Below are 56313 nucleotides of genomic sequence, written 5' to 3'. Positions count from 1 at the left end.
ACGTCGGGCTGCGCCTGCAGCAGCGCCACCAGCTCCTGGTCGCCCAGCTTGAGATCGGTCGCCAGCTTGCTCAGCGAATAGCCCATCTGTATCGTCTCGGCGCGAAATTCGGAGGTGTCGCGCGCCGCCACGAAGCGTTCGGTCCACAGCGTCACGACGCCGGCGTCGCGCGACGCGAAGCCGCGCACCAGGCGGGCGAAGATGGGTGCCTCGAAACGCGCCATCACTTCGTGCAACGCCTGCACGATCCAGTTCCTGGCGCTGGCCTCGTCGCGCACCCGGCCGCATTCGATGGCGGCCTCCAGCCCTTGCGAATAGCTGTAGCCGCCGATCGGCAGCGACGGGCTGGCCAGTTGCAGCAGGTGCAGCAATGCGGTGGCCTGCATGGACTCGACCATCGGCTCAGGTTTCCTGCCGGTCGCCGGGGCGGTGGATCTTCTGGCGCAGCGGAATCGGCGCCAGCGGATGGTGCGCATGGTCGTCGCCATGATGGTGATGACCGCCGCCATAGGCACCCGACTCGGGCTCGAAGGCGGCCTGTTCCTCGCGCACCTGCGCGCCCAGGCCTTCCAGCATTTCCTTGAGGACCGGATCGCGCCGGATACGCAGGAAACCTGCCCCGCCATCCTGGCCGACATGGGCCTGCGTATGGCGATTGCCGAGGTGGAAGGCACAGCGCAGCAACAGGTGCGCACTGGCCGCATCGACCCGGTAGGTGGCTTCGGCCGCGGCCGTGATCTTGACCACCCGGCCATCGTCGCCGCGCAGCAGGTCGCCATCGCGCAGCACCGTGCCGCGCAGCGTGAACACCGCCACGTCCTCGCCCGAGGTCATGGTGGCGCGCAGGCGGCTCTTCTCGCGCTGGTCGTAGGGCAGCACCAGTTCGCCGTCGATCCGGTCGGCTTGTTCGATCTTGGTATTGAGTGTGAGCATGGGTTGTGATGAATCAGTCAGAACAGGAAGTAACGTTGCGCCAACGGCAGCGAGACTGCCGGCTCGCAGACCAGCAGTTCGCCATCGGCGCGCACTTCATAGGTCTCGGAGTCGACCTCCATCGTTGGCGTGGCGCCATTGTGGATCATGTCGCGCTTGCGCAGGTGGCGCATGTTCCTGACCGCCACCACGGGTTTGTCGAGCTTGAGCTGTTCGCCGATGCCGGCGTTGAAGGCGGCCTGCGAAACGAAGGTCAGCGAAGTCTTCAGGCCGCCGCCGAAGGCGCCGAACATCATCCGGTAATGCACCGGCTGCGGGGTCGGGATGGAGGCATTGGGGTCGCCCATCTGGGCCGCGGCGATCATGCCGCTCTTGAGGATCATCGAGGGCTTGGCGCCGAAGAAGGCCGGCTTCCACAGCACGATGTCGGCGATCTTGCCGATCTCCAGCGAACCCACCACGTGCGAGATGCCATGCGTGATGGCCGGGTTGATGGTGTACTTGGCGATGTAGCGCTTGATGCGGAAATTGTCGTGCCGCGACGGGTCCTCTGCCAGCGAGCCGCGCTGCACCTTCATCTTGTGGGCGGTCTGCCAGGTGCGCATGATGACTTCGCCCACCCGCCCCATGGCCTGCGAATCCGACGACATCATCGAGATGGCGCCGATGTCGTGCAGGATATCCTCGGCGGCGATGGTCTCGCGCCGGATGCGCGACTCGGCAAAGGCGATGTCCTCGGCGATGGCCGGGTCGAGGTGATGGCACACCATCAGCATGTCGAGGTGCTCGTCGAGGGTATTGACCGTAAACGGACGGGTCGGGTTGGTCGACGACGGCAGCACGTTGCCCTGGCCGACGGCGGCGATGATGTCGGGCGCATGACCGCCACCGGCACCTTCTGTGTGGAAGGTGTGGATGGTGCGATCGCGGAAGGCGGCCAGCGTGTGCTCGAGGAAGCCCCCCTCGTTGAGCGTGTCGGTATGGATCGCCACCTGGATATCCATGCGGTCGGCCACGGTCAGGCAATTGTCGATGGCAGCCGGGGTCGAACCCCAGTCCTCGTGCAGCTTGAGGCCGATGGCGCCGGCGTTGATCTGTTCTTCCAGCGGCAGCGGCAGGCTGACGTTGCCCTTGCCCAAAAAGCCCAGGTTCATCGGAAAGGCGTCGGCCGCGGCCAGCATCGAATGGATGTGCCACGGCCCGGGCGTGCAGGTGGTCGCGGCGGTGCCCACTGCCGGGCCGGTGCCGCCGCCCAGCATGGTGGTCACGCCGCTCATGAGCGCCTCCTCGATCTGCTGCGGGCAGATGAAGTGGATGTGGCTGTCGATGCCGCCGGCGGTGACGATCATGCCTTCGCCGGCGATGATCTCGGTGGCGCCGCCGATGGCCATGGTCACGCCGGGCTGGATGTCGGGGTTGCCGGCCTTGCCGATGCCAGCGATCTTGCCGCCCTTGATACCGATGTCGGCCTTGACGATGCCCCAGTGGTCGACGATGAGGGCGTTGGTGATGACGGTGTCCATGACGTCGGCGTGGGCGCGCTGCGACTGGCCCATGCCGTCGCGGATCACCTTGCCGCCGCCGAATTTCACTTCCTCGCCATAGATGGTGAAGTCCTTCTCCACCTCCAGGAACAGCTCGGTATCGGCCAGGCGTACGCGGTCGCCCACGGTGGGGCCGAACATCTCGGCATAGGCCGAACGGGAAATCCTGCTCATCTCATTGCCCCTTGTCGAGTTGTTTCCTGAGTCGGCCCATGACCAGCGCATTGAAGCCGTAGACCCGGCGATCGCCCGCCAACGCCACCAGTTCGACCGTGCGCTGCTGGCCCGGCTCGAAGCGCACCGCGGTACCGGCGGCGATGTTGAGCCGCATGCCGTAGGCGGCATTGCGCTCGAACAGCAAGGCCGGATTGGTTTCGTAGAAATGAAAATGGGACCCCACCTGTATCGGGCGGTCGCCGCTGTTGGCGACCGTCACGGTGGCCGTGGGGCGTCCGGCATTGAGTTCGATCTCGCCGGGTTCGACCAGCATTTCGCCTGGAATCATCAAGAGCTCCTGGAATCAGGGAATCGGGTTGTGCACGGTGACCAGCTTGCTGCCGTCCGGGAAGGTGGCCTCGACCTGGATGTCGGGAATCATCTCGGCGATGCCTTCCATCACGTCGGCGCGGGTCAGGATGGTGGCGCCCTCGGACATCAGTTCGGCCACCGTCTTGCCGTCGCGCGCACCTTCCATGATGGCCGCGGTGATCAGCGCCACCGCCTCGGGATAGTTGAGCTTGAGGCCACGCGCGCGGCGACGTTCGGCCAGCAATGCGGCGGTGAAGATGAGCAGCTTGTCTTTTTCTCTCGGGGTCAGATCCATGTTGGCTCCCGGCCGTCACGCGGCCATAGCGGTCTAAGATAATCGGATGGTTCAGGTGTTCCAGATGCGCGGGATGGCCGCCTCGCGCGCCAGCACCGGCGCGCGCAGCACATGCCAGGCCGCATGCAGCCATTGCCTTGCCACCAGGCTGGATTGTCCCATGTAGCGCGCCACCAGTACCTGCTTCATCAGCGTGGCGCCGCTGCGTCCTTCCAGGCCCAGTTCGCCGATGTGCTGGCGCAGCCGCGCCAGCAGCGCCTGGTCCATGCCATCGCCCACCGCCACCAGCGTGGCGCAGATGGCCTGGCCGTCCAGCGCCAGTGCACCGGACATGGCGCCCTGTTCGGCCTGCAGCCGGCCCTGCTCGAACCACACCAGCTTGCCGCCGCGGCGGATGCTGGTGCGCTGGGCCACGCTGCCGCGCCGGAACACCTCGCCCGACGCGGTACGGCCGAAGCACAGGATCTCGGCGCCGATATAGGCGGCATCGGCGGCCAGCTCGACCTCGTGCGTCATGCGCACATCGGCGGCGTCGAAGAAGATGGTTTCCTGCGGCAGCCATTCCAGCGTAGCGCCAGGCTGCGCCTGCAGCCGCACCGCCTGCTGCGACTGCCGGCCATGGGCCCGATACCACTTGCCGGCGCCCGGAGTGGTCAGCAATGCATGCGCGCCGGCACCCACCTCGGCGCTGATGTCGAGCTGGTCGCCGCCGACGATGCCACCGGGAGGATGCACGATCACGGCGTGGCACACCGAGGCATGCTCGGGGTACAGCGGCTTTTGCACGCGCAACGGGCCGAAGTGCTGGCGTCGTGTCAGGCGGGTGACTCCGCCGTCATCGGTAAAGCCCAATGCCAGGCGCGCCTGGTCCGGCGCATGGCGCGCCTCGGAGGGGGCCGCGATGATCGGTTCTGCCTGGCCGGAAATTCGTTTCATACCTTGTCATTGAGTCGATGGTGGGCGGCAGCCGCGAGTGTAGCGCAAGCGGCCGGCCCGGATGGACTACACGGCCAGGTGCCTCTTGACGTGCTCGCCATCCATCTCGGCCTGTACGCCCGAGGCCACCACTTCGCCGCGCGACATCACCACGAAGGTGTCGGCCAGCTCCCGCGCGAAGTCGAAATACTGCTCGCACAGCAAGATGCCGATATCGCCCCGTTGGCGCAGCAGGCTGATGACGCGGCCGATATCCTTGATGATCGACGGCTGGATGCCTTCGGTCGGCTCGTCCAGGATGATCAGCTTGGGTTCGGCCAGCAAGGCGCGGGCGATGGCCAGTTGTTGCTGCTGGCCGCCGGACAGGTCGCCGCCACGGCGATGCAGCATCTCCTTCAACACTGGAAACAGTTCGTAGACCTCGCCCTTGATGAGCGAGGCGCGACGGCCGGACTTGGTGGCCATGCCCATGAGCAGGTTTTCTTCCACCGTCAGGCGCGCGAAGATCTCGCGACCCTGCGGCACGTAGGCCACGCCCAGCCGTGCGCGCTGGTGCGGTTTCAAGCGGGTGATGTCCTGACCCTCGAACAGCACGTTGCCGGCCGCCACCGGCAACACACCCATGAGGCATTTCAGCAGCGTGGTCTTGCCCACGCCGTTGCGGCCCAGCAGCGACAGGCACTTGCCCTTTTCCACCGCGATCGAGACGCCACGCAAGGTATGCGCGGCGCCGTAGTACTGGTTCAGTTGATTGACTTGCAGCATATTGTTATCCGCCTTAACGTCCCAGATAGACTTCGATCACGCGCTCGTTGGATTGCACCTGCTGCATGTTGCCCTCGGCCAGCACCGACCCCTCGTGCAGCACGGTGACCTTGCCGCCCTGCGCGATTTCCTCGACGAAGCCCATGTCATGTTCCACCACCATGATCGAATGCTTGCCGCGCAGTTCGTTGAGCAATTCGGCGGTGCGCTCGGTCTCGGCGTCGGACATGCCGGCCACCGGTTCGTCGAGCAGCAGCAATTGCGGCTCCTGCATCAGCAGCATGCCGATTTCCAGCCATTGCTTCTGGCCGTGCGAGAGCAGGCCGGCGACGCGGTTTTCCTGGCCGTGCAGGCGGATCAGCCTGAGGATCTCCTCGATCTTGCCGACCTGGTGCGAATCGAGCCGGGCGAACAGCGTGGTCTTGACGCGCTTGTCCATCTTCATCGCCAGTTCCAGGTTCTCGAACACCGAGTGCTGCTCGAACACGGTCGGTCGCTGGAACTTGCGGCCGATGCCCATGTGCGCGATCTCGTATTCGGTCATGCGGGTGAGGTCGATGGTCTGGCCGAAGAAGGCCGTGCCGGCGCTGGGTCGGGTCTTGCCCGTGATCACATCCATCATGGTGGTCTTGCCGGCGCCATTGGGGCCGATGATGCAGCGCAGCTCGCCCACCGAGATGTCGAGGTTGAGATTGTTGATGGCCTTGAAGCCATCGAACGACACGGTGATGTTTTCCAGGTACAGGATGGCGCCGTGGGTGGTATCGACGCCTTCGGGCTTGATGCGCTCGTAGGAGGTGCCATGGTCGGCGTGCGGGCTATCCTGCCCGCCGCTGCCGGTCGAGAGCCGGTTGGGAACCAGTTCGCTCATGCGGTCTCCTTGGATGTCGGTGCCGCGTGCGGCTTCTTCAGTTTCTGGATCAGGCCCACGATCCCCTGCGGCATGAACAGCGTGACCAGGATGAAGATCAGGCCCAGTGCGTACAGCCACAGATCGGGGAAGGCGGCCGTAAACCAGCTCTTGAGTCCATTGACGGTGAAGGCACCGATGATCGGACCCAGCAGCGAGCCGCGCCCGCCCACTGCGGCCCAGATCACCATCTCGATCGAGTTGGCCGGCGACATCTCGGACGGGTTGATGATGCCCACCTGCGGCACGTACAGGGCACCGGCGATACCGCAGATGACAGCCGACAAGGTCCACACGAAGAGCTTGAACCACAGCGGGTTGTAGCCGATGAACATCAGGCGCGATTCCGAATCGCGCACGCCCTGCAGCACGCGGCCGAGCTTGGACGTGACGACCAGGCGGCACAGCAGCAGCGCGCCCAGCAGCAGCACCAGCGTGACCAGGTACAGCGCGGCCTTGGTGCCGGGCGCGGTGATGGTATAGCCGAGGATGCGCTTGAAATCGGTAAAGCCGTTGTTGCCGCCGAAGCCGGTGTCGTTGCGGAAGAACAGCAACATGAAGGCAAACGTCATGGCCTGCGTGATGATCGAGAAATACACGCCCTTGATGCGCGAGCGGAACGCGAAATAGCCGAACACGAACGCCAGCAGGCCCGGCACCAGCACCACCAGCAGCATGGCGAACCAGAAGTGCTCGGTCATCCACCAGTACCACGGATAGGCCTTCCAGTTCAGGAACACCATGAAGTCCGGCAGGTTGCTCTGGTAGACACCGTCGCGGCCGATGGCGCGCATCAGGTACATGCCGTGCGCATAGCCGCCCAGCGCAAAGAACACCCCGTGCCCCAGCGACAGGATGCCGGTGTAGCCCCATACCAGGTCCAGCGCCAGTGCGGCCATGGCGTAGCACATGAACTTGCCGGTCAGCGCGATGGTGTAGCTCGACACGTGCAGTGCGCTGTCGGCCGGCAACAGCAGGTTGCACATCGGCAGCAGCGCCAGCACCACGGTGCATGCCACGATGCCGGTCCAGGCCGGCCGCGAAAACAATGAAGGTCGGATAATCATTCGACGCTCCTGCCCTTGAGTGCGAAGAGGCCTTGCGGACGCTTCTGGATGAAGACGATGATGAACACCAGGATGGCGATCTTGGCCAGCACCGCGCCGGCCACCGGTTCCAGGAATTTATTGACCTCGCCCAGTCCGAAGGCGGCGATCACGGTACCGGCCAGCTGGCCCACGCCACCCAATACCACCACCATGAACGAGTCGACGATATAGCCCTGGCCGAGGTCGGGCCCGACGTTGCCCAGCTGCGACAGCGCCACTCCGCCCAGGCCGGCGATGCCGCAACCCAGGCCGAAGGTCATCATGTCGATGCGACCGGTCGATACGCCCACGCAGGACGCCATGCGACGGTTCTGGGTGACCGCCCGCACGAACAGGCCCAGGCGCGTCTTGTTGAGGATCAGCCATACCGCCAGCACCACCAACAGCGCGAAGAACACGATCACGATGCGGTTGTACGACAGCACCAGCGATCCCAGTACCGTGACCCCGCCCGACATCCAGCTCGGATTGGCCACCTCGACGTTCTGGGCGCCGAAGATCGAACGCACGCCTTGCATCAGCATCAGGCTGATGCCCCAGGTGCAGAGCAGGGTTTCCAGCGGCCGGCCATAGAGCCAGCGGATCACCAGTCGCTCCAGCGCGATACCCACGGCCGCGGCGACGATGAAGGCGGCGGGCAGCGCCACCACCAGGTATGCATCGATGGCGCCAGGGAAGAACTTGCGAAACACCAGCTGGCAGACGTAGGTGGTATAGGCGCCGATCATCAGCAGCTCGCCATGCGCCATGTTGATGATGCCCATCAGGCCGAAGGTGATGGCCAGGCCCAGCGCCGCCAGCAACAGCACGCTGCCCAGCGAGACGCCGTAGAACAGCTTGCCGGCAAAGTCGACGATGGACAGGTGCCGCTCGAGCGCGGCCAGGGTGCGCACCGCCTCGATGCGCACGCCCTCGTCGGGTTCGGCATAGGTGCCGTCGGCATTCCTGGACAGCAGTTGCTCCAGCGCCGGCTTGAGGGCTGCATTGGTGGTCTCGGCCAGGGTCTTGACGGCGGCACGGCGGGTGGCCGGATCGGCGGCGTGCAGGTTGGCCGTGGCCTGTACCTGTTGCAGGATGTCCTTGACCTGGGCATCGCTTTCCCTGGCCAGCGCTTTCTGGATCAGCGGCAGTTGTGCCGGATCGGCGCTCTTGAGCAGGTCGGTGGCCGCCGCGAGCCGTTGGTCGCGGTTCTCGGAGAGCAGCTTCAGGCCCGACAGCGCGCCGTCGACCGCGCCGCGCAGCCGGTTGTTGATGGTGATGCCTTCGGCGTCGTCCGGCGCCGGACCGGTCTTGTCGGTGGCGGGATCGAAGGCGTTGCCGGCGTCGTCGACGATGAGCACCTTGCCGTCCGGGGTGGCGTACAGCGCATCGCTGTTGAGCGCCTTGAGGACCTTGACGGCATCGCCATTGGCCAGCGCTGCGATCTGGTTGACCGCATCGATGCGGGCGTCGGGGTCGTCTCCCCCCAGGGGCTTCAACAGCGCGGGATCGATGGCGGCGGTGGCGGCAAGCGCATGCGCGCAGAGCCACGTCGCCAGCAGGACGCGCAAGAACGGGATGATTGGTTTCATGGTCGTTGCGCAGCGACGCGCATGGACCGGGCACGGTGCTGGCGCCGGAACACGGGGCGGTCGGGATGCGGCTTTCTTGTCGTGGTGGGGCTTGCTACCCGCATGCGATGCAGGCCTGGGTCGGCGCCGGGCGCGTCTTCGATATGCGGGTGCCGTGTATCGAAGACGCGCCCGGGCGCACGCCATTTACATCTTCTGCTTGCCTTCGTTACCCGGGATGTACGGGCTCCACGGTTGCGCGCGGATGGTGGTCTTGGTCTTGTTGACCACGTTGAACTGACCGTCGGCCTTGATCTCGCCGATCATCACGGGTTTGTGCAGGTGATGGTTGGTCTTGTCCATTTCCAGTTCATAGCCGGACGGTGCCTTGAACTTCTGGCCGCCCATGGCCGCGATCACCTTGTCGGTGTCGGTGGTCTTGGCCTTTTCCACGGCCTGCTTCCACATGTAGATGCCCACGTAGGTGGCTTCCATCGGGTCGTTGGTGACGACGGTGTCGGCGTTAGGCAGGTTCTTGGCCTTGGCGTAGGCCTTCCACTTCTTGATGAAGGCGGTGTTGACCGGGTTCTTCACCGATTCGAAGTAGTTCCAGGCCGCCAGGTGACCCACCAGCGGCTTGGTGTCGACGCCGCGCAATTCCTCTTCACCGACCGAGAACGCCACCACCGGCACGTCGGTCGCCTTCAGGCCGGCATTGCCCAGCTCCTTGTAGAACGGAACGTTGGAGTCGCCGTTGATGGTCGAGATCACGGCAGTCTTGCCACCGGCCGAGAACTTCTTGATGTTGGCCACGATGGTCTGGTAGTCGGAGTGACCGAACGGGGTGTAGACCTCGTCGATGTCCGAATCCTTCACGCCCTTGCTATGCAAGAACGCGCGCAGGATCTTGTTGGTGGTGCGCGGGTATACGTAGTCGGTACCCAGCAGCACGAAGCGCTTGGCACCGCCGCCTTCCTTCGACATCAGGTATTCGGTGGCGGGAATGGCTTGCTGGTTGGGCGCGGCGCCGGTGTAGAACACATTCTTTTCCAGTTCTTCACCTTCGTACTGCACCGGGTAGAACAACAGGCTGTTCAATTCCTTGAAGACCGGCAACACCGACTTGCGCGACACCGAGGTCCAGCAACCGAACACCACCGAGACCTTGTCCTGCGAGATCAGCTGGCGTGCCTTTTCGGCAAACAGCGGCCAGTTGGATGCCGGGTCGACGATTACCGGTTCCAGTTTCTTGCCGTTGACGCCACCGGCGGCGTTGATTTCTTCGATCGTCATCAATGCCACGTCCTTGAGCGAAGTCTCGGAGATGGCCATCGTGCCAGAGAGGGAGTGCAGGATGCCGACCTTGATGGTGTCGGCCGCGAAGGCCGAAGGCAACCAGGAAGAAGCGGCGAGCGCAAAGGCGCCGAGTGCAGTTGCTTTCAGTACGTTACGACGTGACATGGATGCTCCCTCGTGAAAAGTTTGGACACATTTTTTTTGACTGCCAACCGTTCATAGCAGAATGCGTGCCAATGGCAGAGCCCTGGTGCGCGCATGCATCAAAGCGGGGCGCGCCATGGACATGGGGATCTGGACATGTTGTCAATGAGCCTGTTTTTGCGCACCAAACGAGGGCTTTTTTGTCGACATGACATGCCGGCGAAAGTCCGGCTCACCAGTCTGGGGATGTCTTGCGCCCGTTCTTGGGGCGCGTCGCAAAGTCGCACTGGCCGGGGCTTGCGCCGGATTTGCGAGGGCCGGGGCGGGGCATCGAAAAATGTCGACAATGCCAGGCGACAACAATGCCGACGATGAGGCGATATCGTCAGCATCATGTCAGCATTTTCAGCGCAGGAACACCCGGTGCATCAGTTGCCGGATGGGAAATTCGATCATGCCTTGCAGCAGCCTGGGCAGCTCCAGCGGACGCATGATCATCTTGATGGTGGTCTCCGGGCGCAGGTGGCTGCGCACGGTGCGGCTCAAGTGCGAGGCGACCTCGCGCACCCGCGCCGGGTCGCCGGCCTGGGCCGGCGCATGCACGTTCATGACATGCCGAATGGCGCAGTCGGCATCTTCGCTCTTGAGCTCCAGCGTACGACGGCCCAGGGTGCCGAGCACCCTGGTGCGGCCGATGCCTTCCTGGCTGCGATAGCGACGGAAGTATTGGTAGAAATGCTTGTAGTGGTTGACCTCGTCGCTGGCGATCAACCCGGCCAGCTGCTTGAGCACCGGTTCGTCGGTGGCACGTTCGATGGCCCGATAGTAGGTGGCGGTCCCGGTCTCGACCACGCAGCGCGCAGCCAGCTCCTGGGCCCGCGTCGGTTCCAGCAGCTCGACCTTGCAATAACCGGAGTACTCCGCCAGGAAGCCATTGAAGGCACGCTCCCAGTCGAATTCGGGCCAGACATGCTGGACATAGGCGCGCAGGGCGCGGCCGTGCTGCAACTCTTCCTGTTCCCAACGGGTGCGCAGCCAGTGCTCTACCTCGGCGTCGCCACGGTAGTACTCGATCAAGTTGGTGGTGTACAGGTCCGAGCCGCTCTCGATGAACGATGCGCAGGCCACCATGTAGAACAGGTTCTCGTCGGCCCGCACGCGCTCGAGGTCGATGCGGCTGAAATCGATATCATCAATGCTCCAATGTGTTCTCTGCTGGCGCGGTGGCATCTTGGCGGTCCTTGTCGTCGGTGGCATGCCGTTATGATGCAGCCCCTCATCTTTGGTTCAGGCAAGCGACAAGGCCTGCCTGGCGGCCTGGCTAGAAGCCGTTGTAGTCGCTGCCCAGCACCACCCGGTTACGCCCCTGGTATTTCGCGTGGTACAGCGCCTGGTCGGCGATGCGCAAGACGCGCTCGGCCAGCGTATGGTCGTCCGGCTGCACGGCGGCCACGCCGATGCTGGCCGTGATATAGCCGAAGGGCGAGTCGGCATGGGGGATCTTGAGCGAGAAGATGGCGTCGCAGATGTTCTCGCCCAGCTGGATGGCGCTGCCGGCTTCGCTCTCGGCGACGATGATGACGAACTCTTCGCCGCCGTAGCGCGCCACCAGGTCGGTGGCGCGACGCGAACTGCCCTGCAGTACCCGCGCAATCACGCGCAGGCATTCGTCGCCGGCCTGGTGGCCGTAGCGGTCGTTGTATTTCTTGAAATAATCCACGTCCAGCATCAGCAGCGCCAGCGGCTTGGCCGAGCGCGCCGAGCGCCGCAACTCGTTGCCCAGGGCTTCGTCGAAGCGGCGCCGGTTGGCCACGCCGGTCAAGCCATCGGTGGCCGACAGCGCCTCCAGCTTGCGGTTGGCCCGTTCCAGTTCGCGCGTGCGCACGGCCACCTGGTCTTCCAGCTGTTCCTTGTTCTGGTGGACCTTGCTGGCCATCTGGTTGAACTTGCGCGAGAGCACGGCGATCTCGTCGGTGCCGACCTGTTCGGCGCGCATCTGCGAGTTACCCGCTTCGGTCTCCCGCATGACGGCGATGAGGCGCTTGAGCGGCTGCGAGATGCTGCGTGAAATCAGGTAGGACAGCAATAGCGACACCAAGAAGCACAGCAGGCCGATGCCCAGGATCTTGTTGCGCACCGAGCGGGTGTCGGCGTTGAGCTTGTCGCCTGGCGTGGCATTGACCACCAGCCACGAGGTATGCGGCACCCGGGCCACGGCCGCGTAATAGAGTTGCTTGTCGCGTGCGGTATAGGCGATGAAGTCGGAGTCGCGCTTCTGCGCCAGGCTGGCGGTGATGCCCTGCATCAACGCCGGGTCGGCGGCGGCGCTGCTGCCCTTGTGGCTCTGGACCACGATCTGGCCATCATCGGCGTCGACGATGAACATGTTCGAATCGTAGCCCAGGTCGATGCCTTCGAAGACATGGAAGAAATGACTGGGCTGCACCCCCACCAGCAGCAGCCCGGCGCTGCGATTGTTGCCGGTGAGCCGGATCTCGCGCAGCATGGCCAGGCTCTTCTGGCCGTGGCCGGCGTTGTACAGCGTCCACCGGGGCCGTCCGCCCAGGTCCGGGGTCTCCTCGGCCAGGCGCGAAATGCTGCTGGCCAGCGGCGGGAAGATCTGCGGATCGATTACCTGGCGGGTGCGGTCGAGCACATATTTCTGGCTCACATGGGGCATGGCTCCATAGCTGTCGAGCAGCATCCTGGCCATGCCGCTGCGGGCCGCCGCGCTGGCCACCCGGTCCGCGCCGTAGTAGTCGGTGAGCAGCGATTGCATGCGTTCGGACAGCACCAGTTCCTCGCTGTCTTCCTCGATCCGCTCCATGCGCAGCAGCAGGTTCTGCGATACCTGCTGCACCACCTGTACCGAATAGACCTGGAGTTTTTCCTGGGTGGCGCGGCTGGTTTCGCGATAGGCGATCAGTCCCGAGATCAGCAACGGCAGCAGCGACAACAGGATGAAAGAGTTGATCAGGCGATATCTGATCTCGATTCGCCGCAGGAAATCCATCGATAGAAAGTCCAGCCTCTTGCGCATGCCGCCCCTTGATTGGAACCCTTGGTGCAGCGGGTTCTATTTGTTGTCGGATCGTGCCTGTTCGCTGATCGAATCATGCAACAGGTGTGCTGCATCGGCCGGCGCCATCTTGCCGAACAGCACTGCCTGCAGCAGCCCATGCAAGCGCTCGATGGTATTGGTCGGCAGATAGGAGTAGTAAAGCCCGGGCCCCGTTCCCTGTTGCGCTAACCGTTCCACCAGCGCAAACAAGGCGCGGTCGCCGGCCACCTCCTCGCCCAGCTTGCGCAGCGGCGGGATGTTCTGCCGCTTGCTCTGCCAGATCGGCATGCCCCGGCCGTACAGGTAATCGATGAACTGCCGTGCGGCCTGGCGCGACTGCTCGCTGCCGCGCTGGGCGATCGCAAAACCGGTCTCGCTGCCGATCACCGGCACCGGTGCCTGTCCGCGGTCGTTCCAGGGCGGCGCGAACACGCCCACCCGCTGGTTGCGGGCGCGCATCAGGCTACCGGCGGCCCAGCTGCCCTGGAAGGTCATGGCCGCGCGGCCATCGGCGAACAGGCGCAGGGTATCGTCGTAGCCGGCCTGCATGAAGTCCGGCTGCAGCAGGTCGTGGTCGACCAGTTGTCGTAGCCGGGCGAAGATGCCGGCGCCGGCCGGGCTGTCGAGGGGCAAGGTGCCGTTGGCAATACGCGCGCGCCAGTCCGGGATGCCGGCCACGATGTTGTTGGCAAAGCCGTGGCTGAAGGGGCCGTTGGCCAGCATGTTGGGAAACCCGCCCGACAGCGCCAGCGGCGTCAGGCCCGCTTGCTTGAGTGCCAGGCCGGTGGCGATGAAGGCATCGAAGTCGGTTGGCAGGGCGCCGATGCCGGCCCGTTCGAACAGGTCGATGTTGTAGTAGATCAAGGTGGTGGCGATCCCGGTCGGGATGCCGAAATGACGATGATCGGGTGAGATCCAGTCCGCCTGCAGGGCTTCGGGCAGGTTGCCCCAGGCGGCACATTGCCCCATGTCGGACAGCAATCCCTGGTCGGCCAGGGTGGCGCCATACGGATTGGGATTGACCGAGACGATGTCGGGCAGGCTGTTGGTGGCGGCCTTGGGCTTGAGGTTTTCCTCGACCGAATTGCCGATCATGAACTGCAGCGCTACCTGGATCTGCGGGTGCTCGCGCGAAAAGGCATCGGCCACCCGCTGCATCTCTTCGGCCCAGTCCGGGGCCCAGATGAGCGCAGTCAAGACCGTCGCGCCAGTGCCCGGCGTGGTGCCGGCGGCCGTTTCATCCGGCTGGCCGCGCTCGCATCCAGACAACCAGGCGGTGCCGGCCGCGGCCAGGCCCAATGCCAGCAGGCGGCGCCGCCGGCCATCGCATCGCCGTGCCGTGGCGACATGCTCGGCGGCAATGGGTGTCTTTCTCGCGGTTGGCGAAGTCATGCAATCTTCCCCTGCGGCAATATGCTTTTTATCGTGGCTTCTTCCGAGCTGTACCTGCGCCGGCGCGCCAATGCTGCAGATGCGCCAGCGGCCAGAGCTATTTCCGCTTCCCGGCGTGCATGCTCCTGACGCCTGGGAACTGTTGGTGAGTGTGCCAGCTTTTGGATCGCAGTGCATCACCGAAGTGGCCGACGGTGCAAGTCCGGTGCCGGGCGGCAACCGGAACGAAAAGCCTGCTCGGTCTATAATGCCGGCCTACCCTTCACTGCGGCTTCCCATCGGCGCGCTGCCAGCATGCCGACCATGGTGAGCCGTCTACGGTTTTCCTCATGCAAACAGACAACAAGCTCGCAACGGGCAAATTTCCTCCATGGCTGGCGGTGCTGGCCGGCTTGACCGCCATGGGCGCGCTGGCCATCGACATGTACCTGCCCAGTTTCACGGCCATCGCGCAAGACCTGGGCGTGGGCACCAACCTGGTCCAGCTGACGCTGGCCACCTTCCTGGTCGGCCTGGCGCTGGGCCAGATGTTCTATGGCCCGCTGTCGGACCGGTTCGGGCGCAAGCCGCCGCTGTTCTTCGGCATTACCCTGTATTTCGCCTGCTCGTTGCTGTGCGTGTTTGCCCAGAACATCGAGACCCTGATCGTGCTGCGGTTCTTCCAGGGCCTGGGCGGCAGCGCCGGCATGGTGATCCCGCGCGCGATGGTGCGCGACCGCATGGGGGCCGAGGGCTCGGCCAAGGCGTTCTCGATGCTGATGCTGGTGTTCGGCCTGGCCCCGATCCTGGCCCCCTTCATCGGCGGCATCATGCTGGTGGTGGCCAGCTGGCGCGGCATCTTCGTGGTGCTGACCATCTTCGCCCTGTTGTGCCTGGTGGGCACGCGCAAGTACCTCACCGAGACCGTCGACGTGACCCAGGCCGAGCGCCTGCACCTGGGGCGCACCCTGCGCCAGTACTGGGGCCTGCTGCGGCATCGCCAGTTCATGTCCTATGTGCTGTGCGGCGGGCTGGTGCAGGCCGGCATGTTCGCCTATATCTCGGGCGGCCCGTTCGTGATCATCGAGCTGCACGGCATCAAGCCGCAGTATTTCGGGTTTGTCTTCGCGTCCAATGCCATCGGCCTCATCGCCGCCTCGCAGATCAATGCGCGCCTGGTGGTCAAGCGCTCGGCCGAGCGCGTGCTGGGCAAGATCCTGTGGCTGCCGGCCGGCCTGTCGCTGGTGGTGGCGCTGGCCGTGGCGGCCGGCTTCGAAAGCCTGCCGCTGCTGCTGGTGGGTTTCTTCGGCTTCCTGACCGCCTACGGTTTCACCGGCCCCAACGCCACCGCCATCGCCCTCAAGCACCAGGGGCGCCAGGCCGGTACCGCCGCCGCCCTGATGGGCACGCTGCAGTTCGGCATGGGGGTGATGTCGGGTGTGGTCATGAGCTTCTGGCATGACGGCACGGCGCTGCCGCTGGTGACCGTGATGGCGGTCTGCGGCGTGGCCGCTTTCGTGCTGTATCACCTGGTGGCCAAGCATGCGCCGGCCATGCCGCCCACGGCCGGCTAGGTCGATACCTCGTCGGGCGGCACCCGGCTCGCCCATCCTGTTGCTGCTGGTTCCGGCGGCGTGCGCCCACTTGGCGCACGCCGCACTTTCTTGGCGCTGACCGGCGTCGGTGCCGTCTCTTTCTTCCCGTCATCGCCCCCCCGCATCCGCGCCGCATTTCACTGGATGGAACGATTGTCCGTGGCACGCTAATTGCTGAACTCCCATCGGCGGTCTGACCAGTCAGGCCAATAACGGGGATCGACGCATGAGCATGCCCAACATCGCTGCACAGACGCTACAGCGCCAGATCCTGTGCGGCACCTACACGCCGGGCGAGATGCTGCCCAGCCAGCGCGAGCTGTCCGAGTCGATGGGCATCAGCCGCGCATCCCTGCGCGAGGCACTGTCGATGCTCGAAGCTTTGGGCTTCATCCGTTCCGTGCCGGGCAAGGGGACGCTGGTGGCCGAGCGCCAGCCTGGGCGCCTGGTGCGGCCGCCGTCGGCGAGCCAGACCGACGCCCACGGCAATGCCTTGCCCCTGGCCGCCATCTACCAGCTGCGCTATGTGCTCGAGCCGGCTGCCGCCGCGCTGGCGGCGCGCCATATCACGGCCCTGGCCACGCCTCGCCTGTGGGGACTGCAGGCACGCTTCGAGGATGCCCTCGACAACCTCGACCTGGTCAGCGCAGCCCACGCCGATTTCGAATTCCATCAACTGGTCGCCGAATTGTCCGGCAACCCCGGCCTGTTGCAGGTGGTGCGCCAGTTCGAAAGCCCCATCAGCCATAGCCTGCAAGTGCCGTTTGCCGACCCGCAGCGTATCCGGCCACCTGCCGTGGAGCATCGCGCCATCGCCGCGGCGATCTCGGCGGGCGACATCGATGGCGCCCGTACCAGCATGCAGCAGCATCTGCTCAACGCGGCCGCGCGTGCCGACACCGGTTTCGATCCACCCTGACATGCGTTTTTCGCCGTTCGTTTCATCTGTCGTCGTTTCCACCGTCATCCCAACCAGGAAAGCACTGATATGAAATCTCCAACAATCGCAGCCCTGACAATGGCCTGTAGCCTGGCCCTAGGCGCGCTCGCCGCAGTCCCGGCCCAGGCCGAGAAAGTATTGCGCATCGGCATGACCGCCGGCGACATTCCCCGCACGCTGGGCCAGCCCGACCAGGGTTTCGAGGGCAACCGCTTCACCGGCATTCCGATGTATGACGGCCTGACCCAATGGGACTTGTCCAAGGCCGATCGCGCCAGCGACCTGATTCCCGATCTGGCCCTGTCGTGGGCAGTCGATGCCAAGGACCCGACCAAGTGGATCTTCAAGCTGCGTCCGGGCGTCAAGTTCCATGATGGATCGGCCTTCAACGCCGACGCGGTGGTGTGGAACGTCGGCAAGGTGCTCGACAAGACCGCCGCCCAGTTCGACCCCAGCCAGGTGGGTGTGACCGCCTCGCGCATGCCGACCCTGCGCTCGGCGCGCAAGATCGACGACCTGACCGTGGAACTGAGCACCTCCGAGCCTGACTCGTTCCTGCCGATCAACCTCACCAACCTGTTCATGGCCTCGCCTGCCCAGTGGGACAAGAAGCTGGCCGCCGTGCCGGCTTCGGTGACCGATCGCGCTGAGCGCGCCAAGCAGGCCTGGATCGCCTTTGCCGCCGATGCCTCCGGCACCGGCCCATTCAAGATGAGCAAGTTCGTGCCGCGCGAGCGACTGGAAGTGGTCAAGAACGACGGCTACTGGGATGCGCATCGCCGTCCCAGGATCGACCGAGTGGTGATGCTGCCGCTACCCGAAGCCAATTCGCGCACGGCAGCGCTGATGTCGGGCCAGGTCGACTGGATCGAGGCCCCCGCGCCGGATGCGCTGGACGCCATCAAGGGGCGCGGCTTCAAGATCTACTCCAATCCGCAGCCGCACGTATGGCCCTGGCAGTTGTCGTTCGCACCCGGCTCGCCCTGGCTCGACAAGAAGGTGCGCTACGCCGCCAACCTGTGCATCAACCGCCCCGCCATGAAGCAATTGCTGGGCGGGCTCATGGGTGAAGCCACCGGCACCGTGGAGCCGGGCCACCCATGGCGCGGCAACCCGACCTTCCAGATCAAGTACGACCCGGCCGCAGCCAGGAAGCTGATGACCGAGGCCGGCTATTCGGCCGCCAAGCCGCTGACGGTCAAGGTACAGATCTCGGCCTCCGGCTCGGGCCAGATGCAGCCGCTGCCGATGAACGAGTTCATGCAGCAGAACCTCAAGGAATGCTTCTTCGACGTCCAGTTCGACGTGATCGAATGGAACACGCTCTATACCAACTGGCGCATCGGCGCCAAGGACCCGAGCGCGCACGGTGCCAATGCGGTCAACATCAGCTTCGCGGCCATGGACCCGTTCTTTGCCATGGTGCGCTTCGTCGATACCAAGGCCGCGCCGCCCACCTCCAACAATTGGGGCTTCTACAGCAATGCCGACGTCGATGCCCTCATCGGCAAGGCGCGCACCACCTTCGATCCCAAGCAACGCGACGCGCTTCTGGCGCAGTTGCACGCCAGGATCGTCGATGATGCACCGTTCGTCTGGGTCGCCCACGACACCGGTCCGCGTGCCATCTCGGCCAAGGTCAAGGGTGTAGTGCAGCCGCAGAGCTGGTTCATCGACATCGCCACCATGACCATGGATTGATGTCGTCCCGGTCGCGCCGACGCCGCTCGGCGCGACCCCCTGTCCAGCCCAACGCCAAGCCCATGATCTCCTACCTGATCCGTCGCACCCTGTACGCCCTGCCCATCATGCTGGGGGTGGCCTTCCTGTGTTTCATGCTGGTCCACATCGCGCCCGGCGATCCGTTGGTGGCGATCCTGCCGCCGGACGCCTCGGTCGACCTGCAAAAGCAGCTGATGGAACTGTACGGTTTCAACCGTAGCTATCCCGAACAGTTCTTCAGTTGGGTCTGGCGCGCCCTGCAGGGCGACCTCGGCAGTTCGATCGCCACCGGCAGGCCAGTGGCGGCCGAAGTGTTCAAGGCCGTGGGCAATACCTTCATGCTGGCCGCGATGGCCACCGCCATCGGTTTCCTGTTGGGTAGCCTGTTCGGTTTCGTGGCCGGGTATTTTCGCAACTCCTGGGTCGATCGCGCTGCCTCCTTCATTTCGGTGATCGGCGTGTCGGTGCCGCATTACTGGCTGGGCATGGTGCTGGTGATCATCTTCTCGTCGCGCCTGATGTGGTTGCCGGCCACCGGTGCCGGCCCCGACGGCTCGGGAGCCTGGGTGTGGGACCTGGAGCACGTCAAGTACCTGGTCATGCCGGCCGTGACCATGTCCTTCATCCCGATGGGCATCATCGCCCGCACCGTGCGCGCGTTGGTAGCCGACATCCTGTCGCAGGAGTTCGTGGTGGGCCTGAAGGCGCGTGGCCTGTCGGAGTTCGGCGTGTTTCGCCATGTGGTCAAGAACGCTGCCCCCACCGCGCTGGCGGTGATGGGCCTGCAACTGGGTTACCTGCTGGGTGGCTCGATCCTGATCGAGACCGTGTTTTCCTGGCCCGGCACCGGCTTCCTGCTGAACCAGGCGATCTTCCAGCGCGACCTGCCCCTGCTGCAGGGGACCATCCTGGTGCTGGCGCTGTTCTTCGTGGCGCTCAACCTGCTGGTCGACATCCTGCAGACCATCTTCGACCCCCGCATCGAGCGAGCCTGACATGACCATCGCCTCCACTGTCGACCCCATCGTGGTTCCCTACCGCCGTTCGCGCGGCCACTGGGCCAATGTCGGTGCGCGCCTGGCGCGCAATCCGTCGGCCCTGATCGCCGGCGCGGTATTGCTGGCGCTCGTCGCGATGGCCATCGCCGCGCCGTGGCTGATGCCGGCAGACCCGTTTGCCACCTCGATGTTCGCCCGCCTCAAGCCCATCGGCAGCGCCGGCCACCTGCTGGGCACCGACGAACTGGGGCGCGACCTGCTCTCGCGCCTGATCCTGGGCGCGCGGCTGTCGCTGTTCATGGGCATCACGCCGGTGCTGCTGGCCTTCGTCATCGGCAGCGCGCTGGGGATCCTGGCCGGCTATGCCGGCGGCCTGGTCAATACCGCGGTCATGCGCAGTATCGACATCCTGTACGCCTTCCCTTCGGTGCTGCTGGCCATTGCGTTGTCGGGTGCGCTGGGGGCCGGCATCTTCAATGCCCTGACATCGCTGACCATCGTGTTCGTGCCGCAGATCGCGCGTATCGCCGAGAGTGTCACCACCCAGGTCAGGCGCAGCGACTATGTCGACGCCGCCCGCGCCTCCGGTGCCGGCGCCTTCACCATCGTGCGCGCCCATGTGCTGGGCAATGTCCTGGGCCCGATCTTCGTCTATGCCACCAGCCTCATCTCGGTATCGATGATCCTGGCCTCCGGCCTGTCGTTCCTGGGGCTGGGCGTCAAGCCGCCCGAGCCGGAATGGGGCCTGATGCTCAACACCCTGCGCACTGCCATCTATACCCAGCCCTGGATCGCGGCATTGCCGGGCGCCTTCATCTTCGTCACTTCGATTTCATTCAACATGCTATCCGACGGCCTGCGGTCGGCCATGGAGGTCAAGCAATGAGCCAGATCCATCACATCGAACCGATCCATCATGCGCAGGACGTGGGCGGGCCGCGCCAGCCGCTGCTGGGAGTACGCGACCTGCTGAAGCATTTTCCGCTCAAGGGGCGCGGCCTGCCTTTTGCCGGCGTTCCGACGAAGGCGGTGCGCGCCGTCGACGGCGTCAGCTTCGACATCATGAAAGGCGAGACACTGGGCGTGGTCGGCGAATCCGGCTGCGGCAAGTCGACCACCGCCCGGGTGCTGATGCAACTGATCGAGCAAGACAGCGGCGAGCTGGTGTTCGATGGCCGCACGGTGGGGTCGCGATCGATGCCGCTGCGCCAGTTCCGGCGCCAGACGCAGATGGTGTTCCAGGACAGCTATTCGTCGCTCAATCCACGCATGACAATCGAGGATTCGATCGCCTTCGCGCCGATCGTGCACGGCCTCAATGCGCGCGACGCCATCATGCGCGCGCGCGACCTGCTGGCGCGCGTGGGCCTGCAACCGGACCGCTTTGCCGGCCGTTATCCGCACGAGCTGTCGGGCGGCCAGCGCCAGCGCGTCAATATCGCCCGTGCCCTGGCACTGGAGCCGCGCCTGGTGATCCTGGACGAGGCGGTCTCGGCGCTGGACAAATCGGTCGAGGCCCAGGTGCTCAACCTGTTGCTGGACCTGAAGCAGGAGTTCGGCCTGACCTATCTTTTCATCAGCCACGATCTCAACGTGGTGCGTTTCATTTCCGACCGCGTGCTGGTGATGTACCTGGGCCAGGTGGTCGAGCTGGGCGACGCCGAGCAGGTGTTCGACGCGCCGCTGCACCCCTATACCCGCGCATTGCTGCAGTCCATGCCCAGCATGGACCCGCTACACCGTACCGAACATGCGCCGCTGTCGGGCGATCCGCCCAACCCGATCGATCCACCCGCGGGTTGCCGTTTCCATACCCGCTGCGAGTTCGCCCAGCCGGTATGCGGGCAGCGCGCGCCGCGCCTGGCTCAGGCGCGCCACGGGCATGACGTGGCATGCCTGCGCTATGAAGCCGACAGCGGTTACGATGGCGCCGCCTTCGATCGGGCGATGACGGCCGGGGAGCAGCTTCATGGATGAGGTCATGGTCGAACTGCGCGACCTGCGCGTCACCTTCAAGGCTGCCGGCAAGGTCATCCGCGCCGTCAGCGGGGTGGACCTGGTGGTGCACGCCGGGGAGGTGGTGGCGCTGATCGGTGAATCGGGCTCGGGCAAGAGCGTCACGCTGCGCTCGATCATGCGCCTGCATCCGCCACGCACGACCAGCATCGAAGGCAAGCTCGAGGTGGCGGGCCAGGATGTGCTGGCGATGTCGCCCAAGGCGTTGTCGGCGCTGCGTGGCGACCGGGTGGCGATGATCTTCCAGGAACCGCTGCTGGCGCTGGACCCGGTCTATACCGTGGGCAGCCAGATCGTCGAGACCATACGTCGCCACAAGAAGGTGTCGGCCGCCGATGCCCGGCGGCGTGCGCTGGCGCTGTTCGAGAAGGTGCGCATTCCCAGCCCGGAGCGCCGCCTGGATGCCTATGCGCACGAGATGTCGGGCGGCATGCGCCAGCGCGCCATGATTGCGCTGGCCCTGTCGTGCTCACCCAAGGTGTTGCTGGCCGATGAGCCCACCACCGCCCTGGATGCGACAGTGCAGATCCAGATCCTGCTGTTGCTACGTGAGTTGCAGCGCGAGCTGGGGCTGTCGATCATCTTCGTCACGCATGACATCGGCGCCGCCGTCGAGGTGGCCGACCGCATCGCCGTGATGTATGCCGGGCGCATCGTCGAACAGGGGCCTGCGGCACAACTGCTGGCGCAACCGCGTCACCCGTACACCATCTCGCTGCTGCAAAGCCGCAGTCACGGCGCCATGCAGAAGGGCCAACGGCTGCAGACCATTGCCGGCGCCCCGCCCGACCTGTCCCGGCTGCCACCGGGCTGCGCCTTTGCCGAGCGCTGTGCGTACGCGATCGAACAGTGTCGCACCACCCAGCCGGCCGAGCTCGACATCGGGCCAGGCCATACGGTGCGCTGCCTGCGCGCGCACGAATTGCAATTGACCGCCAGCATGGCGGTCGACGTCAAGGAGACTGCATGAGCACCGCGGCACACTGTTTCGTTCCCTATCCCGATGCCCCGGTCGCATCCAGCCCCGACGGCCCGCTGGCCGGCTTGCGCCTGGCCGTGAAGGACATCTTCGACGTCGCCGGCTACCCCACCGGCTGCGGCAATCCGCACATGCTGGCCATGTCCGGCATCAAGACCCGGTCGGCACCGGCGGTGCAGGCGCTGCTCGATGCCGGCGCGCGCTTCGTGGGCAAGGTCCATACCGATGAGCTGGCATTTTCGATGAACGGCAGGAATGCCCATTTCGGCACGCCCCGCAACGGCGCGGCGCCAGACCGCATCCCGGGCGGTTCCAGCTCGGGCTCGGCCGCGGCCGTATCGAACGACCTGGCCGATATCGCATTGGGCACCGACACCGGCGGCTCGGTGCGTACCCCCGCCAGCCACTGCGGCCTGATCGGCCTGCGGCCCACCCATGGGCGCATATCGCTGGCCGACGTGATGCCGTTGTCACCGACGTTCGATACGTGCGGCTGGTTCGCACGCGACCCTGGCGTGTTTGCCCGCGTGGGCGAGGTGCTGCTGGGCGAGGACAGCGTGGTGCTGCCGGAGAACCCGCGTGCGATGGTCGCAGCCGATGTGCTGGCCTTGCTGGCGCCGCGCGTGCAGGCGGTCTTCTGCGCCACGCTGGACCGCTTCGCCGGCGTACTCGGCACGCCCCAGCCGGTCAAGACCGCCAGCGTCTCGTTCGAGGCGTTGTTCTGGGCGTTCCGTTTCATCCAGGGCTACCAGGCATGGCAAAGCCATGGCGAACATATCCGCCGGCACGACTTCCAGCTGGGTCCCGGAGTGGCCGAACGCTTTGCCTGGTCGGCCACCGTCACGCCGCAGCAGATGCAGCAGCACAGCGCCGTACGCTGGAGCTTTCGCGATGACTTCGCGCGCCTGCTGGGCGCCGATGGCGTGCTGCTGCTGCCCACCGTGCCGGACATCGCCCCGCGCTTGATCGACCCCGAGCCGGCGCTGGAGGACTACCGCAACCAGGCCGTGCGCATGCTGTGCCTGGCCGGACTGTCGGGCTTGCCGCAGATTTCGCTGCCGCTGATGCGACTCGATGACGCGCCGTTCGGCCTGTCGCTGATCGGGCCGCCGGGCAGCGACCGGTCCCTGGTCCGGTTTGCGGCGAGGTTGATGCATGAGTGCGCCTGAAGCCGGTGCGGCCACGGTGCTGGTGGCGCAGCCGTTGAGCCGCGCCGGGTTCGCCCCATACGGCCACCTGATCGCGCCCGGCCCACAGCAGCGCGACATCAATTTCGGCACCACCCGCCGCTTCGACGACGTCGCCCATCTCGACACCGACGCCCAGGGCGGCCGGGTCGCGGTGGCGATCTTTCGCACCGACGTCGCTACCCACGTCGCGCCATACCCGCTGCGGGCCTTCGAGCGCCACCTGCTGGGCAGCCAGAGCTTCGTACCGATGGGGGCCGGCCGCATGCTGGTGGTACTGGCCGGATGCGACACCCAACCCGATGAAGCCGCCATGGTCGCCTTCATCGTCGAGCCGGGGCAGGGCGTCACGCTCAAGCGCGGGGTGTGGCACCACCCGCTCATCACCATCGGCGCGGCCGATGTACTGGTCATCGAAAGGATGGCGCCCGAGGAGGACTGCGAGGTGGTCGCCATGCGCTCGCGGGTCGAGGTGGTGCTGGCCGCGAGTTGACGTGCGGCAAGCCGGAAAAGGTGAATCCTGCAATAATGCGGAAACACCACGCTGTCATGCGATGCGAATCCGTTCCACCCCAGCAACGGCTCGCACCATGTCGTCATCACAGCTGCCAATCCGAGACCGCCATGCTCTACGCCGTTGCCTGCTTCTTCCTGTGGGGGCTATTCCCGCTTTACTTCAAGCTGCTCAAGGAAATCCCTTCCTTCGATATCGTCGTGCATCGGCTGTTCTGGTCTTTCGTGTTCCTGGCCGGGGTGCTGGCCTGGCGCCGCCAGTGGGGCTGGTTGCGCCAGGCGGCGCGCCAGCCCAGGGTACTGATCGGCTTCCTGGCATCGGCGCTGCTGCTATCGGGCAACTGGACGCTGTACGTATGGGCCGTCAACCAGGGCCGCATCGTCGACACCAGCCTGGGCTACTTCATGAGCCCACTCATCAGCGTACTGCTGGGTTTCGTCATTCTCAAGGAGCGCCTGCGCGCGCTGCAATGGCTGGCGGTGCTGCTGGCGCTGGGGGCGGTGCTGTGGCTGACCGTCGCCAACGGCAGCCTGCCCTGGATCGCGCTGGTCATCGCCGGCACCTTCGGCCTGTATGGCCTGCTGCGCAAGACGGCCCAACTGGGCGCGCTGGAAGGCTTGTCGCTGGAAACCCTGATGATGTTGCCGCTGGTGCTGCTGATGCTGGGCATCGACACCTGGCGCGACACCAACAGCTTCGCCCACGCTGCCACCGGCGCCCAGGTCCTGCTGGCACTGTCGGGGCCGGTCACGGCGGTGCCGCTGCTGCTGTTTGCCCAGGCCGCGCGCCGCATCCCGCTGTCGTTGCTGGGTTTGCTGCAGTACATCTCGCCCACGCTGCAGTTGCTGACCGGGGTGGTGATCTACGACGAGCCGTTCGCCGGCAACCGCGCCATCGGATTTAGCGTGATCTGGCTGGCGCTCGCGGTATACTCCGCCGAAGGATTGTGGCGCTTCTGGCGCGCACGGGGGCAAGGCGCTTCCGTGGACGCGGCCTGAGGCGCGGCAGTCACCGTTTTCACTTTCAAGGGCACGGAAAAAAATGGCTCAATACGTATTCACCATGAACCGGGTCGGCAAGATCGTGCCACCCAAGCGACATATCCTGAAGGACATCTCGTTGTCCTTCTTCCCCGGCGCCAAGATCGGCGTGCTCGGCCTGAACGGCTCGGGCAAGTCGACCCTGCTCAAGATCATGGCCGGGATCGACCGCGAGATCGAGGGCGAAGCGATCCCGATGCCCAACCTGAACATCGGCTACCTGCCGCAGGAACCGCAACTCGACCCCGAGAAGACGGTGCGCCAGGAGGTCGAGAGCGCACTGGGTGAAGTGTTCGAAGCGCAAGCCAAGCTGGACGCGGTGTATGCCGCCTACGCCGAGGAAGACGCCGACTTCGACGCCCTGGCTACCGAGCAGGCGCGCCTGGAAGCGATCATTTCGGCCTCCGACGGCAACAGCCTCAACCAGCAGCTCGAGATGGCCGCCGACGCGCTGCGCCTGCCGCCATGGGACGCCAAGGTCGGCGTGCTCTCGGGCGGTGAAAAGCGTCGCGTGGCGCTGTGCAAGTTGTTGCTCTCCAAGCCCGACATGCTGTTGCTGGACGAGCCGACCAACCACCTCGACGCCGAATCGGTGGATTGGCTCGAACAGTTCCTGCAACGCTTCCCCGGCACCGTGGTGGCGATTACCCACGATCGTTATTTCCTCGATAACGCCGCCGAATGGATCCTGGAACTGGACCGTGGCCACGGCATTCCCTGGAAGGGCAACTACAGCTCGTGGCTGGAACAGAAGGATGCCCGCCTGAAGCAGGAAGAAGCCAGCGAGTCGGCGCGCCAGAAGACCATCGCCAAGGAACTGGAGTGGGTGCGGCAGAACCCCAAGGGACGCCAGGCCAAGAGCAAGGCGCGCCTGGCCCGTTTCAACGAATTGTCCGAATACGAATACCAGAAGCGCAACGAGACCCAGGAAATCTTCATTCCGGTGGCCGAGCGCCTGGGTAACGAGGTGATCGAGTTCAAGAACGTCAACAAGGGCTATGGCGACCGCCTGCTGATCGACAACCTGAACTTCAAGATCCCGGCCGGCGCCATCGTCGGCATCATCGGCCCCAACGGCGCCGGCAAGTCGACCCTGTTCCGCATGCTGGCCGGACGCGAGCAGCCCGATGGCGGCGAAGTGGTGCTCGGACCCACCGTCAAGGTGTCGCTGGTGGACCAGTCGCGCGAAGACCTCGAAAACAAGAAGACCGTGTTCGAGGATGTCGCCGGCGGCGCCGACCTGCTCACCGTGGGACGCTTCGAGATGCCGTCGCGCGCCTATCTGGGCCGGTTCAACTTCAAGGGGTCGGACCAGCAGAAGATCGTCGGCAACCTGTCCGGTGGTGAACGCGGCCGCCTGCACTTGGCCAAGACCCTGCTGCAGGGCGGCAACGTGCTGCTGCTCGATGAACCGTCCAACGATCTCGACGTGGAAACCCTGCGCGCGCTGGAAGATGCCCTGCTCGAATTTGCCGGCACGGTGCTGGTGATCTCGCACGATCGCTGGTTCCTGGATCGTATCGCCACTCACATCATCGCCTTCGAAGGCGATTCGCAGGTCACGTTCTTCAACGGCAACTACCAGGAGTACGAAGCCGACAAGAAGAAGCGCCTCGGTGAAGAAGGTGCCAAGCCCAAGCGCATCCGCTACAAGCCCGTTACCCGTTGAGCCGGACCCGCGGGTCGGCCTGTTGACCGGACGCCGCTGCCATCAGCGGCGTTTTTTTGCGCTCGTCGGCGCTGGCCTGTCCCCGACGCCAGGCCAGCCGAGGTAAAGAGTTGTAGGGATGCATGACGCCGGCCGGACACGCCGATAACATCGTCACGGACATCTACCAGGCGAGGCGCAATGAACACGAGATCGGGCATGGCATTATGGATGGCCGCTGCGCTGCTGGGCGGCTGTGGCACCTCCAGCGGCGTTACCCAGCTCAACGACGACACCTACATGCTGACGGCCAGCTCACCCTGGCAGGGCAACGATGGGGTGGCCATCAAGGGCCTGCAGCAGGCCGATGCCTATTGCCGTAATCTCGGGCGCCGCATGCGCGTGGTCGGCAGCGAGCGTTCCGAGGGCTTGCCGGTGGTGCTGCCGCCCAAGGCGCTGCTGAGCTTCAAGTGCGACAAGCCTGCTTGAGACCTGCCGGACCGGCTTCGATGCGCTGCCTGGGCAGCCACCCGGTGCGAACGGGGGGCGCTTGCGGCAGGCGACGACGGCACGTGCCGTCCCCGGCACGAATTGCCGCGCACGGGTAGAATCCCGGCCTTGCGTCCACAAGACGCCATAGCAGAGAGGACGCCGCCCCACCGGGCGCATGGCCGAGCCTGCCCCAACGTATTCGCGCCACCCGCTGCCATTTCATGATAACCGCGTCCCGTGTGCTTCGTGCCGCCAGGAAGACGCCCATTCATCCCGCTCACTCATCCCGTTCAATCATGCTTGCCATCATTACCCGCCTGTTTCCCCTGTGGGCGCTGCTGCTTTCCGCAGCCGCCTATTTTTCACCCGGCACCTTCACGCCCATCGGCAAATACGTGACCCAGTTGCTCACGCTGATCATGCTGACCATGGGCGTGACGCTGACGGTGGACGACTTCAAGCGCATCATCAAGCGCCCGGCGCCGGTGGCCGCCGGCATCATCCTGCATTACCTGGTCATGCCGCTGGCGGCCTGGATCATCGCCAAGGCCCTGCGCATGCCGCCCGACCTGACCGCCGGCATGGTGCTGGTGGGCAGCGTGGCCTCGGGCACCGCCTCCAACGTCATGATCTACCTCTCGCGCGGTGACGTGGCCCTGTCGGTCACCATCTCGACGCTGTCGGCGCTGGTGAGCGTATTGGCCACGCCCTGGCTGACCGAACTCTATGTCGACGCGTCGATCCATTTCGACGCCCACGCCATGCTGATGTCGATCGTGCAGATCGTGGTGGTGCCGATCGTGGTCGGCCTGATCGCCAACATCTTCGCCGGCGGCCTGATCCGTCGCATCGAGCCCTACCTGTCGCTGGTGTCGATGGTGGCGATCCTGCTGATCATCGCCGCCGTGGTGGGTGGCAGCCAGGCCAGTATCGCCTCGGTCGGGCTGGTGGTGCTGGTCGGGGTCATCCTGCACAACGGCCTGGGCCTGCTGGGCGGCTACTGGGGCGGACGCCTGCTGGGCTTCGACGAAGCGGTATGCCGCACCCTGGCCATCGAGGTGGGCATGCAGAATTCGGGCCTGGCCGCCGCGCTGGGCAAGATGTACTTCACCCCCGTGGCCGCCTTGCCAGGGGCGCTGTTCTCGGTCTGGCACAACCTGTCGGGATCGCTCCTGGCCGGCTATTGGCGTGGTCGTCCACCGCGCGACTAGACAGCGCGTGGCCGCAGCCTGACAGATCGGGCCGCCCCGGCCGCGTCCGGTGGCGGCCCTGCCTTTGCAGGCTTGTTTTCGTCCGATTACGATTATTTGCAGTATGTAACCTCCCGCTGCATCACCTCATAGTGGGCACGGCAAACTTCCACGGTTTTCGGACCGGCGTACCGGCACAGTCCGAAAAGGCCAGTGAGGGGCCGCCGGTGGCGCCAGCCGATTCAGTGGCGGCGCGCCGGGTTTCGGAGGTGCATATGCCCAAGCTATTGTCTGTCGACGTCCTATGGCGAATCCTGCTGTCATTGGCCGTCATCCTGTATCCCGCGCCAGGCGTGTCGGCCGATGTCGAGCCTGTTCCGCGGATTGTGCTGATCGGTTTTTCGGGCGCCCTGAGCGGGGTTTCAGAAGACCTCGGCAAGAGCCTGGCCAACGCCGCCGAGATGGCGCTGGCCGAGGCCAATCGCCTGCAATTGCGGGTGTCGGGCCAGCGCGTCGCATTCCGCCTGCTGCGCTACGATGACCGCGACGACCCGGCCACCGCGATGGAGGTCGCGCGGCAAATGCTGCAGGCGGGCGTGGTCGCGGTGGTCGGCACGGCCAATTCGAACACCAGCGAGGCGGTGGCGAAGCTCTATTCGGACGCAGGCGTGGCCCTGATCTCGCCGGCGGCCAGCGCTACCGCATTGAGCGAGCGCGGATACACCAGCTTCTTTCGCCTGATCGACCACGACGAGCATGCCGGGCAGTTTCTCGGCCATTATGTGGTGCGCGACATGAAGCTGCGCCGGCTGGCCGTGATCGATAACGGCAGCATGTATGGCGTCGGCGTGGCCAGCTCGTTCTTTTCCCAGGTGCGCGCCAATGGTGCCACGATAGTCATGCGCGATCGCATCAGCTACGCCAGCAACCTGCCGCAGCTGGTGCGTCGACTCAGGCTGCGCGGCACCGAGGCGTTGTTCTTCGGCGGCTATGCGGCGCAGGCCGCGCAACTGGCCCAGACCCTGCGCCACGAAGGTGGCGGAATGCGGCTGCTGATGGCTTCCAGCGGCGTGGTGGGCGCCAGCTTCCTGATCGCGGCCCGCAACGGCGCCAATGGCACGGTCGCCATCGAGAGCGGCGTACCGGCTGCGGAGATGGCAGGCTGGCGCCGCTTCGAGCACGAGTACCAGCAACGGTTCGGGTTGCATCTGCACGGTCTTACCCCGTTTGCCTACGATGCCGCCCAAGTGGCGGTGGCCGCGGTACGCCAGGCCGATTCGCTGGACTCCCGGCGCATCGTCCAGGCCCTGCGGCGCATCAGCTTTCGCGGCCTGACCGGGGTGGTGGCCTTCGATGCCAAGGGCAACCCGCGCAATCCGCTGTTGAGCATCTCCGAAGTGCGCGACCAGCGCTGGGTACCGTTGCGTACCATCGACGTGCGGCACGGCGGCACGCTCAAGCCTGGCGGGTCCTGATGCGGTATGCTTTTCGCCCCTGCGCAGCTTCTGGAAGGAAAACATTATGAACAGGCGCGACTTCATCGAACTCGCCGCCAGCGCCGCTGCCGGCGGCACACTGCTGGCGCCGGCACCGGCCATGGCCCGCGAGCGTACCGCAGCCGGCCCGGTGCTGCTGACCGTCACCGGCGCCATCTCGTCACCCAACCGGGGCCCGTTCGATCCGGCGCTGGACCAGATGATGCACAAGCAGAAGGTGCAATTCGATCGTGCGCGCACCTTCGATTTCGGTACGCTGGACGCCTTGCCCACCGTCGAGATCAAGCCCACGCTCGAATACGACAACCTGCCGCATAGCCTGCGCGGGCCATTGCTGGTGGATGTGATGCGGGCCGCCGGTGCCGATCCGCGGGCCGACGGCTACCTGCTGCGCGCCATCGACGGTTACGCCATCGTGCTGCCACGGGGCGACGCCCTGCGCTACCGCTTCATCATCGCCACCCACCTCGACGGCAAGCCGCTGCCGCTGGGTGGACTGGGGCCGTTGTGGGCGGTGTATGACGCCGATCGCTTCGGGGAGATGGCCGCGCAACCGGTGGCGGCGCGCTTCGGCCTGTGTCCCTGGGGCCTTTACCACATCGCCGTCGGGCGCGGCTGAGCCGTAAATTTGCTAACATCTGCGCTTTCCCCGGCCATCTACGACCCGTTGCGGTTCGAATCCTCATGAGCAAGTTCTGGAGCCCCATCGTCAGCCAGCTGACGCCCTACACCCCTGGCGAGCAGCCCAAGCTGGCCAGGCTGGTCAAGCTCAATACCAACGAGAGCCCCTACGGACCGTCGCCGCGTGCGCTGGCCGCGATCGCCGGCGAGGTCGGCGACAGCCTGCGCCTGTACCCCAATCCCGACGCCGAGCCGCTCAAGCTGGCCATTGCCGCGCGCCACGCCGCCGACGGCATCACGCCGCGCGAGGTGTTCGTGGGCAATGGCTCCGACGAAGTGCTGGCGCATGCGTTCCACGCCCTGCTCAAGCACGGCAGGCCGATCCTGTTCCCCGATATCACCTACAGCTTCTACCCGACCTACGCCGGCCTGTACGAGGTGCAGTATCGCGCCGTGCCGCTGGCCGACGATTTCACGATCCGCGCCGACGATTACCTGGGCCAGGGCGACGCCATCGGCGGCATCATCTTCCCCAATCCGAACGCGCCCACCGGTTGCCTGGTGCCGCTGGCGGAGGTCGAGCGCATCCTGCAAGGCAATGCGCAGCGGGTGGTGGTGGTCGATGAAGCGTATATCGACTTCGGCGGCGTCAGCGCCATCGGCCTGGTGCAGCGCTACCCCAACCTGCTGGTGGTACAGACCCTGTCGAAGTCGCGGGCGCTGGCCGGCATGCGGGTGGGGTTCGCCATCGGGCATGCCGACCTGATCGATGCCCTCGAGCGCGTCAAGAACAGCTTCAACTCGTATCCGCTGGACCGGCCGGCCATTGCCGGGGCGACGGCCGCCATCGAGGACGAGGCGTATTTCCGCAAGACCTGCGACCTGGTCATCGCCAGCCGCGAGCGCCTGGCGGCCTCGCTCAAGGCGCTGGGTTTCGAGGTATTGCCGTCGGCGGCCAACTTCGTCTTCGTGCGCCACCCTGGCCATGACGCCGCCACACTGGCGGCCAGGCTGCGTGGCGACGGCATCATCGTGCGTCACTTCACCAGTACGCGGATCAACCAGTTCCTGCGCATTACCATCGGCACCGATGAGGCCTGCGATATCCTGGTGGCGTCGTTGCAGCAGCACCTGGGCTGATCGCCCGCGTGGCGGAGCCGGCAGGGCGGCGCCGGGCGCGGCGAGGACGTTGTTTTTGCGCACGATTCCGACGGGAAATTTTCTGCTGAGGATCGGTGAGTTACGGCCGCACAGGCCCGCCGCGCGGGTGGGAAGAAATCGCCGGTCGGGATGAAGACCTTGGCAATGCGCCAATCAGGAAATTTCTGACTACAGGTGGAACCGGGAAGCCCGGTATTCTGGCATGGTCCACTGGCCGATCCACTTCTCGTTAGTTTTCCATCCCATGATTTCGTCTTCGCTACGCACCAAGGTAGTTTCCATTTGCATGGGTATTACCATCGTCGCCATGTTCTCGGTGGGACTGGCCAACTACCTCTCGACCCGGGCCCGCACCCTCGATAACCTGGACTCGCAGACCAGCCAGCTGTTGCGCAGCCAGGCTGCCACGATCGGCGAATGGGTCGGCGCGCGAAGGCTGGTGGTGACCTCGCTCAAGGATGCCATCGCCCAGCCCGAGCCGCTGCCGGCGGTGCGTGCGGCCGAGGCGGCAGGCGGATTCGACCTGGCCTACGTGGCCAGGGCCGACAAGCGCGTGACGTTTTCGCAAGAGCGAAAGCGCGCGGCCGACTACGACGCCACCCAGCGTCCGTGGTACCTGACGGCGGCCAAGGCCCGCGAGCCGATCGTTACCTCGCCCTACACCAGTGCCAGCACGGGCAAGTTGCTGGTGACCTTTGCCGAAGCCATCCGTGACGGCGACCAGGTGATCGGCGTGGCCGCCGCCGACGTGTTGCTCGACACCGTGGTCAACAACGTGACCCGTATCCATCCCACCGCCAACAGCTACGCTTTCCTGGCCGATTCGGCCGGCAAGATCATCAGCCATCCCGACGACAGGTTCAGGCTCAAGCCGGTCTCGGAACTGGACCCGCAACTGACCGTGGACGACCTGAGACAGCTGGAAAAATCCGGCCAGCACAAGGACCTGACCATCAATGGCCAGCATGTCATGCTGTTCTGCGTGGGTGTACCGGGCACGGATTGGGTGTTGTCCATCGCACTCGATCGCAACGATGCGCTGGCGCCCTTGAACGCGATGTTGAAGGTATCGATCCTGATCGCGGCGCTGGTGGTGTTATGCGCCTCGCTGTTGCTGGTGGTCCTGATCAGCCGTTCGCTGGGGCGCCTGCAGGCGGTCGAGGGCGCACTGCAGGAAATCGCCAGCGGCGACGGCGACCTGACCCGCCGCCTGCAGATCAGTGGCCACGACGAGGTGGCGCGCATCAGCGGCGCGTTCAATCGCTTCGTCGACAAGATCGAAGGCGTGATGCTCGATATCCGCCAGACCAGCCACTCCATCCGTGCCGCTTCGCGCGACATCGCGCAGGGCAACCTCGACCTGTCATCCCGTACCGAGGACCAGGCCAGCTCGCTGGAGCAGACGGCTGCGGCCATGGAGCAGCTCACCGCCAGCGTGAAGAACAATGCCGAGAACGCGTTGCAGGCCAACCAGCTGTCGCAGAGCGCCTCGGAGATCGCCGGCGCCGGCGGCGCCAAGGTCGACCACGTGGTCACCACCATGGGTGCCATCAACGCCTCGTCGCAGAAGATCGTCGACATCATCGGCGTCATCGATGGCATTGCCTTCCAGACCAATATCCTGGCGCTCAACGCCGCTGTCGAGGCAGCGCGGGCCGGCGAGCAGGGACGCGGTTTTGCAGTGGTGGCGTCGGAGGTGAGATCGCTGGCGCAACGCTCCTCTTCCGCGGCCAAGGAGATCAAGCAACTGATCACCGACTCGGTGGAGCAGGTGCGTATCGGCCAAGAGCTGGTCAGCGCCGCCGGCGCCACCATCGGCGAAGTGGTCGACAGCTGCAGCAGGGTCAGGGATGTGGTGGCCGAGATCACCGAAGCCAGCCGCCAGCAGAGCTCCGGCATCAACCAGACCAACGAGGCCGTGGGACACATCGACCAGGTCACGCAGCAGAACGCGGCGCTGGTCGAAGAGGCAGCGGCCGGTGCGCAGTCATTGCTGGAACAGGCCGATCGGCTGACCGAGATCATCGCCCTGTTCAAGTTGAGCGCGGTAGAGGGCCGCGTGCAGCGTTAGGCGCAGGGCGGGGCCAGCGGGAACCCTGGCGCATGATTTGTTACCCATTGGTGGGCATCGTCTGGCCCCTATTGACTGAGGTAGCATCATGCACGCATTTTCCCGGATATTGTCTTGCTGCAAGCCGGATGCAGCACCGGAGCAGCACCCGTTGGAGCCCACGGATCGGGCACAACCGGCATCGTCGGCGCCCGGCGGCATGGGTGTAGTCATTCGCAATACCGCCCATATCGAGACAGCGACACCGGGCCTGGAGGCCTTCTATCCGATCATCGAGAGGACGCAGCCGGCGGGACAGGCGCGACGCGCCATCGACCTGGGCTCGGGCGGTGGCCGGGATAGCAAGTTCCTGGCCGCCAGAGGCTGGGACGTCACCGCAGCAGACACCGAAAAGGACGCTGCCGGCCCGCTGGCGAATCACGCCCGGATCAAATTTGTCCTGGGATCCCTGGATGCGGTGGCTGCCGAGCCCGGTTCGATCGCCTTGATCAACTGCCAGCGCGTCACGCCGTTCATGTCACTGGAACAGTTGCGTGCCATGCTGGCGCGCGCTTCCCACATCCTGAGTCCGACGGGGCAGCTCGCCATATCGTTCTTCGGACCGTCTCATTCCTGGACCCTGGAACCCGAGCACAAGGACAAACTCTTCTACGACATCGAGGCCATCGAGACCGAACTTGCCCGGTGTGACCTGAAACTTGTTGCCCATCCGAATGAAACCAAAGGACCGCAGCGGGCCGCCAACGGCAAGAAGGTCGAATGTTGGCATGAGATCAGGGTAGTGGCGGCAAGGGACGTGCCGGTCAGGGAACCGGCATTGGCAGCCCGTCTCAGGGCCGGCATGGACACGCAAGAGTCACCGCAAGGCCCATCGGCAGGTCGATGATGCCGGGCTGCAGCAAGCGTTTCAGGCCAGGCGTTCGATGACCTGCGCATGCTGCGGCCAGCCCTGCAACAGGACCTGCGGGTCGGCGATCTCGAACTCGTCGAATTCAAAGCCGGGCGCTACCGTACATCCGACCAGGCTGTGGCCGTCGGGTTCGGCGCACGCTGCGGCGAACCACGCGCCAGCCGGCACCACCGCCTGGAACGCCGCGTCCCCGTGCGTCAATGGATTGCCCAGGCGCAGCGTGGTCAGTGCACCGTCCGGTTCGAGCACATGGACATGCAACGGCGAGCCGTCATAGAAGTGCCACACTTCGTCGGACTTGATCCGATGCCATGTCGAGCGTTCTCCACTTTGCAGCAGATAATAGATCGCCGTCGAGGCAGCCCGATCGGCGCCGTCGATTGCGCGTGCCACGCGTTGCCCGCTGCGATAGGTTTCCCTGAAGTGGCCACCTTCGGGATGGGGCTGCAGCGCAAGGCGCATGACCAGTTCAGCGCTAATGGATGGTTTTTCGTGCATATGGAGTCGGCGGTAGGGTTGGAGATGGTGTCGTTGTTACCTGGGCGATGATCAGCTGCCGCTGACCAGTGGCCGCTGGCGCCAGGCCAGCAGCGCCCCCACCAGCAGCGCCGCGGCCGAGAATGCCAGGCCCCGTTGCAGCCCGCCGGCGCTATCGGCAATCCAGCCGACAAACGTCGGGCCCACGATCTGGCCGGCGGCAAAGATGATGGTGAAGGCGCTGATGCCCGAGGCCCATGCCGATGGCGGCAGGTTGTGCCGCACCATTGCCGTGGTCGACGCCACCGCCGACAGGAAGCATCCGCCAAACAGGATGCCCGAGGCGAACACCGCCAGCGGTTGCGCCGTCAGTGCCGGTATCAAGGTGGCCACGCACAGCAGCGCATTGAGTATCGCCAGCGACTGGCCACCGTGGAACCGGTCGAGCATGCGCGCCCACAAGCGTGACGAGCAAAAGGTGGCCACGCCCAGCAGCGTGAAGAACCAGGTGATGCGCCCGGGCGCCATGCCTTGCTCATTGAGCAGCGCGATGACGAAGGTCATGTAGCCGATGTAGCCCAGCCCGAACATCAGGTAACCGAGCAGACCGAACAGCAGGCTGCGTGCCTGCCAGCTGCCTTGCGCGGCGGCCTGGGCGGCAGGCGCCGGGATCAGGCGCGCCGATAGCGACATCACGATGCTGGCCACCAGCGCCATGGCCGCCAGCATCAGCCACGCCCATTGCCAGGGGTGGGCCGCACCATGGGCCGCGGCCATGGCGATGATGGCGGGCACCGTGGGCGCTGTTATCGCGATGCCGATGCCGGTGCCGCCGTAGTACAAGCCCAATAACAGGCCGGCGCGCTGGCCATGCAACGCGGCCAGTCGGCTGACCAGCAGCCCGCCCGATACGAAGATGAAAGCGCTGGTGATGCCGGTGGCCACGCGTAGTGCAAGTTGTACCGAGGTGTCGGTGAACAGGCCGGGCGCCACCGTCAGCAAGGCGGTGCCGAAGGCGCCGGCAATCAGGATGCGGTGCGCCGCGTGGCGCCGCATCAGTGGCGGCGTGACCAGGGCGCCCAGCAGATAGCCGAGCGCATTGCCGGTGTTCATGCCGCCGGCTACCAGGTAGGACCAGCCGAGGTCATTGCGCATCGGCGCCAGCAGCAAGGCGTACGAGAAGCGCGCCACGCCCAGCGCGACCGCGGTGCCCAGCGACAGCGCCAGGGCGGCCAGGATCGGGTGGTGAAGGACGAACGGATGCGGTTGGTGCCCATTGGGGGCAGCAGTGGTGGACATGGGGTCTCCGGCGTGATGCCTGGCATTGTTGTCATGTGCCGCGTCAGTGTAGCCGAGCGGCGAAAATCAGGCAGCCGAGGCGTCGGCGTCGCCGAAATGCCGGCCCACCGCTTCGATGCAGGCGTCGACCACGGTGGGATCGAGCCGGGTACCGCGCAGGCGGCGGATTTCCTCGAGCGCGGCCTGCATGCCCATCGCCTTGCGGTAGGGACGGTCGGCCGACATCGATTCGACGATATCGGCCACGGTCAGGATGCGTGCCTCCAGCGGGATCGATTCGGCGTCGATGCCGCGCGGGTAGCCGCTGCCGTCCAGGTATTCGTGATGGCACCAGACGATCTCGGCCAGGTTCGAGGGGAAGCTGATCTTCTTGAGGACGTCGTAGCCGATCTGCACATGGGTCTTGAGGGTGGCGTATTCGTCCTCGGTGATGCGGCCGGGCTTGTTGAGCAGCCCCTGCGGGATCCTGGCCTTGCCGATGTCATGTACCTGCGCGGCCATGTGCAGCAATTCGATGCGCTCGGGCGCCAGGCCCATCTGGCGGGCGATCTCCACGCACAGCTCGGCGGTGCGGTCTTCGTGGCCCGGGGTGTAGCCGTCGGTGAGCCGGTGCATGGCGACCAGCGCTTCGACGATCTCGTGGTAGATCTTGTTCGAATTTGAATCTGAATCTGGCATTCCTGTCCCTGAACTTGCCCATCTGTCGGGCTGTTGCTCTAGCCTGCAGATGGCCGCCCCGAATGTCGGATAATAGCGGCTGCAATGGCGAGGCAGTTTACCTTTCACACGCACCGATGACAACCAAGCTTTCCACTCCCCGGGCCGCCGCGCCTGGCGCACCGGCACGCCCGGCCTGGCGGCGTATCGCCATCCCGCTGTTGTTCATGTTGCTGGGGGTGGTGTACGCCACCTGGGCGGCCCGCATTCCCGCCATTCGCGACATCCTGCAACTGGACGCGGCGACCTTGTCGATCGTGCTGCTGTGCGGCGGCGGCGGCGCGGTGGCTTCTTTCCCGTTGGCGGCGTGGATCACCGGCCATTATGGCGCGCGCCACGGCACGCTGTATTCGGGCCTGGTGCTGCTGGTGTCGCTGCCGTTGCTGGCGTTGGCGCCCAACCTGTGGCTGCTGATGGCGGCCAGCCTGTTGTATGGCGCGGCCTCGAGTTGCTTCGACGTGGCCATCAATGCGTTGGGCGCGCAGGCCGAGCATGAAGCGGGGCGGCCGATCATGTCGATGTTGCACGGCTGGTTCTGCGTCGGCACGTTTTCCGGGGCGCTGGCCGCCAGCGGCATCGCCGCCATGGGCGTGCCGCCGATCTGGCACTTCCTGCTGGTGACGGCGCTGTTCCTGCCGTCGCTGCGCATGGCCTATCTGGCGCTGCCCGACGACCGCCCCGAGCACGATCCGCATCGCAAGATATTCGCCGTGCCGCACGGACACCTGGTGGTGCTGGGCGTGATCGGTTTCTGCGGCGCCATCGTCGAGGGATCGATCGCCGACTGGAGCGGTATCTACATGAAGGACCACATCGGCGCCAGCGACGGTGGCACGCCGCTGGCCTATGCCGCCTTTGCCGGCATGATGCTGATCATGCGCATGGTGGGCGACCGCCTCAAGCAGCGCTTCCACGCGCGCCGGGTGGTAACGCTGGGCACGCTGGGCGCGGCCTGCGGCATGGCCATCGCAGTGGCGGCCGAATCGATGGGACCGGCGATCCTGGGCTTTGCCATCGCCGGTGCCGGGGTGGCGGCGGTGTTCCCGTTCGTGTTCAGCGCCGCTGGCAGGCATGGCTCGACGGCGCTGGCCGCAGTGGCCACGCTGGGCTACAGCGGCAGCCTGATCGGACCGCCGGCGGTGGGCTTCCTGGCGCACGGCTGGGGCTTGCCGGCATCGTTGGCGTTGATCGGGTTGCTGTGCGTGGCCATCGCCATCTGCAGCAGCCGGGCACGCTGGCTGGAATAAATCGACATTGTCTGGCCAGTCGCCGCGGTGCCTGGCCCATAAAAAAGGATCTTCATGCGCAATCTGGTACTGCTGCCAGGCTTCATGCTCAACCAGCACTTGTGGGACGACATGCACGCCGACCTGTCCACCCTGGGCTCACTCACCTTCGGCGACCTGGGCCAGGATATCGGTATCGAAGCCATGGCCGACGCCGTGCTGCGCCAGGCGCCGCCGGAGTTCGTGCTGTTGGGATTTTCGATGGGAGGCTTCGTGGCGCAGGCGGTGGCCTTGAAGGCCCCCGAGCGGGTGCGCGGACTGGCCTTGCTCAATACGTCATCGCGCCCGCAGACGGCGCAAGAGTCGGCTGCCACCAAGGCCCAGTTCGATATCGCCCAGCGTACCCCGTTCAAGGGCCTCACCTCGCGCGCACTGGCGTCCTCGCTGCACCCCGATCTCGCTACCGAGCGTAGCCTGCTCGATCGTCTGCAGGCGATGGCGCTGGCCAACGGCAAGGAGGTCTTCCTGCGTCAGTTGCAGACCCTGCGCGACAGCCATGCCGAGCAGCTCGGCTTGCTGCGTTGTCCCACGCTGATCGTGGCCAGCGACCATGACCGGCTGCGCTCGGTCGAGGAATCTGCCGAAATGGCGCGCCAGATCGATGGCGCGCGTTTCGAGATCGTGGCCGACTGCGGCCACATGACGCCCATCGAGAAGCCTGCCGAATTGTTCGAGATCATCCGCGACTGGGTGCAAGCCAGCGGTTTGTAGCGCAACGTCCAGGTCGGCCAGCGCCGCTGCCGCTGAGAATGGCAGCACCCGACCTGTGCATATACCAGTCCGAGCGCTGTGACGTGGGCAAAAAAAATGCCGTCCAGTGGCGAACTGGACGGCATTGCCGCTGGGACGGCGTCTTTTTCATCGATTCTTTCATGGCCGGCCTGAAGGCCGGACCCGGTTTGCTTACCGCTGGTGCTCGCTCTGCTTGGGCGGGGCGGCCGCGGCGCGATCGCCCGGGCCCTTGTTGGCCTCGTCCAGGCCGCCGGTGCCGCGCAGGTCGGTGTCGACCTGGCCTTGGCTGATATCGTCGTAGGCTTGCCGGATTTCCTGGCGCTCGACCTTGGGGCCACCCCTGCCGGCCTCGTTGCGGTCGAAGCTCTGGTCTTGCTCATGCGGCAGCTTCGGCTTGTCGTTTCTGGGATGACGATCTTTTCTGGTCCTGAGAAAGCTGGTCATGGTTTCCTCGCATCAAGTGTTATTGGTTGACTCCACCACCGGGACGACGGCAGGCGTGGCGGTTACGCTGCGTCCGTACGACCCGGTCAAAAGACAGGCGGGTAAAAATACGACACGATGCTGACAAAGAAGTGCCAACCGTTACAAATAAGCTGAAAACCGACTGGTTTGTCCGACAGAAGATTCGCACATGGTGCGTCAGACAACGCGTGATGCACCGAAACGGCGCCGGAGGAAGGGGATTACGCTGTTGGAGCCCGGCCGTGCCCGGCCGGTTCCCGTGTCATGTCACAGTGCCAGGCGCGCGCGCGCAGCGCGATATTGCGCTTCGAGGCGGTCGGTCATCTCGGCCACGGTGGGAATGTCCTCCATCAGTCCGACGCCCTGGCCCACGCCCCAGATGTCGCGCCAGGCCTTGGCCTTGCTGGCGCCGCCGGAGCCGAAGTTCATGGCGCTCTTGTCGGCGGCCGGCAGGTTGTCCGGGTCGAGCCCGGCGTTGATGATCGATTGCCGCAGGTAGTTGCCGTGCACGCCGGTAAACAGGTTGGTATAGACCACATCGGCGGCGCTGGCCTCGACGATGGCGTCACGGTAGGCCTGGTCGACATTGGACTCGACCGTGGCCAGCCAGCGCGAACCGATATAGGCCAGGTCGGCCCCCATGGCCTGGGCTGCCAGTACCGCATCGCCGGTGGCGATCGAACCCGACAGGACCAGTGGACCGTCGAACAGGCGGCGCGCCTCGCCGACCAACGCAAAAGGCGACAGTGGTCCGGCATGACCGCCGGCGCCGGCGGCCACCAGGATCAAGCCATCGACACCGGCCTCCAGCGCCTTCTCGGCATGACGCAGCGAAATCACATCGTGCAGCACGATGCCGCCATAGCCATGGACGGCGTCCAGCATTTCGCGAGGCGGCGCGCGCAGGCTGGAGATGATGATCGGCACCCGGTGCCGCACGCATACCTCGACGTCGTGCGCCAGGCGGTCATTGGACTGGTGCACGATCTGGTTGACGGCGATGGGGCCCACGCGGCGCTGCGGGTGCTGGTCTTGCCAGTCTTTCAACTCGCGCTCGAGCCCGGTGAGCCAGACATCGAGCTGCTCGGCCGGGCGCGCATTGAGCGCCGGGAAAGCCCCGACCAGTCCGGCCTTGCACTGCGCGGCCACCAGCGCCGGGCCACTGGCAATGAACATGGGCGAACAGATGATGGGCAGGCGCAGATCTTGCAAGGCTTTGGGTAGGGTCCTGGGCATGGTCGTCTCGTGGTTGTCGTTGTTTAGGGTCCGGGGGCCGCAATGTGCTGTCGATTATAGGTGAAAATATTACGGTCGTGCTTTTTGTTGCGGGAACGGTAAAACGGCCGTTTCGGTCTGAAAAAATCTTGCGGGATCGTGCGTGCATGTTATTTTTTGCAAACGCACTCCTGTTTTGGGTGGGGCTCGCCGGGAAGCGGCTCCAGTCGTGTTCAAGGCAACATCCGACGTCGTGGGGGAATCATGGGAAACTTCGATCTGGCCAGCATCATCATCGTGGCCGCACTGGGCATCGTGCTGGTGGCAGCGGCAGTGTGGCACCACCGTTCACTGAAGAAGGCGGTGCTCACTGGCGACAAGCGTCATGTGCGCGGCCTGCGCCGCTACCGTCACTGAGCGGCTGATCAGCCGCCGCGCCGGGCGGCCATGGCATTGCCGGCGCGACTGGCCGACTTGCGTCCCAGCTGGGCCGAGATGAATTGTCCGGCGTCGACCACCGCATCGAGATCGATGCCGGTGTCGATGCCCAGGCCTTGCATCATGTACAGCACATCCTCGGAGGCGACGTTGCCGGTGGCGCCCTTGGCATAGGGGCAGCCGCCCAGTCCGGCCACCGATGAGTGGAAGATCGTGATGCCTGCCTCCAGGCTGGCATAGATGTTGGCCAGCGCCTGCCCGTAGGTATCGTGGAAGTGACCCGACAGGCCCTCGATGGGGAACTCGCGCATGGCCGTTTCCATCACCGGGCGCACCTTGTCGGGAGTGGCCACGCCGATGGTGTCGGCAATGTCGATCTCGTCACAGCCCAGCTCGCGCAACCGGCGCACCACATCGGCCACCGCCGCCAACGGCACCTCACCCTGGTAGGGACAGCCAAAGGCGCAACTGACGGCTGCCCGCAGTCGCTTGCGATGGCGCTTGGCGGCCTCGGCCACTTCGCGGAAGCGTTCGATCGACTCGGCAATCGAACAATTGATGTTCTTTTGCGAGAAGGCCTCGGAGGCGGCACCGAAGATCACCACTTCATCGACGTCACCCGCCAGCGCTGCCTCGAAGCCCTTCAGGTTCGGTACCAGCGCCGAATACACCACGCCCGGACGGCGCTTGATATCGCGCATCACGTCGCCCGAGGTGGCCATCTGCGGCACCCATTTGGGCGAGACGAAGGCGGCTGCCTCCACATTGGGAAAGCCTGCCGCAGCCAGGCGCTCGACCAGTTCGATCTTGACCCCGGCGCCGATGGTCTGCTGCTCGTTCTGCAGGCCATCACGGGGACCGACTTCGACCATCTTCACTTTGCGGGGCAGGCTCATCTTGTGTCTCCGACGTTATTTATTGGTTGTTTCCGATGATACCAGCGCCGGGGGCGTCAAGCCGGCGACGCCTCCAGCCGCACGTCGGCCACCGTGCCACCGGTCAGCCGCTCCAGTTGCGCCGCCGTGAGGTTGAACACCGCATGCGGATGGCCGGCCGCAGCCCAGACGCTGGCAAAGCCGAACAGGTCGCGATCGATCAGCATCACTGGCTTGACCACGTGCCCCACCGGGCACACGCCGCCAATGGCGTAGCCGGTATTGTCGCGCACGAACCTGGCATCGGCGCGGCCCAGCGGCCCGACCAGCGCGGTGACCTTGGCTTCGTCGACGCGATTGCCGCCACTGGCGATGACCAACACCGGCGCGTTGTCGGACAGGCGGCGAAAGATGATCGACTTGGCGATCTCGGCGACGTCGCAGCCGACGGCGGCGGCAGCCTCGGCCGAGGTGCGTCCGCTGGACGGCAACATCACCACCGGCTTGTCATGTCCCAGGCTGGCCAGCAGGTCGGCCACGCGTTGTGCGGAAGAAGGTAGGGTCTGGCTCATCGGATCGCTGGAATGGAAAAAAACAGCCGACCATGATAGCAGTGCCCCGCCTCAGGCATCGAGCAGGTAGCCGCCCCGGCAACGTGCCGCACCTGCACGTTCCAGTTGCGCGGCGGCCCATCGCGCCAGCGCCTCGTCGCTCATCTGCATGAAACGCGCATTGGCGATCTTCAGCAGCGGGATATCGCGCATCATCGCCGGCAGGTCGTCGAGCGCGATACGCTGGCGCTCCAGCAGCAGGAACTTGAGCAACACCTTGATACCGTTGCGGGCGTTGCGCAGCGGGTCGGCCTGCAGGTAATCCAGCCGCGAGAAGGCACGCGCCAGGGCCGGGTCGACATCATCGAAGGGGGCGCCGTGGCCAGGGATCACCAGCCGTGGCGCAACGGTGCGGATCAGCTCGAGCGTGGCGCGCACCTCGTCGAAGCCGGCCTCGCCGTCGAGCTCGGGGAAGACCACGCCGAAGCCGTCGCGCCAGAATGCATCGGCCGACACCAGGATGCCTTCGCTGGCGCAATACAGCATCACCGAGTGCGGGTCGTGGCCGGGCGCGGCCAGCGCCTGCCAGTCGAGTTCACCCAGGCGCAGGCGGTCGCCGTGGCCGATGACGCCATCGAAGAAGAAGCGCGGGCATTGCTGGCCGGTGGCGCGATAGCTCAGCGCCGTCTCGTCCCAATGCCGGACTGCGTCGGCTTCACCGGCCGGGATCAGCGTGCGGCAGCGGTAGCGCGCTTGCAGCGCCGCATTGGCGCCGCAGTGGTCGGAATGCAGATGGGTATTGAGCAACAGGTCGAGCCCGCTGCGCTGGCGCGCCTGCAACACGTGATGCACCAGCGTCAGCGTCTGTTCGCTGTGGGTCACGTAGCCGCTGTCGACCATGGCCACCTGGTCGCGCCCGAAGAACAGCACATTGTTGGCCGACAGCCAGCCCCGTTCGAGCACGTGCATCGATGGCGGCAGGCACAAGGCGGGCGCGTTCATGGCCGTTGATCAGTCAGGACGAAAGTCGAGCAGCCGTGCCCCTTCGCGGACCTGGTCGCCGACGGCGTAGAGCAGCTCATCGATGACGCCGGCCGCAGGCGCTGCGATCGTGTGCTCCATCTTCATCGCCTCCATGATCAACATCGGCGCGCCGCGTTCGACGTGCGCGCCCTTGGCCGTCAGTATGGCCACGATCTTGCCCGGCATCGGTGCGGTCAATCGGTCGTCGCCGGCTTCGCCATCGGCGGCGTGCGCCAGCGGATCGAGCAGGCGCAGGCGGCTGTGGCCGTGGGCGTCGAATACATGCAGCAGCTCGTCGTGGCGCACTACCGTGGCCTGCAGCACGCGCCCGTCCAGGCGCAATTCGACATCGCTGCCGCGCATGCTGTCGAGTTGCAGCACATGTGACTGGCCACCGACCCGCAGCGTGTGGTGGCGGTCGCCGCCGGCGTAGGCCAGCTCGACTTCATGGTTGCCCGCTTCATCGGTAAATACCAGCGTTCGGTGCAGCCGGCCGTGGGCGCGCCAGCCATCGGTGTGGGACCAGGGGTCGGCGGTGCGGGCCTGCGCCTGTTGTTGCAACAGGCTGGCGACGGCCACCGCCAAGGTGTCGGGCAAGGGCGCGCCCGGCGCTGGCAGCAGCGTCTCGCGATGCCGTTCGATCAGCCCGGTGTCGAGGTCGGCGTTGGCGAACGCATGGCCGCTGACCAACCGTTGCAGGAAGGCGATGTTGGTCGCCAGTCCGACCACCTGGTATTGCGCCAGCGCACGCGCCATGTTGCGCAATGCACCGGCGCGGTCCGCACCCCATACGATCAGCTTGGCGATCATCGGGTCGTAGAACGGCGAGATCGCGTCGCCTTCGCGCACGCCGGCATCAATCCGAATTGCGGCCGGCTGTCCGGGATCGGCGCCATGCACCTGGAACGAGACGGCGTGGGCGGTGCGCAGATGGACAAGCGAGCCGATCGAGGGCAGGAAGCCCTTCTCCGGATTCTCGGCATAGACGCGGGCTTCGATGGCATGGCCATTGATCTGCAACTGATGCTGCTGCAACGGCAGCGGTTCGCCGGCGGCCACGCGCAGCTGCCATTCGACCAGGTCCTGGCCGGTGATCATCTCGGTGACCGGGTGCTCGACCTGCAGCCGGGTATTCATTTCCATGAAATAGAAGCTGCCGTCCTGGTTGGCGATGAATTCCACGGTACCGGCACCGACGTAGCCGACCGCCTGGGCCGCGGCAATCGCGGCCGCACCCATGGCCGCGCGCCGTTCGCCACTCATGCCCGGTGCCGGGGCTTCTTCCAGCACCTTCTGGTGGCGGCGCTGCACCGAACAGTCGCGCTCGAACAGGTAGATGCAATGGCCATGGCTGTCGGCAAAGACCTGGATCTCGATATGGCGGGGCCGGGTCAGGTATTTCTCGACCAGCACCTGGTCGTCGCCGAAGCTGGCCTGCGCTTCGCGCTGGCACGAGCTCAGCGCGGCGTCGAAGTCGGCGCCCTGTTCGACGATGCGCATGCCCTTGCCGCCGCCCCCGGCACTGGCCTTGAGCAGTACCGGATAGCCGATGCGGTCGGCCTGCTCGCGCAAGAACCCGGGTTCCTGCCGCTGGCCGTGATAGCCCGGCACCAGTGGCACCGCCGCGCCCTGCATCAATGACTTGGCAGCCGACTTCGAGCCCATGGCGCGGATGGCCGTCGCCGGTGGGCCGATGAAGACCAGTCCGGCCGCCGCGCAGGCGTCGGCGAAGTCGGCGTTCTCCGACAGGAAGCCGTAGCCGGGATGGATCGCCTGCGCGCCCATGGCCAGCGCGGCGGCGATGATCAGGTCGCCTCGCAGGTAGCTGTCGCGGGCCGGCGCCGGGCCCAGCCGCACGCCCTCGTCGCAGGCCTGCACATGCGCGGCCAGCGCATCGGCGTCGGAATAGACCGCGACCGTGGCAATACCCATGCGGCGCGCGGTGGCGGCAACGCGGCAGGCGATCTCGCCCCGGTTGGCGATCAGGATCTTGCTGAACATGGTTGTCTCCTCCATCAGCGATATGGAATACGCGGCGGGTCGAAAGTCAGATACGGAACACGCCGAAGCGGGTCTCGGCGATGGGCGCATTCAATGCCGCCGACAGGCCCAGCGCCAGTACCCTGCGGGTATCGACCGGATCGATCACGCCGTCGTCCCACAGGCGCGCCGAGGCGTAGTAAGGATGGCCCTGGGTCTCGTACTGGGCACGGATCGGGTCCTTGAAGGCCGCTTCTTCCTGCGCGCTCCAGCTGCCGCCACGGCCTTCGATGCCGTCGCGCTTGACGGTGGCCAGCACGCTGGCGGCCTGCTCGCCGCCCATGACCGAGATGCGGGCGTTGGGCCACATCCACAGCAAGCGCGGCGAGAAGGCGCGCCCGCACATGCCATAGTTGCCGGCGCCGAAGCTGCCGCCGATGATCACCGTCAGCTTGGGCACCGCGGCGGTGGCTACGGCCGTGACCATCTTGGCGCCATGGCGGGCGATGCCTTCGTTCTCGTATTTCTTGCCCACCATGAAGCCGGTGATGTTCTGCAGGAACACCAGCGGGATCTTGCGCTGGCAGCACAGTTCGATGAAGTGCGCACCTTTCTGTGCCGACTCCGAGAACAGGATCCCGTTGTTGGCCACGATGCCGACCGGCATGCCGTGCAGGTGGGCAAAACCGCATACCAGCGTGGTGCCGTAGCGGGCCTTGAATTCGGCGAATTCGCTGGCGTCGACGATGCGCGCGATCACCTCGCGCACGTCGAAGGGTTTGCGGCTATCGGTGGGGATCACGCCATACAGTTCGTGCGCCGGATAGCGCGGCTCCCGCACCGGCTGCAGCGCCAGTTGCTGCGGCTTGCTGCGGTTCAGGTTGGCCACCACGTCACGCGCGATGGACAAGGCGTGCAGGTCGTCCTGCGCCAGATGGTCGACCACGCCGGAGAGGCGGGTATGGACGTCGCCGCCGCCGAGCTCCTCGGTGCTGACCACCTCGCCGGTGGCCGCCTTGACCAGGGGCGGTCCGGCCAGGAAGATGGTGCCCTGGTCGCGCACGATGATCGACTCGTCGCTCATGGCGGGCACATAGGCGCCACCGGCGGTACACGATCCCATCACCACCGCGATCTGGGCGATGCCCTTGGCCGACATGTTGGCCTGGTTGAAGAAGATGCGGCCGAAGTGATCGCGATCGGGAAACACCTCGTCCTGGCTGGGCAGGTTGGCACCGCCGCTATCGACCAGGTAGATGCAGGGCAGGTGATTGAATTCGGCGATCTCCTGTGCCCGCAAGTGCTTCTTGGCAGTCATCGGGTAATACGTGCCGCCCTTGACGGTGGCGTCGTTGCAGACGATCACGCATTCCTGGCCGGCCACCCGGCCGATGCCGGTGATGATGCCGGCCGATGGCGCGGCATCCTTGAGCGTGCCCTCGCGGTCCTGTTCGCGGTACATGCCGTAGGCGGCCAGTGGCGACAATTCGAGAAAGGGCGTGCCCGCATCGAGCAGCATCTGCACCCGGTCGCGCGGCAGCAGCTTGCCGCGCGCCAGGTGCTTTTCGCGCGCAGCCTGGCCGCCGCCTTCGGCGACCTGGGCGATCTTTTGCCGCAGGTCGTCGACGATGGCCTGCATCGCCGCGCGGTTGTTCTCGAATTCCTCGCTGCGCAAGTCGAGCTTGCTTTCGATGTGCGGCATGGTGTCTCCTCCGGTGTGGTTCTAGCGGTCTTCGGGAAAGCTGCCGTCGACGTAATACCAGCGCGCCTGCCCCTGGGCATCGGGTTGGCGCACGAAGTTGCTGATCTCGTGCATGCGGTGCGCGCGTCCGGCGACCTTGAAGCGGGCCACGAATTCGACGGTGGCCTCGTCGCTGTCCTTGGCGTGGGTATGCTTCTTGATATCGAGTCCGATCCATTTGACGTCGGTCTCGCCGGTCAATTCTTCTTCCGGCAGCGTGTCGGCAAACCAGGTGGCGCGCAGGTAGGCCTCGTCGCGCAATACATAGGCGCTGTAGCGCGAGCGCATCAGCAACTCGGCCGTGGCCGGGATCTCGGCCCCCGAGATGAAACGGCCGCAGCACTTGGCAAACGACGGTTGGCCGCAAGGGCAGGGGACATTCTTGTTGCTCATCAGATCTTTCCGTTCTTCAGGAAGCTTTCCAGCTGGTTGAATCGGTCGAAGCCCCAGAACGACTCGCCGTCGACGATGACGAAGGGAGCGCCGAACACGCCGCGCTGCATGGCCTGCTCGGTGGCTTGCCGCAGGCGGTCCTTTACCGCGGGATCGGCCAGGGCGGCGGTCAGCGCGGCGCGGTCGATGCCCAGGTCGGCGGCGATGCGCAGCACGTTGTCGGGTTCGCCGATATCGATGTCCTCGGTGAAATAGGCGCTGAAGATGGCCTGCGCAAACGGCAACGCATGCTGCGGATCCTGCTGCTGCAACCACAGCATGGCGCGCGCGGCAGCCTGGGTGGCGATGGGGAACTTGCTCGGTGGCGTAAACAGCATGTTGTGAAAGCGCGCGGTGCGCTGCATGTCGTGCAGCGAATAGTCGCCTTTCTTCGGAATGGCCGTCAGCGGGCTGGTGCCCAGCGTCTTGAAGACGGCACCCAGCAAGACTGGATGCCATGCCACCTGGCGCTCGTGACGGCGCGCCAGCGCCTCGATCTCGAGCGAGCCGAAGTAGGCATAGGGTGAGGCGAAGTCGAAATAGAAATCGATGGGTGTGCTCATGGGTCTGGTCTTTATCAACAGGTCAAAGGGTGTCGGCGAACAGTTCGCGGCCGATCAGCATGCGGCGGATTTCGCTGGTGCCGGCGCCGATCTCGTACAACTTGGCGTCGCGCCACAGGCGCCCGGTGGGATAGTCATTGATGTAGCCGTTGCCGCCCAGCGCCTGGATCGCCTCGCCGGCCATCCAGGTGGCCTTTTCGGCCGAATACAGGATGGCGCCGGCGGCATCCTTGCGCAGCGCACGTATCCGTGCCGGATCGTGGGCCCGGTCACAGGCCTGGCCGACCGCATAGACGTAGGCACGGCAAGCCATCATGGTCGAATACATGTCGGCCAGCTTGCCTTGCATCAACTGGAATTGGCCGATGGCCTGGCCGAACTGGTGGCGCTCATGCACATACGGCACCACCGTATCCATGCAGGCCTGCATGATGCCCAGCGGGCCGCCCGACAGCACGGTGCGTTCGAAATCGAGGCCCGACATCAGCACGTTGACGCCACCGCCGACGCCGCCCAGTACGTTCTGCTCTGGCACTTCGCAATCCTGGAACACCAGTTCGCCCGTGTGCGAGCCGCGCATGCCCAGCTTGTCGAGTTTTTGCGCCACCGAAAAACCGGGGTAGCCCTTTTCCACCAGGAACGCGGTCATGCCGCGCGCGCCGGCATCGGGCTCGGTCTTGGCGTAGACCACCAGGACGTCGGCATCGGGGCCGTTGGTGATCCACATCTTGGTGCCGTTGAGCACGTAGCGGTCGCCCCGGCGTTCGGCGCGCAGTTTCATGCTGACCACGTCGGAGCCGGCGTTGGGCTCGGACATCGCCAGCGCACCGATGGATCGACCCGAGATCAGGCCCGGCAGGTAGCGCTCACGCTGGGCCTGGTCGCCATTGCGCTTGATCTGGTTCACGCACAGGTTGGAATGCGCGCCGTAGGACAGGCCCACCGAGGCCGAGGCGCGCGAGATTTCCTCCATCGCCACGATATGCGCCAGATAGCCCATGTCGGCCCCGCCGTACTCTTCGGGCGCGGTGATGCCCAGTACCCCGAGCTGCCCCAGCTTGGGCCACAGGTCCATCGGAAACTGGTCGCTGCGGTCGATCTCGGCGGCGCGCGGCGCGATCTCGGCCTGGGCGAAGGCGGCCACCGTCGCGCGCAGGGCGTCGATGTCCTCGCCGTGGTTGAAGTTCAGTCCTGGCAGGTCGATCATGCTTGTCTCCTCGTCTCGGGTTTTTATGGGCGATGCGAATTCGGGTCGGGCAGGTCAGGCTTTGTTCTGGTCGGTGGCCAGCGCCAGCAGGGCGTGGCATTCGTTCTCGTGGGCGCTGATCTCGGCCAGCGTCAGTTCCAGGTCTTCGCGCTGCCGCTCGAGCTTGGTCCGGTGCTGCTGCAGTACCGCCAGGAAGCTCTGCAACTGCGTCACCGTATCCTTGGGCGACTCGTACATGTCGATCAGGTCCTTGATCTCGGCCAGCGTGAAACCCAGGCGCTTGCCGCGCAGCGTCAGCTTCAGGCGGGTGCGCTGGCGCGCCGGATAGACCCGGTTGCGTCCCCCCGCGCCTTCGCGCTTGGGATCGAGGATGCCGTGGTCTTCATAGAATCGGATCGCGCGCGGCGTGATGTCGAATTCTTCGGCCAGTTCGGTGATGGTGTAGGTGGGCATAGGGCTCGGCGGCGTATAACGGGCGAAGGACAACGGCAGAGTCGGGGTGGTACTGGCACTTTACGTTAACGTAAAGTATATTGCCCTTCTGCGTCCAGTGAAAAATAGCTGACGCCTCTTCGATTGCTTGCCCAGGATATGCATGAACGCTCTTGAATCCCAGCTTGACTATGTATTCGGTGAACAATTGCCCGCGCCGGGCGCGGCCATCGAGGTCGCGCCCGGCGTGCGCTGGTTGCGCATGGGCCTGCCCTTTGCGCTGAACCACATCAACCTCTGGTTGCTCCGCGACGAGATCGACACCGAGCAGGGGCGGCGTGCCGGCTGGACCGTGATCGACTGCGGCATTGCCACCGACCCCACCCGCGAGGCCTGGGAGACGGTGTTTGCCAATGAGCTCGACGGCTTGCCGATATTGCGCGTGCTGGTCACCCATTGCCATCCCGACCACGTCGGCCTGGCCGACTGGCTGTGCCGCCGCTGGCAGGCGCCGTTGTGGATGAGCACGGGCGAATACGCCTTTGCGCGGGTGATGTCGGCGGCGCTGCCGGGCGCCGAGGGCACGGCGGCGACCCCGCATTTTCGCCGCCATGGGCTGGTCGATCCCGAGGTGGTGGCGACCTTGCAGGGGCGTAACAGCTATTACCAGGAGCTGGTGCCGGCGGTGCCGGTCGCGTATGTGCGCCTGCAGGATGGCGACACCGTGCACATCGGTGGCCATGACTGGGAAGTCATCACCGGCTTCGGCCATTCACCCGAGCACGTGTCGCTGCACGCATCCTCATTGGGGGTATTGATCTCGGGCGACATGGTGTTACCGCGCATCTCGACCAATGTCTCGGTATTCGCCATCGAGCCCGAAGCCGATCCGGTGCGCCTGTACCTGGAATCCTTGCGCAAGTACGCCCATGTGGCCGCGGACGTGGTGGTGCTGGGATCGCACGGCAAGCCATTTCGCGGCCTGCATACCCGCATCGCCCAACTGGAAGAACATCATCGCCTGCGCCTGGCCGAGGTGCTGGAGGCGTGCGCCACGCCCAAGACCGGGGTCGACATCCTGCCGGTGCTGTTCAAGCGCGCGCTCGACACGCACCAGCTCAGTTTTGCGCTGGGCGAATCGGTGGCGCACCTGCATATGCTCTGGTACCAGGGCAAGCTGCGACGCTCGCTCGATGCGGACGGGGTGTTTCGGTTCGTGGCGTTGTGAGCGGGTTGTTGGGGTCTTGGGGCGCGAACCCTGCTCTCAGTGAACTTCCGCCTGGAGAGACGACTTCCAGCCACGTATGACCATGTTGCGATAAAGCGTAACCCCTTGGGGGGTACGTAACGGGGTTCCTGGTCTTTCGCCGTGCAGTTGCAAAAGATGGGTGCTCATGCTCGTGGTTCTCCTCAATAAACGCGATCATCCCGCTCAAATAAAAAGCGGGTCTCGAAGTCCAGCTGGGGAGCGGGTGCGAGATTGTCGACGCGCACGCGATATATGCCTGGCTCGAATTTGGCGGCGTGGATATTCTGGGCGCGCCAGATCTCGTTGTCGGTCATGCGTTGCCCGTAGAAAGGCGAGCGTCCCGAGAAAAGCTTGTCGATGTGAACCGGGCGGCCCTTGTGCCTGCCTGCGGAATCGATGCGGATTCTCAACCTGACCGGAGAGGGGGGCGACTCACCGTCGTCCATGCCCTGGCCGCGATACATCTGCCGCAGGTGTTCTTTCTTGTCGTCGGGCCATTCGTCCCTCTCGACGAAGATGAGATTGAACTGGTAAGCACGTTCCAGATCTTTTACCCGCACCAGGAAATCGATTTGTTCACCCCCTTGCCGCAGCGGAAAAGCAAGGCTGTATCTGCTGTCGTGTACCTGCCCTTGCGCGCCCTCTCGTTTCGCACAACCAGACAAGGCGCCAGCCGTGAATACCGCCGCGAGTGCGGCGCCCAGTTTTTTTAATGCCTTGCGCATTTGCATCCGAGGCTCCACTGTCAGTGAGCGATCTCGGCGGGCATCCCGATGCTGGCGCTGATCATTGATGGGTTGATTTGCTGGTGGGGAATGTAGTGCGGCGAAACCTGGCGCAAGAAAATACGCATCTACCTTCGTAGCAGATTTCGATTAACTTCAGTCCTGGTGCCGGCGGCCGACTGGCGACGCCTGGTGCTGCTTGATCGTGGGCGCCGCACGGACATGAAAAAGCCCCGCCACGACATCGTCGTGCGGGGCGCTGGAGAACCGACAGATTGTTGCGTCAGCCTGCCTTCTTCTTCAATTCGCGTTCTTCCTTCTGCAGCTTGGTCTTGATGCGGTTGCGCTTGAGCGGCGACAGGTATTCGACAAACACCTTGCCCTCCAGATGATCCATCTCGTGCTGGATGCACACCGCCAGCAAGTCGTCGGCTTCCACCTCGAAGGGCTGGCCGTCGGCATCCTGCGCGCGCACCTTGACCCGCGCCGGGCGCTCGACGCCATCGTAGATGCCGGGGACCGACAGGCAACCCTCGTCGTAGACACGCTTTTCGTCACTGGCCCACAGCACCTCGGGATTGATGAATACCTGCAATTGCTTGCCCTCGTCGGAGACGTCGATGACGATCACGCGCTCGTGGACGTCGATCTGCGTGGCCGCCAGGCCCACGCCCGGCGCGTCGTACATGGTCTCGGCCATGTCGGCCACCAGGGTCTTGATGCGTTCGTCGAAGACGGTGACCGGCTTGGCAATCTTGTGCAGCCGGGGATCGGGATAACGGAGGATAGGGAGCAGGGCCATACGCGGTGCAGTGGTGATTTCAGACGTGGGACTTCGATGATAAGGCTCCCGAGGCTCGCAGGATTGTGAGCGTCGGGCAAATTCTTTTCTGGATGATTTTCAAAATTGGGGCTTCATCGCCCGCTTCAAGCACGACAGCGACAAAATCGGCGCTCGCCGCTTGGCAGTGGCGGCGCTGGCGCCAGGCGCGAAAAGTGTAGCACAGCGCCGCAGCGGCGATCTGTCCGATGATATCCCTGGAGCACACCATGACGTTGCAATTGCCCCACGTTGCCGACGACGAAGACCCCGCGGCGCTGGCCGCCTGGTTGCGCCTGGCGCTCATCGATGACCTCGGCAGCGCCGCCTGTCGCCGGCTGCTGGCCCGGTTCGGGCTGCCAGGCCAGGTGCTGCGCGCCTCCCAGGCGGCATTGCGCGAGTTGCTGCCGCCTCGCATGGCAGAGCTTGTCGGCGCCCGACCCAATGCGGTTTTGGGCGCCCGTATCCAGGCCGCGCTCGCCTGGGCGGCGCAGCCGGGACACGCGATCGTGACGCTGGCCGATGCCGGCTACCCGCCGTTGCTGCTCAATATCCCGGACCCGCCCCTGTTGCTCTACGTACGCGGGCGCACGGCCCTGTTGCAGGCGCCAGCGGTAGCGGTGGTGGGCAGTCGCAACGCCACGCGCCAGGGGGTAGAGCACGCGGCCCGCTTTGCTGCGGAGCTGGCCGGGGCGGGCCTGACGATCGTGTCGGGGCTGGCGCTGGGCATCGATGCCGCCGCCCACACCGGGGCCCTGGGCGAGCCAGGCTCGACGGTGGCGGTGATCGGCACCGGCATCGATATCGATTACCCGGCCGGCAACCGGGCATTGGCCGACCGGATCGCCCAGGCGGGTTGCATCGTGAGTGAATATGCGCTGGGCGCGCCACCGCTGGCGCATCACTTCCCGCGGCGCAACCGCCTCATCTCGGGCCTGGCGCGGGCGGTGCTGGTGATCGAGGCGGCGGCGCAGTCGGGCTCGCTCATCACGGCACGCCTGGCCGCCGAGCAGGGGCGGGATGTGTTCGCCCTGCCGGGCTCGATCCATTCGCCGTTGGCCAAGGGCTGTCACCGACTCATCCGTGAGGGCGCCAAGCTGGTCGAGACCACGCAGGACATCCTCGACGAACTGCCCGCTGGCCTGGCCGCTGTGCCGGCACCCAGGCCGCTCGATTGCCAGCCAGGCCATGGCATCGCCGGCCAGCAGGGCGGTAGTGCCGATGCGCGACTTGTCATGCAGGCAATGGGGCATGACCCGGTCGATCTCGACACCCTGGCAGCCCGCTGCGGGCTGGGTCCGGCTTGCCTGGCCGACGCGCTGCTGGTGCTGGAACTGGAGGGCCGGGTCGAGATGTTGCCAGGAGCGCATTATCGTCGTCTTGGGTAACCAAAATTGCGACCCCCGAAGTCCAAATTCCTGCCATACTGGACCAACTGACTTGTGCATTCATACCCTTCGCGATAGAGTAGAGCCATGTTTGATGTCCTCGTTTACCTGTACGAAACCTACTATCGCCCGGATGCCTGCCCCGAACCGGAGGCCCTGGTCAAGAAGTTGTCCGCGATCGGTTTCGAAGAAGACGAAATCTCGCAGGCGCTTGGATGGCTGACCGATCTTGAGGTGGCCAACCACGATTTCGCCGACCGTTATCCCAAGCAAACCGCGTTTTCCTTCGGCACCCGTGTCTACGTACGCCAGGAAACCGACGTGCTCGGCGTGGACGCGGTCGGGTTCATCCAGTTTCTCGAATCGGCCAAGATGCTCGACGGCATGCAACGCGAGATCGTCATCGAACGCGCCCTGGCCGCCGGCGAGGTGCCGATCACCCTCGAAAAGCTCAAGGTCATCGTGCTCATGGTGTTGTGGAGCCAGGGCAAGGAACCCGACGGACTGATGTTCGAAGAACTGTTCCTCGACGAAGACGACAACGAGCCGCGCCTGCTGCATTGAGATCATCCTCTGCCGGCGCCGCGACCGGGTGGGCTTATCTTGCTCTAATGCCAACTTCAATGCCGGATAACCTCTGCTGGAGGTTTTTCGCGCTTGCCGTTTCATTTGCAACACGCTTATCATTCCCCCGCATCGGCCTGTAATTGGCTACGATGCAAGATTCCGTTGTCCGCAGGCAATGAAGACGCCGTTGGCGTCGGCCCGGACCACATGGAGTTGTTTCGCGCGACAGCGACCCCAGATGACCGTGGTCATCCGCGTAGACACTTCAGCAACCGACCTGTCCCTAGAGACCCATACCTATGAGCAAGACCCTCATCATTGCCGAGAAGCCTTCTGTCGCGAACGATATCGCGAAGACGCTCGGTGGCTTTACCAAGCACGATGAGTATTTCGAATCAGACGAATTCATCCTGTCGTCGGCTGTCGGCCACCTGCTCGAGATCGCGGTGCCCGAAGAATACGACGTCAAGCGCGGCAAGTGGAGCTTCACCCACCTGCCGATGATCCCGCCGCATTTCGCCCTCAATCCTATCGCCAAGACCGAGTCGCGCCTGAAGGTGCTGGCCCGGCTGATCAAGCGCAAGGATGTCACGACCCTGATCAACGCCTGTGACGCGGGCCGCGAAGGGGAGTTGATCTTCCGCCTGATCGCCCAGTACACCAAGGCCAAGCAGCCGGTGAAGCGGCTCTGGCTGCAATCGATGACGCCGGGCGCGATCCGCGACGGTTTCGCACGCTTGCGCGACGACGAGGAAATGATGCCGCTGGCCAACGCCGCGCGTTGCCGCAGCGAAGCCGACTGGCTGATCGGCATCAACGGCACCCGCGCCATGACCGCCTTCAATTCGAAGGAAGGCGGCTTCTACCTGACCACCGTGGGGCGCGTGCAGACGCCGACCTTGTCGATCGTGGTCGAGCGCGAAGAGAAGATCAAGAAATTCGTCTCGCGCGACTACTGGGAAGTCCACGGCGAATTCGTCTGCGCCGCCGGCATCTACAAGGGCCGCTGGCTGGACCGCGCCCACAAGAAGGACGAAGGCGACGCCGAAAAGCGCCCCGAGCGCCTGTGGAGCCAGGCCGCGGCCGACTCGGTGGTGGCGGCCTGCCGC

At 65.2% G+C, this 56313-nt stretch carries 55 protein-coding genes (1 of these 55 only partly in view); 25 read left to right on the top strand and 30 right to left on the bottom strand.

The features are described from left to right. From PMI40_RS21985 to PMI40_RS21920, 14 genes are all read right to left on the bottom strand, one after another. Positions 1-386 carry the 5' portion of an urease accessory protein UreF gene (locus PMI40_RS21985; protein WP_040502687.1) on the bottom strand. Its footprint begins 295 nt before the window's first position, so the window shows 386 of its 681 coding nt (coding positions 1-386); the start codon lies at positions 384-386; its stop codon lies beyond the left edge, outside the window. A gap of 16 nt (positions 387-402) precedes the next feature. Continuing rightward, positions 403-933, bottom strand: a complete 531-nt coding sequence (gene ureE, locus PMI40_RS21980) for an urease accessory protein UreE (protein WP_008120049.1) — start codon at positions 931-933, stop codon at positions 403-405. A 17-nt stretch (positions 934-950) separates the two neighbouring features. Continuing rightward, positions 951-2651, bottom strand: a complete 1701-nt coding sequence (gene ureC / locus PMI40_RS21975) for an urease subunit alpha (RefSeq protein ID WP_008120047.1) — start codon at positions 2649-2651, stop codon at positions 951-953. Between the two features lies 1 nt (position 2652). Next, positions 2653-2982 carry an urease subunit beta gene (locus PMI40_RS21970; RefSeq protein ID WP_008120045.1) on the bottom strand — a complete coding sequence of 110 codons (330 nt, stop codon included), beginning with the start codon at positions 2980-2982 and terminating at the stop codon, positions 2653-2655. Between the two features lie 15 nt (positions 2983-2997). After that, positions 2998-3300, bottom strand: a complete 303-nt coding sequence (locus PMI40_RS21965; protein ID WP_008120043.1) for an urease subunit gamma — start codon at positions 3298-3300, stop codon at positions 2998-3000. Between the two features lie 51 nt (positions 3301-3351). Further along, the gene (locus PMI40_RS21960) at positions 3352-4236 is read right to left on the bottom strand and encodes an urease accessory protein UreD (protein WP_008120042.1); all 885 of its coding nucleotides are present in this window, start codon (positions 4234-4236) and stop codon (positions 3352-3354) included. A 66-nt stretch (positions 4237-4302) separates the two neighbouring features. Further along, entirely contained in the window at positions 4303-5001 is a 699-nt protein-coding gene (gene urtE / locus PMI40_RS21955) for an urea ABC transporter ATP-binding subunit UrtE (RefSeq protein WP_008120039.1), read from the bottom strand. Positions 5002-5014: 13 nt separating this feature from the next. Next, complete coding sequence (gene urtD / locus PMI40_RS21950; RefSeq protein WP_008120037.1) at positions 5015-5872, bottom strand: urea ABC transporter ATP-binding protein UrtD; 858 nt, start codon at positions 5870-5872, stop codon at positions 5015-5017. Further along, complete coding sequence (gene urtC, locus PMI40_RS21945) at positions 5869-6978, bottom strand: urea ABC transporter permease subunit UrtC (RefSeq protein WP_008120035.1); 1110 nt, start codon at positions 6976-6978, stop codon at positions 5869-5871. Before urtC ends, urtD begins: the two co-directional genes overlap by 4 nt. Further along, the gene (gene urtB / locus PMI40_RS21940) at positions 6975-8591 is read right to left on the bottom strand and encodes an urea ABC transporter permease subunit UrtB (protein WP_008120033.1); all 1617 of its coding nucleotides are present in this window, start codon (positions 8589-8591) and stop codon (positions 6975-6977) included. Before urtB ends, urtC begins: the two co-directional genes overlap by 4 nt. A gap of 186 nt (positions 8592-8777) precedes the next feature. Further along, complete coding sequence (urtA, locus tag PMI40_RS21935) at positions 8778-10031, bottom strand: urea ABC transporter substrate-binding protein (RefSeq protein ID WP_008120030.1); 1254 nt, start codon at positions 10029-10031, stop codon at positions 8778-8780. Positions 10032-10415: 384 nt separating this feature from the next. Beyond that, entirely contained in the window at positions 10416-11240 is an 825-nt protein-coding gene (locus PMI40_RS21930; protein ID WP_008120028.1) for a ferritin-like domain-containing protein, read from the bottom strand. 91 nt (positions 11241-11331) lie between these two features. Next, positions 11332-13050: a sensor domain-containing diguanylate cyclase gene (locus tag PMI40_RS21925; RefSeq protein WP_008120026.1), complete on the bottom strand. Its 1719-nt coding sequence runs from the start codon at positions 13048-13050 to the stop codon at positions 11332-11334. 36 nt (positions 13051-13086) lie between these two features. Next, on the bottom strand, positions 13087-14463 hold the full coding sequence (locus PMI40_RS21920; RefSeq protein ID WP_008120024.1) for an ABC transporter substrate-binding protein: 1377 nt from the start codon (positions 14461-14463) through the stop codon (positions 13087-13089). 329 nt (positions 14464-14792) lie between these two features. On the opposite strand from PMI40_RS21920, the gene PMI40_RS21915 reads away from it, so the two are divergent. The 18 genes from PMI40_RS21915 to PMI40_RS23045 all read left to right on the top strand — a co-directional run bounded on the left by PMI40_RS21915 (position 14793) and on the right by PMI40_RS23045 (position 34998). After that, complete coding sequence (locus tag PMI40_RS21915; protein ID WP_008120023.1) at positions 14793-16016, top strand: Bcr/CflA family multidrug efflux MFS transporter; 1224 nt, start codon at positions 14793-14795, stop codon at positions 16014-16016. Positions 16017-16263: 247 nt separating this feature from the next. Continuing rightward, entirely contained in the window at positions 16264-16956 is a 693-nt protein-coding gene (locus PMI40_RS21910; RefSeq protein WP_008120021.1) for a FadR/GntR family transcriptional regulator, read from the top strand. 69 nt (positions 16957-17025) lie between these two features. After that, complete coding sequence (locus PMI40_RS21905) at positions 17026-18678, top strand: ABC transporter substrate-binding protein (RefSeq protein WP_008120019.1); 1653 nt, start codon at positions 17026-17028, stop codon at positions 18676-18678. A gap of 62 nt (positions 18679-18740) precedes the next feature. Further along, positions 18741-19694 carry an ABC transporter permease gene (locus PMI40_RS21900; RefSeq protein WP_008120017.1) on the top strand — a complete coding sequence of 318 codons (954 nt, stop codon included), beginning with the start codon at positions 18741-18743 and terminating at the stop codon, positions 19692-19694. Position 19695: 1 nt separating this feature from the next. After that, complete coding sequence (locus tag PMI40_RS21895; protein WP_008120015.1) at positions 19696-20583, top strand: ABC transporter permease; 888 nt, start codon at positions 19696-19698, stop codon at positions 20581-20583. After that, on the top strand, positions 20580-21674 hold the full coding sequence (locus tag PMI40_RS21890) for an ABC transporter ATP-binding protein (protein ID WP_008120011.1): 1095 nt from the start codon (positions 20580-20582) through the stop codon (positions 21672-21674). Before PMI40_RS21895 ends, PMI40_RS21890 begins: the two co-directional genes overlap by 4 nt. After that, a complete protein-coding gene (locus PMI40_RS21885) occupies positions 21667-22683 on the top strand; it encodes an ABC transporter ATP-binding protein (protein WP_008120008.1) in 1017 nt (338 codons plus the stop codon). Before PMI40_RS21890 ends, PMI40_RS21885 begins: the two co-directional genes overlap by 8 nt. Beyond that, positions 22680-23861 (top strand): amidase, encoded by a 1182-nt coding sequence (locus PMI40_RS21880; protein ID WP_008120006.1) that lies wholly within the window; start codon positions 22680-22682, stop codon positions 23859-23861. The genes PMI40_RS21885 and PMI40_RS21880 overlap by 4 nt, the downstream gene beginning before the upstream one ends. After that, positions 23848-24372, top strand: a complete 525-nt coding sequence (locus PMI40_RS21875) for an ureidoglycolate lyase (protein WP_008120005.1) — start codon at positions 23848-23850, stop codon at positions 24370-24372. Before PMI40_RS21880 ends, PMI40_RS21875 begins: the two co-directional genes overlap by 14 nt. A gap of 131 nt (positions 24373-24503) precedes the next feature. Next, positions 24504-25391 carry an EamA family transporter RarD gene (rarD, locus tag PMI40_RS21870; protein ID WP_008120003.1) on the top strand — a complete coding sequence of 296 codons (888 nt, stop codon included), beginning with the start codon at positions 24504-24506 and terminating at the stop codon, positions 25389-25391. Between the two features lie 43 nt (positions 25392-25434). Continuing rightward, entirely contained in the window at positions 25435-27102 is a 1668-nt protein-coding gene (ettA, locus tag PMI40_RS21865) for an energy-dependent translational throttle protein EttA (RefSeq protein WP_008120001.1), read from the top strand. A gap of 198 nt (positions 27103-27300) precedes the next feature. Beyond that, positions 27301-27570: a hypothetical protein gene (locus tag PMI40_RS21860; protein ID WP_238540998.1), complete on the top strand. Its 270-nt coding sequence runs from the start codon at positions 27301-27303 to the stop codon at positions 27568-27570. Between the two features lie 299 nt (positions 27571-27869). Next, a complete protein-coding gene (locus tag PMI40_RS21855; RefSeq protein ID WP_008119997.1) occupies positions 27870-28784 on the top strand; it encodes a bile acid:sodium symporter family protein in 915 nt (304 codons plus the stop codon). A gap of 254 nt (positions 28785-29038) precedes the next feature. Continuing rightward, a complete protein-coding gene (locus PMI40_RS21850; protein WP_008119996.1) occupies positions 29039-30238 on the top strand; it encodes a branched-chain amino acid ABC transporter substrate-binding protein in 1200 nt (399 codons plus the stop codon). Positions 30239-30284: 46 nt separating this feature from the next. Then, the gene (locus PMI40_RS21845) at positions 30285-30878 is read left to right on the top strand and encodes a hypothetical protein (protein ID WP_008119994.1); all 594 of its coding nucleotides are present in this window, start codon (positions 30285-30287) and stop codon (positions 30876-30878) included. A gap of 65 nt (positions 30879-30943) precedes the next feature. Continuing rightward, positions 30944-32020 carry a histidinol-phosphate transaminase gene (hisC, locus tag PMI40_RS21840; RefSeq protein ID WP_008119992.1) on the top strand — a complete coding sequence of 359 codons (1077 nt, stop codon included), beginning with the start codon at positions 30944-30946 and terminating at the stop codon, positions 32018-32020. Positions 32021-32327: 307 nt separating this feature from the next. Next, the gene (locus PMI40_RS21835; protein ID WP_008119991.1) at positions 32328-34112 is read left to right on the top strand and encodes a methyl-accepting chemotaxis protein; all 1785 of its coding nucleotides are present in this window, start codon (positions 32328-32330) and stop codon (positions 34110-34112) included. A gap of 88 nt (positions 34113-34200) precedes the next feature. Then, complete coding sequence (locus PMI40_RS23045; protein WP_008119988.1) at positions 34201-34998, top strand: bifunctional 2-polyprenyl-6-hydroxyphenol methylase/3-demethylubiquinol 3-O-methyltransferase UbiG; 798 nt, start codon at positions 34201-34203, stop codon at positions 34996-34998. A 21-nt stretch (positions 34999-35019) separates the two neighbouring features. Here the strand turns inward: PMI40_RS23045 and PMI40_RS21825 are convergent, their stop codons facing one another. The 3 genes from PMI40_RS21825 to PMI40_RS21815 form a co-directional block, all read right to left on the bottom strand. Next, complete coding sequence (locus PMI40_RS21825) at positions 35020-35484, bottom strand: cupin domain-containing protein (RefSeq protein ID WP_008119986.1); 465 nt, start codon at positions 35482-35484, stop codon at positions 35020-35022. 87 nt (positions 35485-35571) lie between these two features. Further along, positions 35572-36798, bottom strand: a complete 1227-nt coding sequence (locus tag PMI40_RS21820) for a YbfB/YjiJ family MFS transporter (protein WP_008119984.1) — start codon at positions 36796-36798, stop codon at positions 35572-35574. A gap of 66 nt (positions 36799-36864) precedes the next feature. After that, a complete protein-coding gene (locus PMI40_RS21815; protein ID WP_008119982.1) occupies positions 36865-37476 on the bottom strand; it encodes an HD-GYP domain-containing protein in 612 nt (203 codons plus the stop codon). A 116-nt stretch (positions 37477-37592) separates the two neighbouring features. On the opposite strand from PMI40_RS21815, the gene PMI40_RS21810 reads away from it, so the two are divergent. Further along, positions 37593-38762, top strand: coding sequence for an MFS transporter (locus PMI40_RS21810; RefSeq protein WP_008119979.1), 1170 nt, complete (start codon positions 37593-37595; stop codon positions 38760-38762). Positions 38763-38816: 54 nt separating this feature from the next. Further along, positions 38817-39512: an alpha/beta fold hydrolase gene (locus tag PMI40_RS21805; RefSeq protein WP_008119977.1), complete on the top strand. Its 696-nt coding sequence runs from the start codon at positions 38817-38819 to the stop codon at positions 39510-39512. Between the two features lie 192 nt (positions 39513-39704). Here PMI40_RS21805 and PMI40_RS21800 read toward each other — a convergent pair whose 3' ends face one another. Beyond that, entirely contained in the window at positions 39705-39977 is a 273-nt protein-coding gene (locus PMI40_RS21800; protein WP_008119974.1) for a hypothetical protein, read from the bottom strand. A 288-nt stretch (positions 39978-40265) separates the two neighbouring features. Continuing rightward, a complete protein-coding gene (locus tag PMI40_RS21795; RefSeq protein WP_008119972.1) occupies positions 40266-41234 on the bottom strand; it encodes a nitronate monooxygenase family protein in 969 nt (322 codons plus the stop codon). 243 nt (positions 41235-41477) lie between these two features. On the opposite strand from PMI40_RS21795, the gene PMI40_RS24160 reads away from it, so the two are divergent. Beyond that, entirely contained in the window at positions 41478-41630 is a 153-nt protein-coding gene (locus PMI40_RS24160) for a hypothetical protein (RefSeq protein WP_008119971.1), read from the top strand. 8 nt (positions 41631-41638) lie between these two features. Here PMI40_RS24160 and PMI40_RS21790 read toward each other — a convergent pair whose 3' ends face one another. From PMI40_RS21790 to PMI40_RS21750, 9 genes are read right to left on the bottom strand one after another with little or no spacing between them, the layout of a single operon-like run. Continuing rightward, on the bottom strand, positions 41639-42547 hold the full coding sequence (locus PMI40_RS21790) for a hydroxymethylglutaryl-CoA lyase (RefSeq protein ID WP_008119969.1): 909 nt from the start codon (positions 42545-42547) through the stop codon (positions 41639-41641). Between the two features lie 56 nt (positions 42548-42603). Further along, positions 42604-43098, bottom strand: coding sequence for a YbaK/EbsC family protein (locus tag PMI40_RS21785; RefSeq protein ID WP_008119967.1), 495 nt, complete (start codon positions 43096-43098; stop codon positions 42604-42606). Positions 43099-43149: 51 nt separating this feature from the next. Beyond that, on the bottom strand, positions 43150-44079 hold the full coding sequence (locus PMI40_RS21780) for an MBL fold metallo-hydrolase (RefSeq protein ID WP_008119965.1): 930 nt from the start codon (positions 44077-44079) through the stop codon (positions 43150-43152). A gap of 9 nt (positions 44080-44088) precedes the next feature. Continuing rightward, positions 44089-46101, bottom strand: a complete 2013-nt coding sequence (locus tag PMI40_RS21775) for an acetyl/propionyl/methylcrotonyl-CoA carboxylase subunit alpha (protein WP_008119964.1) — start codon at positions 46099-46101, stop codon at positions 44089-44091. A gap of 46 nt (positions 46102-46147) precedes the next feature. Further along, entirely contained in the window at positions 46148-47782 is a 1635-nt protein-coding gene (locus PMI40_RS21770; protein WP_008119962.1) for a carboxyl transferase domain-containing protein, read from the bottom strand. A 21-nt stretch (positions 47783-47803) separates the two neighbouring features. Further along, positions 47804-48214, bottom strand: a complete 411-nt coding sequence (locus PMI40_RS21765) for a YchJ family protein (RefSeq protein ID WP_008119960.1) — start codon at positions 48212-48214, stop codon at positions 47804-47806. After that, complete coding sequence (locus tag PMI40_RS21760; RefSeq protein ID WP_008119958.1) at positions 48214-48816, bottom strand: 2-hydroxychromene-2-carboxylate isomerase; 603 nt, start codon at positions 48814-48816, stop codon at positions 48214-48216. The genes PMI40_RS21765 and PMI40_RS21760 overlap by 1 nt, the downstream gene beginning before the upstream one ends. Positions 48817-48838: 22 nt before the next feature. Beyond that, the gene (locus PMI40_RS21755; RefSeq protein WP_008119956.1) at positions 48839-50023 is read right to left on the bottom strand and encodes an isovaleryl-CoA dehydrogenase; all 1185 of its coding nucleotides are present in this window, start codon (positions 50021-50023) and stop codon (positions 48839-48841) included. A 54-nt stretch (positions 50024-50077) separates the two neighbouring features. Beyond that, positions 50078-50476 carry a MerR family DNA-binding transcriptional regulator gene (locus PMI40_RS21750; RefSeq protein WP_008119954.1) on the bottom strand — a complete coding sequence of 133 codons (399 nt, stop codon included), beginning with the start codon at positions 50474-50476 and terminating at the stop codon, positions 50078-50080. A 142-nt stretch (positions 50477-50618) separates the two neighbouring features. Here PMI40_RS21750 and PMI40_RS21745 point away from each other — a divergent pair, with 142 nt between their 5' ends. After that, positions 50619-51683, top strand: coding sequence for an MBL fold metallo-hydrolase (locus PMI40_RS21745; RefSeq protein WP_008119952.1), 1065 nt, complete (start codon positions 50619-50621; stop codon positions 51681-51683). Positions 51684-51865: 182 nt separating this feature from the next. On the opposite strand, the gene PMI40_RS21740 is transcribed toward PMI40_RS21745, so the two are convergent. Together PMI40_RS21740 and def are read right to left on the bottom strand one after the other, a co-directional pair. Next, positions 51866-52435 carry a DUF5625 family protein gene (locus PMI40_RS21740; RefSeq protein WP_008119950.1) on the bottom strand — a complete coding sequence of 190 codons (570 nt, stop codon included), beginning with the start codon at positions 52433-52435 and terminating at the stop codon, positions 51866-51868. Between the two features lie 277 nt (positions 52436-52712). Beyond that, a complete protein-coding gene (def, locus tag PMI40_RS21735; RefSeq protein WP_008119947.1) occupies positions 52713-53231 on the bottom strand; it encodes a peptide deformylase in 519 nt (172 codons plus the stop codon). 248 nt (positions 53232-53479) lie between these two features. Between def and dprA the strand changes: the two genes are divergently transcribed. The 3 genes from dprA to PMI40_RS21720 all read left to right on the top strand — a co-directional run. Beyond that, positions 53480-54637, top strand: a complete 1158-nt coding sequence (gene dprA / locus PMI40_RS21730; protein ID WP_008119945.1) for a DNA-processing protein DprA — start codon at positions 53480-53482, stop codon at positions 54635-54637. An 87-nt stretch (positions 54638-54724) separates the two neighbouring features. Then, positions 54725-55201, top strand: a complete 477-nt coding sequence (locus tag PMI40_RS21725; RefSeq protein WP_008119943.1) for a DUF494 family protein — start codon at positions 54725-54727, stop codon at positions 55199-55201. Between the two features lie 302 nt (positions 55202-55503). Next, positions 55504-56313, top strand: an 810-nt coding sequence (locus tag PMI40_RS21720) for a DNA topoisomerase (RefSeq protein ID WP_008119941.1), incomplete at its 3' end; no start/stop codon positions are given.

The sequence above is a fragment of the Herbaspirillum sp. YR522 genome, from assembly GCF_000282575.1.
In the GTDB taxonomy this organism is placed as follows: domain Bacteria; phylum Pseudomonadota; class Gammaproteobacteria; order Burkholderiales; family Burkholderiaceae_D; genus Herbaspirillum.
Note: the sequence above shows the minus strand (reverse complement) of the source record. Positions and strands in the feature narration are given on the sequence as shown.

Coding starts and splice junctions, on each gene's coding strand:
- PMI40_RS21780 (WP_008119965.1), bottom strand. CDS start 44,079: ATGAACGCGCCCGCCTTGTGCCTGCCGCCATCGATGCACGTGCTCGAA.
- PMI40_RS21745 (WP_008119952.1), top strand. CDS start 50,619: ATGAACGCTCTTGAATCCCAGCTTGACTATGTATTCGGTGAACAATTG.
- PMI40_RS21740 (WP_008119950.1), bottom strand. CDS start 52,435: ATGCAAATGCGCAAGGCATTAAAAAAACTGGGCGCCGCACTCGCGGCG.
- dprA (WP_008119945.1), top strand. CDS start 53,480: ATGACGTTGCAATTGCCCCACGTTGCCGACGACGAAGACCCCGCGGCG.
- PMI40_RS21785 (WP_008119967.1), bottom strand. CDS start 43,098: ATGAGCCAGACCCTACCTTCTTCCGCACAACGCGTGGCCGACCTGCTG.
- PMI40_RS21905 (WP_008120019.1), top strand. CDS start 17,026: ATGAAATCTCCAACAATCGCAGCCCTGACAATGGCCTGTAGCCTGGCC.
- PMI40_RS21755 (WP_008119956.1), bottom strand. CDS start 50,023: ATGATCGACCTGCCAGGACTGAACTTCAACCACGGCGAGGACATCGAC.
- PMI40_RS21790 (WP_008119969.1), bottom strand. CDS start 42,547: ATGAGCCTGCCCCGCAAAGTGAAGATGGTCGAAGTCGGTCCCCGTGAT.
- PMI40_RS21850 (WP_008119996.1), top strand. CDS start 29,039: ATGCCCAAGCTATTGTCTGTCGACGTCCTATGGCGAATCCTGCTGTCA.
- urtD (WP_008120037.1), bottom strand. CDS start 5,872: ATGAGCGAACTGGTTCCCAACCGGCTCTCGACCGGCAGCGGCGGGCAG.
- PMI40_RS21895 (WP_008120015.1), top strand. CDS start 19,696: ATGACCATCGCCTCCACTGTCGACCCCATCGTGGTTCCCTACCGCCGT.
- PMI40_RS21920 (WP_008120024.1), bottom strand. CDS start 14,463: ATGACTTCGCCAACCGCGAGAAAGACACCCATTGCCGCCGAGCATGTC.
- urtC (WP_008120035.1), bottom strand. CDS start 6,978: ATGATTATCCGACCTTCATTGTTTTCGCGGCCGGCCTGGACCGGCATC.
- PMI40_RS21805 (WP_008119977.1), top strand. CDS start 38,817: ATGCGCAATCTGGTACTGCTGCCAGGCTTCATGCTCAACCAGCACTTG.
- hisC (WP_008119992.1), top strand. CDS start 30,944: ATGAGCAAGTTCTGGAGCCCCATCGTCAGCCAGCTGACGCCCTACACC.
- PMI40_RS21845 (WP_008119994.1), top strand. CDS start 30,285: ATGAACAGGCGCGACTTCATCGAACTCGCCGCCAGCGCCGCTGCCGGC.
- ureC (WP_008120047.1), bottom strand. CDS start 2,651: ATGAGCAGGATTTCCCGTTCGGCCTATGCCGAGATGTTCGGCCCCACC.
- ettA (WP_008120001.1), top strand. CDS start 25,435: ATGGCTCAATACGTATTCACCATGAACCGGGTCGGCAAGATCGTGCCA.
- PMI40_RS21925 (WP_008120026.1), bottom strand. CDS start 13,050: ATGCGCAAGAGGCTGGACTTTCTATCGATGGATTTCCTGCGGCGAATC.
- urtA (WP_008120030.1), bottom strand. CDS start 10,031: ATGTCACGTCGTAACGTACTGAAAGCAACTGCACTCGGCGCCTTTGCG.
- PMI40_RS21795 (WP_008119972.1), bottom strand. CDS start 41,234: ATGCCCAGGACCCTACCCAAAGCCTTGCAAGATCTGCGCCTGCCCATC.
- PMI40_RS21970 (WP_008120045.1), bottom strand. CDS start 2,982: ATGATTCCAGGCGAAATGCTGGTCGAACCCGGCGAGATCGAACTCAAT.
- PMI40_RS21860 (WP_238540998.1), top strand. CDS start 27,301: ATGGCATTATGGATGGCCGCTGCGCTGCTGGGCGGCTGTGGCACCTCC.
- PMI40_RS21810 (WP_008119979.1), top strand. CDS start 37,593: ATGACAACCAAGCTTTCCACTCCCCGGGCCGCCGCGCCTGGCGCACCG.
- PMI40_RS21835 (WP_008119991.1), top strand. CDS start 32,328: ATGGGTATTACCATCGTCGCCATGTTCTCGGTGGGACTGGCCAACTAC.
- PMI40_RS21960 (WP_008120042.1), bottom strand. CDS start 4,236: ATGAAACGAATTTCCGGCCAGGCAGAACCGATCATCGCGGCCCCCTCC.
- PMI40_RS21770 (WP_008119962.1), bottom strand. CDS start 47,782: ATGCCGCACATCGAAAGCAAGCTCGACTTGCGCAGCGAGGAATTCGAG.
- PMI40_RS24160 (WP_008119971.1), top strand. CDS start 41,478: ATGGGAAACTTCGATCTGGCCAGCATCATCATCGTGGCCGCACTGGGC.
- PMI40_RS21760 (WP_008119958.1), bottom strand. CDS start 48,816: ATGAGCACACCCATCGATTTCTATTTCGACTTCGCCTCACCCTATGCC.
- urtB (WP_008120033.1), bottom strand. CDS start 8,591: ATGAAACCAATCATCCCGTTCTTGCGCGTCCTGCTGGCGACGTGGCTC.
- PMI40_RS21890 (WP_008120011.1), top strand. CDS start 20,580: ATGAGCCAGATCCATCACATCGAACCGATCCATCATGCGCAGGACGTG.
- PMI40_RS21800 (WP_008119974.1), bottom strand. CDS start 39,977: ATGACCAGCTTTCTCAGGACCAGAAAAGATCGTCATCCCAGAAACGAC.
- PMI40_RS21775 (WP_008119964.1), bottom strand. CDS start 46,101: ATGTTCAGCAAGATCCTGATCGCCAACCGGGGCGAGATCGCCTGCCGC.
- PMI40_RS21750 (WP_008119954.1), bottom strand. CDS start 50,476: ATGCCCACCTACACCATCACCGAACTGGCCGAAGAATTCGACATCACG.
- PMI40_RS21875 (WP_008120005.1), top strand. CDS start 23,848: ATGAGTGCGCCTGAAGCCGGTGCGGCCACGGTGCTGGTGGCGCAGCCG.
- PMI40_RS21885 (WP_008120008.1), top strand. CDS start 21,667: ATGGATGAGGTCATGGTCGAACTGCGCGACCTGCGCGTCACCTTCAAG.
- PMI40_RS21765 (WP_008119960.1), bottom strand. CDS start 48,214: ATGAGCAACAAGAATGTCCCCTGCCCTTGCGGCCAACCGTCGTTTGCC.
- def (WP_008119947.1), bottom strand. CDS start 53,231: ATGGCCCTGCTCCCTATCCTCCGTTATCCCGATCCCCGGCTGCACAAG.
- PMI40_RS21900 (WP_008120017.1), top strand. CDS start 18,741: ATGATCTCCTACCTGATCCGTCGCACCCTGTACGCCCTGCCCATCATG.
- urtE (WP_008120039.1), bottom strand. CDS start 5,001: ATGCTGCAAGTCAATCAACTGAACCAGTACTACGGCGCCGCGCATACC.
- PMI40_RS21880 (WP_008120006.1), top strand. CDS start 22,680: ATGAGCACCGCGGCACACTGTTTCGTTCCCTATCCCGATGCCCCGGTC.
- PMI40_RS21965 (WP_008120043.1), bottom strand. CDS start 3,300: ATGGATCTGACCCCGAGAGAAAAAGACAAGCTGCTCATCTTCACCGCC.
- PMI40_RS23045 (WP_008119988.1), top strand. CDS start 34,201: ATGCACGCATTTTCCCGGATATTGTCTTGCTGCAAGCCGGATGCAGCA.
- ureE (WP_008120049.1), bottom strand. CDS start 933: ATGCTCACACTCAATACCAAGATCGAACAAGCCGACCGGATCGACGGC.
- PMI40_RS21910 (WP_008120021.1), top strand. CDS start 16,264: ATGAGCATGCCCAACATCGCTGCACAGACGCTACAGCGCCAGATCCTG.
- PMI40_RS21915 (WP_008120023.1), top strand. CDS start 14,793: ATGCAAACAGACAACAAGCTCGCAACGGGCAAATTTCCTCCATGGCTG.
- PMI40_RS21930 (WP_008120028.1), bottom strand. CDS start 11,240: ATGCCACCGCGCCAGCAGAGAACACATTGGAGCATTGATGATATCGAT.
- rarD (WP_008120003.1), top strand. CDS start 24,504: ATGCTCTACGCCGTTGCCTGCTTCTTCCTGTGGGGGCTATTCCCGCTT.
- PMI40_RS21855 (WP_008119997.1), top strand. CDS start 27,870: ATGCTTGCCATCATTACCCGCCTGTTTCCCCTGTGGGCGCTGCTGCTT.
- PMI40_RS21725 (WP_008119943.1), top strand. CDS start 54,725: ATGTTTGATGTCCTCGTTTACCTGTACGAAACCTACTATCGCCCGGAT.
- PMI40_RS21815 (WP_008119982.1), bottom strand. CDS start 37,476: ATGCCAGATTCAGATTCAAATTCGAACAAGATCTACCACGAGATCGTC.
- PMI40_RS21820 (WP_008119984.1), bottom strand. CDS start 36,798: ATGTCCACCACTGCTGCCCCCAATGGGCACCAACCGCATCCGTTCGTC.
- PMI40_RS21825 (WP_008119986.1), bottom strand. CDS start 35,484: ATGCGCCTTGCGCTGCAGCCCCATCCCGAAGGTGGCCACTTCAGGGAA.